We start from the raw sequence: 56,299 nt of genomic DNA on the forward strand, positions 1-56,299 counted from the left end.
CCGCGATCAAGAAGATCTACCGCTTCGACGTGCCGCGGACCTGGACCGGCGTGCCGGCCGTCAGCAAGCGGCTGGTCAAGGACCTGCTGCCGGCGCTGCGGGCGGACCACGGCTGGATGCAGGACAAGGTCGAGGGTCTCGCAATCGCGGGCGGCCAGGCGTACGCGGTGACCGACAACGACGCCGTCGACGACGCCACCGGGGAGACGGTCTTCCTGCGCCTGGGACGCCTGTTCTGAGTCAGGGGGCCGGGCGCAGGCCGGTCGCCTCGACGGCGGTCGCCATGGTCACCGAGGCGCCCGAGCGGTAGGCCTGGTGGTAGCCCGCGTCGCCCAGGGCGGCGCAGGTCAGCACCGTGATCCGGTCGGTGTCCGGCATCGACCGGTCCGGTGCGCCCCGGACCGCGTCCGCCGCGCCGAGCAGCATCGCGGCCCGGGCCGGGTCGCCGATCCGTACGGCGTAGTCGGCCACCCCGACCAGGACCTGGGCCATCACCGGCGCGTCCAGGGAGTCCGCCGCCATCTCCACCGCACCCCGGTGCAGGTCGTGCGCGGCGGCCAGGTTCCCGGCGGCGCCCTCGATCAGCGCCTGGGTCGAACGGGTCATCGCGCGGAACTGCGTCATGTGGGCGGAGTTGTCGATGAGGCGCGCGGCCCGGGCCATCCGCTCGCGGGCCTCATCGAGGGAGCCCTCCTCGCGGGCGATCGTCGCGTAGCCGTACTCGACCGACGCCAGCACCTCGGACAGCCCGACCTCCTCGGCCGACTCCCGCGCCTGCTTGAGCATCCGGCGTGCCTCGGTGCGGTCGCCGGCCAGCCACAGCTGGTGGGCCAGCTTCATCTCCAGCTGCGGCAGGTCCTCGCGGATGCCGACCTCCCGGACCAGCGCGAGGGCCTCCCGCTGCCAGGTCACCGCGTCCTGGAACTCGCCCTGCGCCGCGGCCATGTCGCCGAGCGCGCTGAGCGTGAAGCCGACGCCCCAGCGCTCACCGATCGCCCGGAACCCGTCGAGGGCCTCGCGCAGCTCCTCCCGGGCGACGCCGGGTCGCTGCCCGAAGTTGAGCCGCAGCTGCGCGACGATCATCCGGGCGATGGACCGCAGCCACGGATCGGTGTCGGCGAACAGCGGCTCGACCTCCGCGAAGGCGCCCAGCTGCCCGCCCGAATCGAAGATCGACGACAGCGGTCCCAGCAGCCGCAGCACGGGATGTGCGGCGTGCGGACCGGCGCCCTCCCGTCCGGCGGCCTGGAACCACCCCTTGACCTCGTCCATCGGCGCGGCGCCCTCCAGCCCGTTCAGCGCCGAGTACGCGTACGCCAGCGCCCGGTCCTCCGGGTCCGTCTCGCCGGTCAGCGTGAGCACGTCGCGGGCCAGCCCGCAGCCTTCGGCCCGGTGCCCGCGCAGCCACCAGTACCAGCCCAGCCGGGCGGTCAGCGCCGTCGCGGTCCGGGCGTCGCCGGCCTCGATGGCGGCCCGGACCGCCGCGTGCAGGTTGTCGTGCTCGACGCTGAGCCGGTGCAGCCAGCTGAGCTGGTCCCGCCGGCGCAGCTCCGGCTCGGCCGCGCCGGCCAGGGCCAGCAGGTAGCGGGCGTGCGCGACGCGCAACTGCTCGGTCTCACCGGCCTCGGCCAGGCGTTCCAGGCCGTACTCGCGGATGGTCTCCAGCATCCGGTAGCGGTCCCCGGACAGCACCAGCAGCGACTTGTCGACCAGCGCGCCGAGCAGATCGATGTCCGCGCCACACACCTGCTCGACCGCGGTCACGTCGGCCCCGCCGTGGAAGTAGGCGAAGCGCCTCCACAGCGCCCGCTCGTCGTCGTCGAGCAGGTCCCAGCTCCAGTCCACGACCGCCCGCAGCGTCTGGTGCCGGGGCAGCGCGGTGCGGCTGCCGTTGGTGAGCAGCCGGAACCGGTCGGTCAGCCGGGCCGCCAGCACGTCGACCGGCAGCGTGCGCAGCCGGGCGGCGGCCAGCTCGATGGCCAGCGGCATACCGTCCAGCGCGCGGCAGATCCGGACCATCGGACCGATGGTCCCGGGCTCGAGCGCGAAGCCGGGCCGGGCCGCGACCGCCCGGTCCAGCAGCAGCCGTACGGCCGGATAGTCCGCCGCCTGCACATCCGTCGGCGGCAGCGCGAGGGGCTCGACCGGCCACAGCTGCTCGCCCGGAATACCCAGCGGCTCGCGGCTGGTGGCGACCAGCCGCAGCCCCGGCGCACACCGCAGCACCGCGTCGGCGACCTCGGCCGCGGCAGTGATCAGATGCTCGCAGTTGTCGAGGATGAGCAGCAGTTCCTTACCGGCCAGGGCGTCCGTCAGCCGGGTCAGCGGCGGCACCGGCTCGCTCGGCGCGTGACCGCCGGCCAGGCTGATCACGAACTGACTGCGCAGCTGCAACGCGGTCAGGATGGCCTGCGGCACCTCGGCGGGGTCGGTGAGCGGCGCCAGCTCGACCCGCCACACGCCGTCCGGATGCCCAGCGGTGAGCGTCTGCCCGGCCTCCACGGATAGCCGGGTCTTGCCGCTGCCGCCGGGGCCGATGAGCGTGACCAGCCGGTGCGCGGCCACCAGGTCACGGACCGCCCGCAGGTCCGCCTCCCGGCCGACGAAGCTGCTCACCTCGGCGGGCAGGTTGCCCCGGGCCCGCCGGTGCTGCCCGCGCAGCGTCTCCACGTGCAGCGCGGCCAGCTCGGCCGACGGGTCGGCACCGAGGGCTTCGGCGAGCTCGGCGCGGATCCGCTCGAAGACCGTCAGGGCGCGACCGGGATGACCGGCCGCGATCAACGCGCGCATCAGCAGGCCGGCCAGTGGCTCGTGCAGCGGGTGCTCGGCGGCCAGCGACTCCAGCTCGCCGACCAGATCGGCGTCGCCGCCGGCCCGCAACCGGGCCTCGGCCCGCTGCAGCCGGGCCGTCAGGCGGAGCTCATCCAGGCGTACGGCCTCAGCCCGCGCCACGTCGGGAAACTCGGTCGGGCCCCGCCACAGCGCCAGCGCCTCCTCCGGCCGGCCCTGGGCGACCAGCCGGGTGAAGCGGTGCACGTCGACACAGTCGCGGTCCAGGTCGAGGCGGTAGCCGGACGGCGTGACGGCGATGGCGAGCCCGGGGGCGGCGCGGCGCAGGCGGGAGATCAGCGCCTGCAGCGCGCCGGCGGCGCTGCCGGGCGGCTCGGCACCCCACACCCCGTCGACGAGCCGGTCGGTGGAGACGGCGCGGCCGGCGTCGAGGGCGAGCAGGATGAGGAGGGTACGCAGACGCGCGCCCGCGACCGGCACCGCCGTACCGGTGTCGGCCCGAAGCTCGACGGGGCCGAGCAGCGCGATGTCCACGCTGTTGATTCTGCTCCCCGCCCGCGACCCGGATCCGGCAAGCCTAGGGTTGCCGGATGCCAGTCGCCCGCCGCAGCCCGATCCGTCAGAGCGCACCCCGCAAGCCGGCCCTGCCCGCCGCCCTCGAAGCGCCCCGGGAGGACCTCGAGCCGGAGACCACTTTCCGCACCGTCGCGTTCGACGGTCACGACCTGTCCGGGCGGGAGGCGGAGTCGGTGGAGTTCGCCCAGTGCCGGTTCCGCGGGACGGACCTGTCCTCCTCGGTGCTGGCCCACCTCACCATGACCGACTGCGTGGTGCAGGTCGCGAACTGGGCCAACGTGCGCGCCGACGGCGGGGCGGTGCGCCGGGTGACCTTCGACGAGTCGCGGATGACCGGCTTCTCCGTGACGAACGGCAAGCTCGGCGACGTGACCTTCGACCAGTGCCGGCTGGATCTGTCGGGCTGGCGCTTCACCGGCTTCGACAGCGTGCGCTTCACCGGCTGCAACCTGTCCGGGGCCGACTTCACCAACGCCGACCTGCGGGGTGCCCGGTTCACGGGGTGTGATCTGAGCGGCGCCCAGTTCCACCACGCCACCATGGACGGCGCCCGGTTCCGGCGGTGCGAGCTGGACGGCATCGCCGGGATCGCGAGCTGGCGCGGCGCGATCGTGCATCCGGACGACCTGCCGGCGCTGAGCTACACCCTGGCCGGTGGCCTCGGCATCAAGGTCGACCCTTCGGACTGACCCGTCTCCGGGCCTTGACCGGTCTCCGGGCCTTGACCGGTCTCCGGGCCTTGACCGGTCTCCGCGGCGTTGGGCCGCTCCGCGGCCTTGGGCGGTTCCGCTACCTCTTGGGTAGGGCTACGACGATGGAGCCGGCGGCGCGGTCGTGCAGGCCACGGCGCTGGGCGTCCATGATGATCGCGGGGATCAGCAGGGCCAGCAGGACGCCGCGGAGCAGGCCGCGCGGGATGCCGATGGCGCCGCCGTCGGCCGCGGACACCGCGCGGATCCGGGCCAGCGACATCCCCAGGGTCTGTCCGAACAGGCCGATGAACAGCGCGTTGAACAGGATCAGTACCACCACGGGCGGCCAGGCCACGACCCGTGGATCGGCGTAGAAACTGGCGATGATCAGGCACAACGCCCAGTCGATGAGCAGCGCGGCGAGGCGGCGGCCGAACTCGGCGGGCGGCAACGTCGACAGGTCGAGAGCTGTCGCCTTCTCGGGCGGGGTGGGTGATCCGTTCGCGCTTGTCGCCACGGGGACGAGCGTAGCCGCGGGCGTACCGTTGCGGCATTTCCGCCCCCGGCGGCGCGCCCCCGGCGGTAGGGTCGTCGATGATCCGACGTGATCGCGGCCGCTTTCGGCGCTCCGTAACACGGCGGAAACAATAGGGATACGCCTGGGCAACTACGGGGCCATAGCGTCGCGACAGCCTAGCCTCGTGGCGGCTCACGCCGCCCCGGTTCGAAAATCATGTGCCAGGAGGACGTGTGTTCGCCAATCCCGAGGAACTCCTGCGATACCTCAAAGACGAGGACGTCAAGTTCGTCGACGTACGGTTCTGTGACCTTCCCGGCGTGATGCAGCACTTCAACATGCCGGTGGAATCGTTCGACGACAGTGTCGTGACCGACGGCCTCGCCTTCGACGGATCCTCGATCCGCGGGTTCCAGGCCATCCACGAGTCCGACATGATGCTGCTGCCGGACGTGACGACGGCGTTCGTCGACCCGTTCCGCATCCAGAAGACGCTGGCCCTGAACTTCTTCATCCACGACCCGTTCACGCGGGAGGCCTACTCGCGCGACCCGCGCAACGTGGCGAAGAAGGCCGAGACCTACCTGGCCTCCAGCGGCATCGCCGACACCGCGTACTTCGGCGCCGAGGCCGAGTTCTACATCTTCGACTCGATCCGTCACGAGACCGCCGCCAACCAGGCGTTCTACTACATCGACTCGATCGAGGGCGCCTGGAACTCCGGCAAGGACGAGGAGGGCGGCAACCGCGGTTACAAGACCGCGTACAAGGGCGGCTACTTCCCGGTCTCGCCGATCGACCACTACTCCGACCTGCGCGACGCCATGGTGCGCCGCCTGATCGACGTCGGCTTCACCGTGGAGCGTTCGCACCACGAGGTCGGCACCGCGGGCCAGGCCGAGATCAACTACAAGTTCTCGACGCTGCTGCACGCCGGCGACCAGATGCAGATGTTCAAGTACATCATCAAGAACACCGCCTGGGAGCACGGCAAGACGGCGACGTTCATGCCGAAGCCGCTCTTCGGCGACAACGGCTCGGGCATGCACACCCACCAGTCCCTGTGGCTGGGCGGCGAGCCGCTGTTCTACGACGAGACCGGCTACGCGGGCCTGTCGGACACCGCCCGCTGGTACATCGGCGGCCTGCTGCACCACGCGCCGTCGCTGCTCGCGTTCACCAACCCGACGGTCAACTCGTACCGCCGCCTGGTGCCGGGCTACGAGGCGCCGGTCAACCTGGTCTACTCGCAGCGCAACCGCTCGGCCTGCACCCGCATCCCGGTGACGGGCAGCAACCCGAAGGCCAAGCGCGTCGAGTTCCGCGTGCCGGACCCGTCGAGCAACCCGTACCTGAGCTTCTCGGCCCAGATGATGGCCGGCCTCGACGGCATCAAGAACAAGATCGAGCCCCCGGCCCCGATCGACAAGGACCTGTACGACCTGCCCCCGGAGGAGTGGGGCAGCGTCAAGCAGGTCCCCGGCTCCCTGGACGCGGTCCTGCAGTCCCTGGAGAACGACCACGAGTTCCTGACGGCGGGCGGCGTCTTCACCGACGACCTGATCTCGACGTGGATCGACTACAAGCGCGTGAACGAGATCGACCCGGTCCGTCTGCGCCCGACCCCGCACGAGTTCGAGATGTACTACAACGTCTGACCTGTTCTAGCTCGTTGACCTGCGGTTCCGGCTCCGGCCGGAGGCGCGGCGACAACCTGGCGACGATTCGCGAAGCGGCGGTCACGCCCGGCTCCCAGCCGACGTGGCCGCCGCTTCCGGCTTCCCTAGAGCACCGTCGACCAGCGCACGGGTACGGTCCAGCACGTCCGGCCACTCGTGCACGTACTCGTTGAGCGTGATCGTGGGCGTGGAGTGACCCAGCGCCAGCTGCACGGCCTTGACGCTCGCTCCGGCATGGATCAGCAGCGTCGCGTAGTAGTGCCGCAGGCCGTGAAACCCCCAGCGCGGCGGGAGGCCCACCCGGCTTCGCACCGGCACCCAGGTGCGCGAGAAAGTCGAGGCGAACACCGGACCCCCATCAGCGCTGCGGAACACCAGCGCGGCCGGTCGCCGGGTCGGCTTCCGAGGATTCGTGTCGTCGTCCACCTCGACCGGTGCCGGCGCGGCCGCGAGATGCAGGCGCAGCGCATCTGCCACCACCTCAGGCAGCTCGACGACACGAGTGCTTGTCTTCGTCTTCGGCCGGCCAAGGTAGGGCGGGCGACCCTTGTGCGACTTGAGCTGCTGCCGCACCGACAGCTCGGCCCGGTCGAAGTCGACGTCCTCCACCTCCAGCCCGAGCACTTCAACCAGCCGCAGACCACACCCAGCCGCCACGTAGACGGCCGCCGACAGACGCTCAGGCATCAGAGACGCGAGGCGGTGCACCTGGTCCGGTGACGGGATCACCGCTTGTCGCGGTCAATGCCGGGCAACCTGATGGCGAGGCACGGCGAGCTGGCAATGAGCCGGTCTCGCACGGCCGACGCGAAGATCGCGTTCAGGTAGCCGTAGACAACCCGCAAGGTCGTTGGAGCGAGGACGGCCGACCGGTCCTTGACCCAGCCCTGAACGTTGCTCGGCCGGACCCGGCCCACGGAAAGGTGACCCAACGCCGGAACGATGTGCAGACGGACCGCATGCTCGACGTGGATCGCCGTACTCGCGATGTGCAGTTGATCCGCGCGCCACCGCTCGGCGAGCTCGGCCACGGTGATGAGCCCACTCCGATCGTCGATGTACTGGCCGCGGCTCAAGTCCGCCCGGACATTGGCGTCGAACCGTTCCGCGTCGGTACGCCGCTCGAAGAAGCGCGTCCGCTTCTGACCTTGATCGTCAACCCACCGGACCCGCCACCGCTTGCCCCGGCCGTGAGCCCGGGACGGGAGTCGGGCGCCGTCGCTTCCCCGGCTCTTCAGGTACCAGACGTCATCAACGGCCACCACTACACCTCCAGACTGGTGAGCCATGTGCGAACGGCGGCCGGGTCGAAGCGCAGGTGCCGTCCGACCTTGAAAGCCGGAGGGCCTGCACGGTGATACCGCCACTGATAGATCGTTGCGACCGGTACCTGCAAAAAGACCGAGACGTCTTCGATCGTCCACAGCCTGTTTGCAGCCGTAGCCGCCACGGGCACTGTCGCCATTGGTCTTGCTCCTGTCCGAGTTCCGAGTCGCGTAGTTCAGCTCGCTGCGAGGCGTCAGGTTCGCCCTGACGGATGACGGCCGTTCACGCGGCCGTGGTGTGCAGGTACTGCCTGACGGCGTCTTGGTGTTCTCGGGCCATGGCGGCGGAGGTGTTGGCGAGCATGGCGTCGGCGGGTGTCTGCCAGCCGGCGCCGACAAATTGCAGGAAGTTGACGACCAACGTCGTCGGCTCCCCGACCGGCTCAGCCCGTTCCGGGCCGCCGGTCTGGGCCCGCCGGAACACCACGCGTTGTTCGCGGAGGGCGGCGAAGGTGACGGAGTAGCGGCGGGACTTGGTGAGGAAGTGGCCGCCGAAGCCGAGCATGTGCCCAGCGGCGTAGCCGGCCGTACGGGTTGCGCTGCCCCGGCGGCCGGACCGGTGGAGGCTTGTCCACGGCCAGCGACCGGGCGGCGCAAGTTGGGCAGGCCTGATAGCGAGTCGCGGCACGGCAGTCCGGACGCGTCCACGGCGAGCCGAACTCGGCGGTCGGGGGTGGGGTGCGCAGCGGCTGATCGGTCCACCGGACAGGCGGGGTGGGCTCGGCGCGGAAGTTCCCGAGGCGCCAGCAGGCTTCGATGAGGCGTTCGGTGTGGGTGCCGTCCGGGTCGGCGTACAGGGCGATGGTGTCGTCGGTGAGCCGGGCGGAGGTGTGGCCGGTGATCTAGGTGGACTTGGTGGCGTACTTGGCCAGGTAGGCGGCGACCTGGGTGTGGGTGACGTCGCCGTCGGCCGCTTCGGTGATGACCTTCGTCAGGACCTGCTCGCCCCAGGCGACCGGCCAGCCGTCGGGGTGGGCGGGGTGGGGGCGGGTGGTGAATCCAACGGTGGTCGACGGCGGCGACCAGGTCGGCGGCGTGAAGGCCGGGCGGGGCGGGCACGATGGCGTCGGGCCGGTTCGGGTCGAAGCCGTCGAGGCGGATGATGCAGTGCAGGTGCACCACGGCGCGGCGTTGCATCTCGGTGGCCTTGCCGAATTGCGGCCGGACCGGGGACACCCAGCGGGGTGCGTAGCTTGCCCTTGGACTCGTAGACGACGGGTACGTCGGGGATGCCGCGGGCGTCGGCGAGGCGGTGCATGTACCGGTCGATGGCGATGGTGGTGCGCCGCCACAGTTCCCCGGCGGCCACATTCCAGACCGCTTGCGCGTCGTGGTCGTAGCAGTCCAGGCACAGCGGTGTGCCGAGGTTGCGGTCGTCGCGGCCGTGCCGGGCGAAGCAGGCCAGCCGTACGCCGTGCGGGCACAGGGTCAGGTCGCGGCAGGCGTGGCAGGGCTCGGGCCGGCAGTCGCACTCGATCCGCCGGGCGCAGGTGTGGCGCTTGACGATGCGGGTGTGGACCTCACCGAACGAGGGTGCGGTGAAGGTCGGGAACACGGCCGGGTGCCGGGCCACGTCCTCGGGGACGCCTTTGCCGCCGACGAGCCCGGCCCGCAGGATCTGGTACGCGTCGCGCTTGTAGCGTTCGGAGCAGGCCGGGCAGACCGCTTCGCGGCGGTTGCCGCAGGGCTTGTAGATGACCCCGTCGGGCATGTCCGCGGTCGACCGCTCGGCCAGGATCCGTCCGGTCGCGGCTTCAACGGTGGCCATCGTTCCGGCGAGCCGGACCGGGCGGGTGCACGCTGAGGCGCTCTTGACGTGGGAGAGCCAGGCTTCGTAGTCCGGTCGGGCGGCCTGGGCGACGAGCAAGAAGAACAATATTCTCACAAAGTGACGGCTTGCCTTTAACCGTTCACATGCCTTCTGTTCCGTCCGCATCAGGATTGGCAGCGCAATTGTTAGGATCAGTGGCTTTTACGGCTCGAACTTATTCGAGCATGCGGAGCCATGGCCGCGTCCTGCTAGCAGCCGAGGACAAGGCTCGGGCTAGCGCAGCCGATCTTTTGAGACTACAGTATTCTCGCGCTCTCGCGCTCTCGCGCTCTCGCGCTCTCGCGCTCTCGCGCTCTCGCGCTCTCGCGCTCTCGCCGCCTCGCTTCCGCTGCACAGAAGACTCTCCTTCGCGATAAAGAGCCGCAACGCGGGACGGCAATCCTCGAGTTACATCGCTTCGATTCTCTTCATGTTAGCTGTAATGGAAGAAAACAAGAGATCCTGGACAAACATTCGTCTAATCTTCGACCAGAATTCACAGGAGGACGGTCAAGATTTGCTATTTAAGCGGGAGTATCCTCAAGAAGTAAACATGATAACGTCGCTGGATGCGAGTGGGCTACGCGCGGCGATTTCACAGACATCACTTCGGATCAATAACAGGATTATTGCACTTGCGACGGCTGGCGGCGCAGTGGCTGGCGGCGTTCTCGGCGCGATCGCAGCCCAAATCAAGTAATCCAGACGTGTAAGCCATCCCGTCACCGTCGACCCGCCCGTCGTGGGAGCGGGGGTCTGCTCGGCTCCGCCCGGGGCGAGGGTGGCGGGATGCGCGGCCATCCCGGAGCCGGAGTGCCCCCGCCGGAGGCGCAGTAGCGTCAACCACTTCCCAAGCCTCGTCCTGCGCACTACGGCCAGGCGCGGGCAGCTCGGCTGCGTCACCCAGGCCGTGCCGGTCGGCCGCCTTGCCAGGCTTCACATCCGGACTTTCGTCAGTCCTTCGGCAGGCCCGACCGCTCTCCGCTTTCCACGAGTGTCGCCGGGGAGCGGTTAGCGTGCCGCCGCCCGCATCCCCGCGGGCGGCGGTGCGCTGCCCCCGGTGACGGAGTGAGCGGCCCGCTTCGGGCCGCCTTGAAGACGTACAGGATTTCTGAACAGGCGAGTTGCGACCTGCCAATCGATGTGCGACGCGGGTCCGTCACCTGACGTGCGACAGGTGGTCTAGGGGCCGGAGGTAGCCATCCGCGTTCGCGTGTCCTCGATCTTGCGTACTGGCTGGCTGTGAGCGCCGCTCGACCGTGATCTCGGCGCCGACGAGGTCAGTCTGTGGAGATTCGGCCGTATGGAGGACTTGTTCCTTGCTTAGGTCGGGTATAGCTGGATGTGGCGGGTCGACTGCTATGTGTGGAAGAGGGGCGCGGATGTTGACGGAGGCGTTGATCGCGCTGGCTGCGGCGGGCGGGACCGCCGTGGTGCAGGCGGCGGCAACTGATGCTTGGTCAAACGCGAAGGCAGGGATGGCGCGGCTGCTGGGCCGGGGACAGCCGGAGCGGGTAACGGTGATCGAAGGCCGGTTGGAGGACAGCAGGGCGCAGCTGACCAGCGTCTCCGGCATGCAGTTGGAGCAGGCGCAACAGGCCCAGGCGCAGGCGTGGACCACCCGTCTTGAGGATCTGCTGGACGAGGATCCCAGGTCGGAGGCTGGGCTGCGGAAGCTGCTGCAGGAGCTGGCCGCCGCGGGGGTGCCCGCCGCGGCGTCGGCTGGCGATCACGGCGTTGCGGTAGGTGGAAACATGTCGGTCACCGCGTCCACCGGTGGGGTGGCCGGGGGTGTGATCCACGGTGGGGTGACGACCGCGGGAAACCCTTCCCGGCCGGATCAGGATCAGGCCTAGCCTCGTCCGGCGTACCCAGCGGTCCGCGGGTTACCGCTCAGCGTGCCGCGGTGGCCAGCGGCGGGGGCGTCGCCGTCAATGAGCTGCACTATGACCGTCCGGCGCTGCCGGTGCGCCCGGTGCGGTTGCTGCCGCGGCCGGTGCAGCTAGCCGGCCGAGAAGCGTTACTCACCGAGCTGCAGGATCGGTTCGCGGCCGAGGCGCAGTCGCCGATCGTGGTGGCATTGTGTGGCTTGGGTGGGGTGGGCAAGTCCAGTGTGGCGTTGGAGTACGCACACCGGTTCCAGCATGAGTACGCGCTGGTCTGGCAGGTCAGCGCCGAGCAGCCGACCACGCTGACCGCGGAGCTGACCGAGCTGGCCACTCTGCTGGGGCTCCAAGAGCTGCTGGACCATGGTGATCCGGTGGCGCGACTGCATGCCGGCCTGGCCGCCCGCTCGGATCGCTGGCTGCTGGTGCTGGACAACGTCACCGAGCCGGACGCGGTGCGCCGAGTCATTCCACCCGCCGGTAACGGCCGGGTCCTGATCACCACCCAGTACGCGCCATGGCCGATCGGACAGCACGTTGAGGTCCCGGTGCTTAATGCCGACGTGGCGGTATCTTTTCTGCTCGCCCACACCCGCGACACCGACCGCACCGCTGCGCATGAGCTGGCCGACGACCTCGGGTTGCTGCCGCTGGCACTGGCCCAGGCCGGTGCCTATCTGGAAACCACGGGCCGCTCCCTGCGAGAATACCGGGACCTGCTCACCGCGCACCGCCACGAGCTGCTCAGCCGCGGGCAGCCGAGCGGCTACGACAAACGGATCGCGACGACCTGGGCGGTCGCCTTCGCCGAGTTGGCGCGCACGGAGCCGGCCGCCACGGCGTTGCTTACGCTGCTCTCCTTCTACGCCGCCGAAGCAATCCCGATCGCCCAGCTGCTCGCCACCCCATTAGCGGCGCGAATCGACGACCAGGTCGCCGCGGCGTTGACGCCGTTGTGGTCCCAGCCGATCACCGTCGACGACGCGGTCACCGCGCTGCGCCGCTTCTCCCTGATCAGCCCGCTCGTGCACGGCAAAGTATCGGTGCACCGCCTGGTCCAAGCGGTCACGGTAGACAACCTGCGGCCTGGCATGAGGAGCGCATGGCAGGCCGCCGCTGCCGCGATCATCGCGTGCGCTCTTCCTTCGGACCCTGAAAACCCGTCCACATGGCCGGTGTTCGCTGACCTGCTCCCGCACACCACCACCGCCCTCGCCCTCGCCATCGACGCATCAGGCATGAGCCCAGTGGCTTCCTATCTCGGCCACAGCGGGGACTACCGAGGTGCTCGGGACCTCTGGCAACAGATTCACCGGAGCGTCGCAGCGGTGCGTAGCCCGGAGCACCCGGAGGCCCTTGCCGTCCGCGCCCACCTCGCCCGCTGGACCGGTGAAGCTGGGGACGCGGGCGCCGCCCGCGACCAGTTCGCCGCCCTGCTGCCCATTTGGGAGCGCGTTTCCGGCCCGGAGCACCCTGAGACCCTCTCTGCCCGCGCCTACCTCGCCGACTGGACCGGTCATGCGGGGGACGTGGGTGCCGCCCGTGATCAGTACGCCGTCCTGCTGCCCATCCAGGAGCGCGTTTCCGGCCCGGAGCACCGCGAGACCCTCGCCGTCCGCGCCAACGTCGCCTACTGGACCGGTGAGGCGGGGGACGCGGGCGCCGCCCGCGATCAGTACGCCGTCCTGCTGCCCATCCAGGAGCGCGCTTCCGGCCCGGAGCACCCTGAGACCCTCTCTGCCCGCGCCAACGTCGCCTACTGGACCGGTGAGGCGGGGGACGCGGGCGCCGCCCGCGATCAGTACGCCGTACTGCTGGCCATCCAGGAGCGCGCTTCCGGCCCGGAGCACCTTGAGACCCTCTCTGCCCGCGCCCACCTGGCCGACTGGACCGGTCTGGCGGGGGACGCGGGCGCCGCCCGCGATCAGTACGCCGTCCTGCTGGCCATCCAGGAGCGCGCTTCCGGCCCGGAGCACCTTGAGACCCTCTCTGCCCGCGCCCACCTGGCCCACTGGACCGGTCTGGCGGGGGACGCGGGCGCCGCCCGCGATCAGTACGCCGCCCTGCTGCCCATTTGGGAGCGCGTTTCCGGCCCGGAGCACCCCGACACCATCGCCGTCCGCGCCAACCTGGCCTACTGGACCAGACAGGCGTAAGTATCGGCCCGGTCGTCGACGCAGTATTCACCCCAGATGCTGCGTCTGCAACGACCTGTGCAGAAACCAGTTGGCCAGCCCCACGCCCGCTAAGAGACCGCCTACGGAGTGCCTGCGCAGACCGTTACTGCAGATCACTTGGCGAACGCTTGTCGCACGTCAGCCGGCGGGGGACAGTCGCCCGCCGGGATCGACGGTGAGAACTTTCCATACGTCTTCAAGGCGGCCCTCCGGGCCGCACGCGGGCCACTTCGCCAGGCCGTCCGCGCCTTGCCGCTCCGCTCCCGGCGCGGACCGGCGATGGCACCGCGGGCCCAGCGCACACGCAGAAGCCCCCGGCACCTCACGAAGGTGGGTACCGGGGGCTTGGACGCAGCGGACTAGCGACCGACTATGCGGACTCCCAATTGCTCGGCGGTCAGGGTGATGCCGACCCAAGGCCCGTCGTTCACCCAGTAGACGACGTGCAGAGGTGGCGCCTTCAAAGTGACCAACCAGAGCCCGTCGACGCCATCAGGCAGCTTGGGGGGCCTCGTCGGTACGTTGCCGTTCTCCAGAGCGACCGAGAACTCGAACTGGTCCGTCGTGACGATCACTACGGCGTGCCGCTCAGGTGCCGCCGACATCCGCAGCTTGGCCGCCACGTCAGGCACTGTCTCCAGAACGTGTTTGCTGCCTGTTGAATCGTCTCGCCCGTGCGTTGCCAAGCGCCTTTTACGGTAGGCAACAGGTAGAAGCCGGGTGGGTGCTTGCTGGTCGGCTCGTGCGACCAGCCGCCTTCAACTGAGATCTCGTCCAACTGCTCCCGCAAATCCTCCGCCCAGCCAACGGCACGCGACTGACGCCTCGCTGCTCAAGTTCCATCAGCAGTGGGATGACGGCCTCTCTGACAAATCTGATATCGGCTCCGGTAACCACTTGAATAAGCCAGAACCTCGTAAGTCGCGGCTCTCGCACATACCCGAGTCGACTAACCCGTGTGAGAAACGTGAGCTCCTCACGATCACGTGTGGAGACCACCTCAGCCACCGCGCGCCGGCCACCCGGGTATACCAGGTCAAGGTCGTACATCGAGTCGCGTGAACCATCGTCGTGGTTGCTGACCTGAACGCCGAGGACTGTGCGCAGTACCAGCCCCGCCAGCTGTTCATCGTCATGCTTGGTGGAAGACCGTGTCACAACACGAAGTCTCGCAGTCCGAGCAACCGAGTTCGTTAACGCAAATGTTGGCATGGACATCTGGCCTCCAGCGGGTAGGGCCTCCGGCCCTACGACCCGGAGATAGCCTCCGGCGGCCGGGGCTATCCGGCCCCTGGACCCCGGCAGCTCTGGGATGCCCGGCTGTGCCGCAGCGACCCATCGCACACCGGAGGCAACCAGACCGCGCCCGGGTCGGGAAGGTCGTTCGTCCAGTAGGGCGCTCCACCTTCCCGACCTGAGCGCGGCCCGGCCGAGCGAAGCTTGCGCGACGGGATGCCACTACAGCAACCGGGTCAACCCGTCGCGCGAAGATCAAGATCATTAGCGCCATTACGGCGACAACTCCGCTGAAGAACCACGAGAAAACAACGAGAGTCGATGCAAAGCGTTCACGCAGGTCAGACGCTGTCTCTACGCCGTTCGTCCAGGTCGAGCGACACCCCTGATTGATTCGAGATGTACTACAACGTCTAGTTGTAGCAGCGCTGAAGAAGCGGCGGTCATGTCGGCTCAAAGCCAGCATGGCCGCCGCTTCGCGTACGCCGATCAGCACTCGGCGTCGTCGTCGTGTGAGCCGTAAACAACGATGCCGTACGCGTCTTCGGGCTCCTGGAGCTCGGGACCGTAGAGGGCGTTGAAGTCGCTCGGGAACCAGACGTTGAGCCTGGCCGTGGTGCCGTCGATCTCCTTCTGATAGCACCCGACGTCGCCGTCGATGACCAGGCCCTTCGGGGGCGCCGGCGTCGGCTTGTCCACTGCCTGCCATCCGTCGGCGGCAGCGGCAGCGCGGTAGAAGGACAGGATGCCCTCGCGGCTGATCTCTGCCCGGTACTGACGGCCTGCGCTGGCGAACCCGCTGTCGGCATCACAGCCCGATTCCCTGCCGTTCAGCGTCGCGCCGTCGGGGTGCTTCGTCAGGATCGGTAGGTCCGCGAGCGTGGCGGCAAACCGCTCATTGCGGTCCGAGCAACCGGGGAGCGCGGAGAGCAGACCAGCGCACCCGCACGACAGGCCAACAATCAGCGCCCCCACGACGCCGATCCTGATGGTGCGAGGAGCCAGCGCTTTGACCACGGCTGAACCCTAGGGCGGGCCGGGTTCACCTCGACGCACAACATGTGGCGGACGACTGCCGCGACATCGTGCACTGCGATCGTGAAAGAGCCACGACGGTTGAGGTGTCGCGGGAGGGCTGAGCGATCAGCTCGCGCGGCGGTAGCGGATGCCATGCTGTGGGCGTGGAGTACGTGTCCCGAGTGCCGCGGCCGCCGCTGGATGGGCTGGTCGACGACCTCTACTACCTGGAGGGCTCGCCGCCGTACGCCCGGCTGACGCTGCCCGCGAGTCCGGCGGCGTTCCTCATCGTCAACCTCGGGGCACCGTTCCGGATCCGCGCCGGCACCGACCTCGAGGCGGCCGATTACGCCGACGGCTGCGTGGTGACCATGCCCACCCGGGCGTTGGAGTTCGGCTACCCTGCCCCGACCCGGTCCGTCGGCGTGCACTTCAAGACGTGGGGGCCGGCGCCGTTCCTGCCGATGCCCGCGGTCGAGCTGTGCGACCGGCCGGTGACGTTGGAGCAGGTCTGGGGTCGGTCCGCCGTTGCCGAGCTGCGCGACCGGCTGGCTACGGCGAACGGACCGCACGAGATGCTGACGCTGCTCGAGCAGGAGCTGATGCGACGGCTGGACGAGACCGCCGGGCTGGGGCTGGTCCGCCACACGATCAGCGTCATCGCGGCGGCGCGCGGAGCGGTGGCGGTCGGCGATCTGGGAGTGGAAGCCGGGGTCAGCAGCACCCACCTGGCCCAGCGGTTCAAGGAGCTCGTCGGCGTCACGCCGAAGCGGCTGGCCCGCAGCCACCGCTTCACCGCCACCGTGTTCTCGATCAATCCCGCCGAACCGGTCGACTGGGCCGACCTCGCCAGTGGCGCCGGCTACTTCGATCAGGCCCACTTCGGCCACGAGTTCCGGGCGTTCACCGGGCTCACGCCGACCCGGTATGTCGAGGTCCGGCGGCGGTTCATGCGCGAGCATCCCGGCCACGTGCTGGACGGCTGGCCGCTGCCGGCCGATTGATTTCTTACAAGAGCGACGGCCCGTGACCCGCTAATTTGGGGGCAACCCCAAACAGAGGAGAGCCCTGTGGGCAAGGTGGTCATGTACAGCTCGGTGTCGGTGGACGGCTTCATCGCGGACGAGCATGACCAGCCCGGACCGCTGTTCGACTGGTTGACCAGCGGTGACGTCCCGTTGGACGAGAGCGGCTACGTGAAGGTGTCGCAGACCTCCTACGACTACACCCGGGCGTACTGGGACCAGATCGGGGTGACGATCGCCGGCCGCCACGTCTTCGACATGACCGACGGCTGGGACGGGAAGCCTCCGAGCGGGATCGACCACGTGGTTGTCGTGACGCACCGGCCGCCGCCCGAGGGCTGGGACCCCGCGGCGCCGTTCCACTTCGTCGACGGCGTCGAGGCCGCCGTGGCCAAGGCGCAGGAGCTTGCCGGTGACCGCTTGGTCGAGGTCGCCGCCGGCGACGTCGGTGGCCAGGCACTGGCCGCGGGCCTGGTCGACGAGGTGCGAATGGACGTCGTGCCCGTCGTGTTCGGGTCCGGCAAGCGCTACTTCGGGTCGGTCGACGCGCAGCACCTGCTGGCGGACCCGGACGTGGTGATCCAGGGCGACCGGGTGCTGCACCTGCGCTACCAAGTGCGCCGTTGACCGGGTCCGCCAAAAGCCGCGTACCTGTTCAGCCGCGAAGCTTGTCCCGCAGCTTGACCAGCCGCTTACGCAGTGGCTTCGGGAGCTTGCGGCCCAAGCGGTACAGCAGCTCCTTCGGCCGGGACCGCTCGTAGACGAACTCATACGTCGGCGTGGCGTTGAAGACCCGACCGGTCGGGCGGTAGCCGTACGGCTTCAGCACCGCCTCGATCGTGGCGCGTTCCGGCTCGCCGAAGGCTTCGGCGAAGACGATCGGGTGGTGGCCGCGGAGGATGCGGCGGGCGCCTTTCAGCACCTGCTCCTCCATGCCTTCCACGTCGATCTTCAGGACGACGACCTTGCCGCGGACGACCTTGTCCAAAGGTACGACGTCGAAGTGCTCCCAGACCCCGTCCAGGAACGACTTGGCCTGGCCGGGCTCGCTGCCCAGGCCCACGTGGTGCACCGTCACCTTGCTGGTGAGGTCGTTCACGTCGACGTTCATCTGGGTCCACCCGGCGCAGCGCTCGCGGGGGTCGAAGGCGTGCACGTGCGTCGACGGGCAGTACATCCCGAACCAGACCGTGTGGGTGCCCAGGCAGGAGCCGGCGTCCACGTACACACCGCGCTTGTTCAGGGTGCGAATGTAGTCCAGGAACTTCTGCTCGTAGAACTGGTTGGTGAAGAACGGCTTGTAAAGGGTGGGCGGGGCATCCTGCGGCCACGGTGACATGTCGAAGCGGCTGGTGATGCCGTGTCGTTTGACGGTGATCATCGGCTCTGCCGTTGGATCCATGCGACTACCCTGTCTGTTTGCGAAGCCCGCCGACATCACGGGGCTTACGCCTGTCGGTTTGTCCATCGGCATCCTTTACCGGGAGCGATGAAAATACTACTGGTCATCGGGTGGGACTTTCCCAGTTGAAGCAGACTGCGTGGCGCATTCCCCGGCAGCGCACCCGGGAGCGGGTGGCAGCGGCCGGGCGCCTCGCTGAGCCGGCTGAGAGCCCGCCGACGCCGCCGGCAGGCCGTCGCTCGTACCGGAAAGTGCTTGTGGCCCTGGGAGTCGCCGCGCTGCTGGCGCAGATGGCCTTTGTGATGGTCACCGCGGCGCGACAGCAGTCGCAGACCGCGGACGAGGGTGTGTACATCGCCGCGGCGGTCATCTACCTGCGGCATCACGAGATCCGCTACAACCCGGAACATCCGCCGCTGGCCAAGCTGGTGATGGCCACCGGCCTCGCTTTCGCCGATGCCCGCATCGATGCGGGCCCGGACAAAAATCAGTATCAGGCCGGGACGGACGTGCTCTACGAGCACGGCAACGGGGCTCAGCGCATCCTCTGGTACGCCCGGCTGCCGATGATCGTGCTGACGCTGCTGTTCGGGCTGATGGTGTTCGCGTTCGCCCGCGACATCACCGGATCGGGCGGCGGTCTGCTGGCGCTCGCGCTGTACGCGTTCTCGCCGGACGTGATCACGTACGGCTCGCTGGCCGGGGTCGACTTTCCCGCAGCCGGTTTCGTGCTGGCCGCCGCCTGGCTCGTCTGGCGGATGAGGCGCCATCCGTGGGCGTATCTGGCCCCGGCCGGGCTGGCGCTGGGCGCGGCGCCGGCCACGAAGATGAACACGCTCGTCGTGGTGCCGGTCCTGTTGGTGCTGGCCGCCGTGTCCGCGTGGCACGCGCAGCCGGGCCTGCGGCGCGCACCCCGGCTACTGGCCGCGGTCGCCGCGATGGTCGGCGTCGGCCTCTTGGCCGTCGCGACGGTATGGCTGACGTACCTGATCGTTGATCCGCGGCTGCACTGGACGGCGCCGCCCGGTCTGCCGGTGATCAACGGGACGGTCGGTCACCTCGTCGACTGGCTGCCGTTCCCGCGGGCCTACGCCGACGGGCTGCGCATCCAGCTCGGGCTGGAGGACCAGAGGTGGGGCGGCTTCCTGCTGGGTGACACGTATTCACGGCATCGCTGGTACTACCTGCCCGCCGCGCTGCTGATCAAGACGCCGCTGGGCATGCTGGCCCTGTGGCTGGCCGGCACCGTTGTGATGCTCGCGGTGCGCCGGTTGCGGCCGGCGGCGCTCTACGTCCTGCTTCCGACGGCAGTGCTGCTGGTGGCGGCCATGCAGGGCACCCGGGACTGGGGCGTGCGCTACGCGATCTTCGTACCGGTGCTGCTGGCCGTGGCGGCAGCTGCTGTCACCGCCGTCCGCCGGCGGTGGGTGCAGACGGCCGCGGTCCTGCTCGGGGCCTTCGTCGCCGTCAGTTCGGTACGCGCCTTCCCCTACTACCTGCCGTACTCGAACGAGGCATTCGGCGGTCCTGCGAAGACTTACCTGCGACTGGGTTCGTCCAACGTGGACTGGTACCAGGACCTGTACCGGCTCGCCCTGCGCCTGCGGGAGCGGTATCCGGGTGAACGGGTCTGGCTGGTGCACCGCAACCGGGCGATGGCCGGCTACTACGGCATCGACGCCGGGGATCCGCTCAAGGTGCCGCCGTCCGAGGTCAGCGGCCTGCTCGCGGTCTCGGTGACCCAGCTCAGCAATCCGAAGCCCGAGATCCGCGAGCTGATCGCCCGCAGCGTCCGCATCGACCAGGTCGGCCACTCGATCTTCATCTACCGGGTGCCGCCGGCCCGCTGAAGTCCAGGTGGCCGCGCAGGACGGCCCGGGTGTACGCGGTGATCGTGAAACCGTCCTTGATCGACTCGTCGCGGATCAGGCCGGCCAGCTCCTCCGGGGACACCTCCCGGATCTCGGTGATGCCTTCCTCGCGGTCGGCGGCCCACGGCTCGTCGGTCACCTCGGCCAGGAAGAGCCGGACGGCGGCGGCGGTCATTCCGGTGTCCGGGTAGATCGTGCCGAGCTCGTGCAGCTTGGCCGCCTCGACGCCGATCTCGTCGCGCAGCTCGCGCCGGGCGTCGTCGGCCGGGTCGGTGCCGGGCATCCCGAAACCGCGCGGCAGCTCCCACTGCCAGTTCCGGGTGGCGTGCCGGAAATGGCGGACGAGCACCACCCGTCCGTTGTGGACCGGCAGGATGACCACTCCGGCCGCGTTGCCGGCCGGCACCAACCGGATGTACGTGCCGAGGTCGCCGCCCGGGCGCCGCACCGCGTCGCGCAGCATCATCACGTACGGGTCGGCGTACACCACGCCGGTGTCCGCCATCGTGGCCGGCATCCCGTACCGGATCAGCTCTTCGGCCTGGGCGTTCTCGGCCGCCGCGACCTCGGTCGCGTCCAGCAGGATCTCGAAGCCGGCGTCCGGCGGATTCACGAACAGTTCCGGGAAGCCCTCGCGAAGATCGGTGTACATAGCTTTCCTGGTCTGATCTTCCATGCCGCCCGGGCCCCTCCGTGATCAATGTAGACCTCTCCGTCACCCTACCGGCCGGGTGACAGTGGCCTGTCAGGCCTTCTCGCGCATCGCCGGACACCGATAGTTTGGGCGACCTGACGACCGCAGAGCACGGGGTGCCGCATGGACGCCGATCAGATCAGGCAGTTCGCCGAGAGCTGTGACATCGAGCAGCTGATCCTCCAGTACGACGCCGATTTCGACGTGCCGCTCGAGCACGGTTACGCGCTCGGCGTGCTGCGCATGACCGGGACGTTCGAGCCGATCGAGCAGCGCGAGGTGCGCGCGGTCGCGCAGCGGGTCGGCGCCCACTGGTGCGACATCATCCACTGCGACATCACCTACGACCACTGGACGGCACTGCGCCGGATCGAGGCCGCCGAGGCGGACGCCGCGTGGCTGGCTGAGCAGCCGCGCAACGAGTTCGCGGAGTACGCCCTCACCCGCTGGCACGACGGCATCGCCAAGATCTACTACCGGCTCGGCGGTTTCACCCGTTCGCTGCCCTACTTCCGCCGGGCCGCCGAGCTCGCCGGGTCGGCCGATCTCTGGTGGTGCCTGCCGGACATCCGCAGCAACGTCCTGCGCTGCGAGTGGGAGCAGGGCCGCCAGGCCGGCAGCCCGGGCATGGGCGGGGCGGACGTCGCGCTCCGCGCCGAGATCGACGCGGCGATGAGAACGGCAACCGGCCGCGGTATCGACATCGAGTCGTCGTCCGGCGACCACCGCGTCCGCGAGTTCCGCCGGGGCGTGTCCAGCCTGCTGCACAATCTGGCGGTGGTCCTCAAGGGCGGTGGTCCACAGCACCGGGACGAGTCGCTGCGGGTCTCGCTCCGTAGCGAGCAGATCTCCCGCGCGCTCGGCGACAAGTTCCGGATCGTCCAGTCGGTGCACCACCAGGCCCAGCTCCTCGACGACTCGCTGGCCCGCGACTTCTACGCCGAACTGGCGACCATGCAGTATCCCCGCGGCCGCCTGATGGCCCGCCAGCACATCGGCCGGCTGACCGCCGCGGCCGGCGATCCGCAGGGTGCCGCGCAGCTCGGCGCCCTGCTCGGCGAGCTGCTGGACAACCTGCACGCCGGCAGCAGCATCGGCACCGACATCGACATCGCCGACTTCACCATGCGCTTCTACGTCACCGCGGTCGCCGCGCTGCCCGAGCAGGAACGCCGCGAACGCGAGGAGGGCCTGAGCCGGCTGCGTGAGCGGCTGGCCGACGCCATCCGCCGGGCCGTGGCCCTGCCGGCCTACAAACGGGCGTACGCGTCCGCCGTGCGGCCCAGCTTCCTCGAACGGATCGCCGCCGCGGTCGCGGAGCTCGACGGTCCGCACCACCTGGACCGCGCCGAGCAGGCGTTCGGTCTGGTCGAGGCATCCTCGGCCCGCGAGCTGCTGGACATGATGGCGACCGCCGACCTGCCGCCGCTCGAAGTGCCCACCTCCGCCGAGCCGAGCGACGCTCCGGAAGCGGCGCCCGCGGAGACCGACGAGGACGCCGACAGCCCCCGGCTCGCGGAGATGCGGCGCGCGGCCGTGACTTCGCAGCAGCAGTCCGCCCAGGCTGAGATCCTCGCGGAGATGTCCCGCCGGGAGGCCGAGTTCGAGAACCGCTTCCTGACCCAGCCGCTGGAGGCCGCCCGGCACGACCCGGAGATCGCCCACCGGTTGCAGATGTACACGGTCAACCAGGAGTGCACCTGCGTGGTGCGCTACTTCGCCTACGGTCCCGCGCAGCCCGACCTGATCGGCGCGTTCGTGGTGCAGAACGGCTGCATGCGGGTGGTCACCGGCATCCGGCAGGCGGACGTGAGCGACCTGGCCCACCGCCTGCTCACCCCGAGCGGCCGGCACATCGTCGAGCCGACCCGGGCCGAGTGCGAGGAGATCTGGAATCTGCTGCTCGGCCCGGTCTGGGCCGAGATCGACGAGCCGGACGAGCTGCGGCACCTGGTGCTCATCCCGACGGACGAGATCTTCGCGATCCCGCTGCACGTGGGCTGGCAGCCCGGCAGGGAAGAGCCGCTGGCCGTACGGGTGCCGCTGTCCCAGGCGGTCAGCGCCACCGCGTTCGTCGACCGCGGCCGGAACCTGCTCAAACGCCAGCCGGTCAGCCGGGACGACGACCTCGCCGCGATCGTCGTGGCCGGCAACGGCGTGTCCGGCCGGGAGCTGCTGCACACCGGCTGGCAGCCGGAGCACATGATCCTGGCCGGGCGCTATCCGGCGGCGCTGGAGCACGTGCGGAAGAAGTTCCGGGCCGACGGCGTGGGGCTGCGGGCGATCGCCGACGAGAAGCCCGAGTTCTTCGTCTACTCGGGTCACGGCAACTTCAATGAGGCGTACGACCAGTACGGCCCCTACCTGGTGCTGCCCGACGGTGAGTTCCTCACCCAGTACGACGTGGCCATGCGGCTGCGGCTGCCCCGCAACAAGCTGACCATCCTCGGTGCCTGCCTCGCGGGACAGGGTGCGCAGACCGGTGGCGGGGACATCGGGGGCTTCCTGCGCGCGCTGATGGCCACCGGCGCCGGCGCGATCGCCGTTCCCTTGTGGAGCGTGAAGGACCGCCGCTTGGCCGACACCGCCCGTAACCTACTGCGGGCCAGCCGGGACGCGGCCGATGAAGGAAACAGCTTCGACGTGGTGGCCACGTTGCACGAGTATTACCGGGACGTCGCCGCGCACACCGAACCACAGCGGTTGGTCGAGTCCCTCCCGCTGACCGTCTACCTCTGAGGAGCTTCGCAGTGCCTGTGTACTACGACGACGTTGCCGGGACGGTCCGGGCGGTGCTGGCTGTGCGGCGTACCCCGCAGGAATGGGCCGCGATCGAGCCGGAGCTGCGGCGCCTGGGCGACGCGGTGAGCGCCGGCGCGGAGGCGGGCATCGCCGCCGCCGAGGAAGCGCTGGCCGACCTCATCGACGAGCGCCGGGTCGACGGCTTCGGCGACGACCTCGACGCCGAGGACGACGGGGTGGCGCCCGATCAGGGCCTGCGCGAGCTGGTCAACTCGCTGCTGTCCGACCTGGGCTTCCCCGATTCGAAGGCCGGCGAGGAGCCCGAAGAGCGCCGATGAACGGTCACCTCCGCGACCCGGCTGTCCTGATCCACGTCTTCCTCCGCGCCGACAAGGTGTTCACAGCCACCGACACCCCGGCCCGCCGCGCGGTCCGAGCCCTCTGGGACCGGGCGTATCACCAACGGCAGATGACGGCCCAGGTCAACGGCCGCTGGTCCGACACGCTGACGCTGCCGCGCGACGATGGTCATCCGGGTGCCCTGACCGTGCTGGCCGCGGCTCAGCGCACCGAGCCGCGGCTGCTCCGGCAGATCCTGGTCTACCGCAAACGCGACCTCGTCGGCGTCAGCATCCTGGAGGCGGTGCAGGGCGGCGGGAGCAGGCCGTGGCACGACTTCGACCTGGGCTGGCTCGACGGCTGGCAAGTGCCGGCCGGCGAGGTCATCGGCACCCACGTGATCCACCTGGGCGTGGTCCGCGAGGCGTCGGCGGGCGCGCTGCCCGGGCTGCTGCGCCGGCTGCCGGGACGCCCGGAACGCTTCACCGCGTGGCGGCCCAGCCCCGGGCAGCTGGTCGCCGAGCTGCCGGCGGCCGGGGTCTCCCGCCGCCTGTTCGCGATCGCCGGCCGGGAGGACGCCCGCGTCCAGTCGCAGTGGTTCACCAAACCGCCGCACCGGGGCCTGCCGCGGTTCACCCGCTACCTCGAGTACTCCGCCCGGCTGCGCGATCAGTCCCGCCGTCTGGTCGCCACCTTGGACAACATCCGCAGGACGACGGCCACCGTCGGCCAGGAAGCGGCGGCGCTGCACCTGGCGTTGCAGGCGGAAGGCCCGGCGCTCGACCGGGTGCTGCAGGCCGAACCGCTGCTGACCGAGCTCGAAACGGGACGGCGGCGCATCGTCGGCTACCTCGCCGACGTCCGCGCGATGGCCACCACCGTCCGGCTCGCCGAGCAGAACATGACCCAGGTGCTCGGCGCGGAGAACGTCCCGGAAGGCGACCGGGAGCTGAGCCAGTGGACGTTGGAGCAACTCCAGGCCGAGGAGAACTACCTGGAGTCGGCCCGGCTCAAGGCGACCGAGGTGGGGGAACAGGCAGCGGCGGCGGTCGCCGGGTCGTTGCAGCGCGGCCTCGACCGGGTGCTGCTGGCCCAGTCCAGCGCGCTGAGCGCGATCGCCCTGGCCTTCACCGCGGCGCAGACCCTGGAGTACAAGCCGCCGATCCCGGACCGGACCTATGGGCCGCTGGTCGCGCTGGTCGCGGCGGTCGCCCTGGCCCTGCCGGTGACCGTGGTGCGCTGGTGGCGCGGCGGCGGACTCGACCGGGAACGCTCGATCGTGGACGTGACCAGCGCGGGCCTGACCGGCGCGGCGGTGGCCTGGCTGATCGAGACCTGGTTCACCGACGACCAGCCGTGGCTGGCCGCCGGGTGCGCGGTGGGCGCCGGTGCGCTGGCGGCCGCGTTCGCCTGGTGGCGGGTGAAAAAGCTGATCCGCGCCGCCGCGGCGACGTCATCGCTCGCCGGCGGCACGTCACCGACCTCAGCCGAACCGGGCACCTAGCCCGCCGAGGCCGCCGACGTCCGTGTGCTTGCCGCACCGCCGGCAGACCTTCAGGTTGGGGTCCTGCGTATCGGGCCGCCGAACCCATGAATGCCATCCGACCCGGCACTTCCAGGGCTTGCTCATGCCCTCCGACGCTACGCTCGTTCCAACCGGCCGGCGGTTCTCTATCGAGGGGGCAGGAAGTCCGTCACGGGCATGTCCGCGAACGCCAGGCGGCCCTGAACGGCTTGCCGGTCCGCCTGGATGAGGGCGTCACGGCTGATGGAAGGGTCCACGAACGATCCCCGGCTGCGCCGATCGCGCCAGGCGACGGATCCGGCGACCACGGCGATCGCTGCGGCGATACCGGCCAGGAAGATCAAGAGTGTCATGCCCTCACGGTAGGTGATGACTGCCACACGCTCTGAAGGGGCAGGAGGACGATGAGGTTCAGTCTCTGTCCGGACGCGACTCCTGCGCACTGGCTGGTCCGGTCCGGGGCGCCGGACCTGCAACTGATCACGTTCGGGCCGGCGGGCTTCGAGGCGTACGCCCGCCTCCGCTACATCTCCGACCCGGCCCGGCCCGGTCAGGAGGAGGCCGACGCCGACGTCCCCGACGATCATCCGTCGGACATCGCGCAGGCGCGGCGGGCGTTGCACCGGCTCGCGCCGTTCACGGCCACCCCCGGCGAGTGCTACTTCTGCGTCTGGGAGGGCTACTCCGACCTCCCGCTCCCACCGGAAGCGGGCCAGATGGTCGACCTGCCCCATCGGCGCTACGCCCTGTTCCAGGGCCGGCTCCGGGACATCGATCACTGGGAGGCCGACTTCGGCGGCGGGCAGCCCATCGCGCCGCCCGCGTTCGTCTGGCCGGCTGATCGGCGCTGGTGCTTCACGAGTGATGTCGACCCGCACTGGGCCGGGATCGGCGCCGAGCGGGCGGCCGTCGACGCGCTCGTCGCTGACTCGCGGCTCGACGTCGTCGCGGCTGATCCGGCGGACAGCCAGCCCCGGTACTACTAGGAGCCGACGCTGCGCGCGAAGACCAGCGGAGCGTTGTCGCCGTACCCGAAGATCACCTGGCTGCCGCCCGCCCGGTCGACCGCCTCGTCCCAGCCCGCCGGCGCGGTGTCGCCGCCGGGCGTCATCCGCGGCAGCAGGAATCCTTCGTCGCCCGGCCCGTCCACGACGACCAGGGTGACGCGGTTCATCAGGGACCATTCGCCGGCCGCGGCGTGGGCCGGCACGTCGGCGGCGAGAGCGAGCACGGGTACGCCGTCACGGATCTCGAACCGTGCGGCGTCCGGCGGGAGCATGGTCGGCATCGGGCGAGTATGCCAAAACCTTCAGCGCGGCATCGCCCCGGCGAGCTCCCCGCTCACCAGTCGCGCCAGGCGTCGGTCAGCTCCGCCCGGTGCAGGCTTCGACCGGCCGTCAGCGCCGTGACATCAACGCCCGCCTCGGTCAGCACAGCGTCTATGTACTCGCACAGTTCCTCGCGCTCGCCCGTCTCGATCACCGCCTGCTGCTCGTCGATGGCGTTGAGCGCGAGCACCACCCGTTCCACCGCCGCCCACGCCGCCTCGTCCGAGACGGCCGGGAGGTCTGCGAGCTCCTGCGCGTACGCCGCCAGCACGACGTCGACAGCCGCAGTCGCCTCGGCCGGCCACAGCTCCGCCGCGTACGCCTGGTCCCGGGGGAGCGTCCCCGCCGCGACCGCCGTTTCCTGCTCGGCCACCCGGCGCTGCCGTGTCTGACTCGGCCTCTCGATCATGGCCATCAGCGTAGGGCCTGGCGCAACGGTCCCCGTAGCCACCGCTCGATCTCGCGCCGGCTGCGCAGGCGGGCCACGTCGAGGCCGGGCCGTTCGCGCATCAGGGTCAGCACCTGGGCCTTCGCCGTGCCGTGCGTCTGCCAGGCCCAGCGCACGATGTGGTCCCTGGTCGTCAGGATCGTCCGCAGCGGATCCGATGCGGTGGGCAGGGTCAGCGGGGGCGCGGCTGGCGCATGCCCTTGCCGCCCGGGCGCATGTTCTTGGGGATCGCGCCCTTGGGCATCTGCGGGCGGGCCATCAGCGCGCCCAGCCGCTTGTCCAGGGCGTTGACGTCCTTGCCGGTCAGGTTGCGGGGCAGCTTCATCACCGTCGTGCGCAGCTTGCGGATCGACAGCTCGCCCTCGTTGGGGCCGATCATGTAGTCGTACATCGGGGCGCTGCCGATGACCTTGGACAGGCGGCGCTTCTCCTGGCCCATCAGGTTGCGGACGCGCTGCGGCTGGCCCTCGCCCAGCAGGATCACGCCGGGGCGGCCGATCACGATGTGCACCATGTCGAACTGGGTGGTGGAGCTGGCCGCCGGGCGGACCCGCCAGTCGCCGCGCATGTTCTCCACGATCGAGGCCGCCGCGCCGGGCTGGCCCTCGGCGGCGTTCATCATCGCGGTGTTCGACCGCAGGTTGAGCACGATCAGGGCGGCCAGCAGGGTGACCATCACGCCGATCGGGATCCACACCCAGCTCTGACCCAGGAGAACGATCAGCACGGTCACGGCCAGCGGGATCAGCACCGCCGCGATGATCAGCGGGACGAACCACTTGTCCTGCCGCGCCGTGAACGCGAACACCTGTCCGATCTGCTTCAGGCGCTCGACGAACGACACCTTCTCCTGGGGTTTTGCCATACCCGAAAGTGTAGTGGTCAGCCGGGCGCCTTACTCGCCCAGGACCCTCAGCTGAGGCACCCGGGCGGCGAATATGGGGGACCTTCCCCATGCGGGGCCGGCACCTTCGCGCGAAGAGTCGAGGACAGCAAGGACGACCGATCGCGAGGAGTTGTGATGTTTCCGCTCAGTGACCCCGAATTCCAGCTCGACCTCCACCGCCAGCGCTCCCGGGAGTGGCGCAGCGCGGCCGCCGCGGACCACCTCGCCCACGAGGTCGCCGCGGGCCGGCACCGGCGCTCCCGGTGGCATTGGCCCACCCGCCGGCCCCCGCACGGGCGGGCGTCCGCGTAGTCATGACCGTGCTTTTCGGGGCAGGCGCGCCGGGCCCGTGGCATGACATGCTCGACGGCGTGACGGCGCAAGCCAGCAGTGAGTTCCTGGTCGGCCGGGAGGCCGATCTCGCCGTGCTGCGCGACGCCCTGAAGCGCACCCGCAACGCCGAGCCGTCGACCGTGCTGGTCGGCGGCGAGGCGGGCGTCGGCAAGACCCGCCTGGTGGAGGAGTTCTGCCGGGTGGCCACCGCGGAGGGCGCCCGGGTGCTCACCGGTCAGTGCCTGGAGCTCGGCGAGGAGGGCCTGCCCTTCGCGCCCTTCGCGGCCGCGCTGCGCCGGCTGGTGCACACCGACGGCCCCGAGGTGCTCGACGGGCGCGAGCAGGACTTCGCGCGGCTGCTGCCCGAGCTGGGCCCGCCGCCACCGGACGCCGTCGGCGAGGCCCGCCGCGGCTACCTGTTCGAGCTGGTCGCGGCCCTGTTCGACCGGCTCGCCGAGCGGCAGCCGCTGGTGCTGGTGATCGAGGACCTGCACTGGGCCGACCGCTCGACCCGGGACCTGATCGGCTTCCTGATCCGCTCGGCCCGGCTGCCGCACGTGCTGCTGCTGGCCACGTACCGCACTGATGAACTGCACCGCGGGCATCCGCTGCGGCCGTTCCTGGCCGAGCTGGACCGGGTCCGCGGCGTGCAGCGCGCCGACCTGGACCGCCTCGACCGCGACGGCACCGCCGAGATGCTGGCCCACCTCCTCGGCGCCGAGCCGGAGCCGCGCACGGTCGACGCTGTCCACGAGCGCGCCCAGGGCAACCCGTTCTTCATCGAGCAGTTCGCCGCGTCCGCCGACCCGACCTGCTGCGACATCCCGCACAGCCTGCGCGACCTGCTGCTGACCCGGGTCGACCAGCTCAGCGACGCCGCCCAGCGGGTGCTGCGGGTGGCCGCGGTCGGCGGCACCAAGTTCGGTCACGAGCTGCTCAGCCGGGTCGCCGGCATCGACGAGGCCGACCTGGAGTCCGCGCTGCGCGCTGTGGTCGCGGCCCAGCTGATCGTCTTCGACGCCGACGGCGGCTACGAGTTCCGGCACGCGCTGGTGCGCGAGGCCGTCCACGACGACCTGCTGCCCGGGGAGCACGCCCGGCTGCACGCCCGTTACGCCGAGGCGGTCGAGGCCGAGCCGCAGTTGGTCGCGATGGGCCGGGCCCCGGCCGAGATCGCCCACCACTGGTACGCGGCCCACGAGCACCCCAAGGCCCTGACCGCGGCCCGCCGCGCGGCCCAGGCGGCCGGCCGGCGGTACGCGTACGCGGAGCAGGCCCGGCTGCTGGAGCGGGTCCTGGAGCTGTGGGAGCAGGTCCCCGAGGCGGCGCAGCTGCTCGGCGCCAGCCACCTCGACCTGCTCGAGGAGACCGGCCTGGTGGCCATCGACGCCGGCGACCACCAGCGCGCGCTCAAGCTGACCAAGGCGGCGCTGGCCGACCTGGACGCCGAGGCGGAGCCGGTGCGGGCGGCGCGACTGCTCGTACGCCGCAGCAAGCTGCTCTACAACGCGGGCACCAGCGACGGCGCGGCGGAGGCCCGGGAGGCATACCGCCTGCTCCGCGCGGCGCCGCCGTCGCAGGAACGGGTGACGCTGATCGCCGACGTCGCGTACGCGCTCGGCGGGGTCGACGACGAGGAGGCCGGCCGGGTCGCCGAGGAGGCCATGGCCGCGGCCCGCGAGGTCGGCGACGTGTCCGCGCAGGTGTCCGCGACCATCACGTACGGCCAGGTGTGCGGCGGCCGGTTGTCGGCCGTGGAGGCGTTGCCCGCGATGCAGGCCGCCGCGGTGCGCGCCCGCGAGACCGGTGACCTGCCCAACCTCGCCCGTGCGCTGGTCAACGTCTCCGACACCCTGTTCGAGCTCGGCCGTTACGAGGAGTCCGCGGCCACGGCGGCCGAGGGTGTGCCGTACGCGGACCGGGTCGGGGTACACCGCACCACCGGGGTGTTCCTGCTGGCCAACCACGCCGAGGCGCTGATGGCCCTGGGCCGATGGGACGAGGCTGACGCCCGGTGCGCGGAGGCCGCGCGCCTCGATCCGCCCGGCACGCTGGCGCTGCCGTGGATGCGGCTGCGGACCGCGCTGCGGCTGGCCCGCGGGCACGAGGGCGCCGAGCCGCTGGCCCACCGGGCCATCGCGTTCCTCGGGCGCCCGTTCCTGCACCGGGAGAACAAGCTGTCCCTGCTGGAGCTGCGCATCTCGCTCGCCCGGCACACCGGCGACCCGGCGGCGGCGCTCACCGCGGCCCGGGCGGCGGTGGAGGAGCCGACGCTCGCCGACCGACCCCGCTACGGCTGGCCCCTGCTCGCCGTCGCGGCCACGGCCGCCGCCGAGTCGGCCGACGACCAGCTGGCCGCCCGGATCAGGCAACTCGCCGGGGCGATGCCGCAGCGCTATCCGAGCGACCGCGCGTACGCGACGCAGCTCGCCGCCACGCTGACCGGCCGGCCGGAGCTGTGGCGCGAGGCGGTGGCCGCGTGGCAGGTCGACGGTCAGCGCTATCCGCTGGCGGTGGCGCTGCTGGGGCTGGCCACGGCCGCGGCCGGGGCCGGTGACCGCCCGGGTGCGGCGGAAGCGGTCGAGGAGGTGGCGGCGGTGGCGGGTGCGCTGGGGGCCCGGCCGCTGGCGGAGGCCGCGGACACCCTGGCCCGCCGGATCGGCTTGCGCTCGGCGGCCCATCCCGCTGTCACGGGTACGGAGACATTGACCGACCGGGAACGCGAAGTGCTGCGGCTGGTGGCCGAGGGGCTCAGCAACAGCGGCATCGCCAAGCAGCTCTACATCTCGCCGAAGACGGCCAGCGTGCACGTCTCCCGGATCATCGCGAAGCTGGCGGTGGCGAGCCGCGGCGAGGCTGCCGCGGTCGCGCACCGCCTGGGACTGCTCGACGACTGACGGCTCAGCGCCGGGCCAGCCACGCCGCGACCCCGGAGACCCAGAGCATCGCGGTGATCGCGCCGACCGCCAGGGTCAGGGAGCCCGCGGCGCCACCGCTCATCGCCCACAGGTCGCCGGCCAGCAGCGCCGTCCCGGCCACCGCGGACCCCACGGCGGCGGCCCGCTGTCCCGCGCGGCCGAAGTGCCGGGCCAGCACGTAACAGGCGGCGATCGACGCCGCGAAGGCGACCGTGCCGGCGGCCATGTGGCCGTAACTGTGCCAGCTGAGCGTCGCGGGCATCCCGTACGGTGTGCCGGCCGGGAAGCCGTCCGCGGAGTCCATGGTGAAGACGCCGGCGGCGACCATGCCGGCCCCGTTCGCCGCGACCAGCCGGGGCAGCCACCGGCTCGGCAGCGCCCGCCGCAGCCCGGCCGCCCCGAGCATGGTCAGCACGCCGGCGACGACGAAGTTGGTGATCTGCAGCCAGCCGAGCGAGCCGTTGCTGAGCACGCTGAGCGGATGCCGGGTCAGATCGAAGCCGTCCCGGCCGGCGGCCTGGGCGAGAGCGACGGCCGCCCACAGCGGCCCGCCGGCGGCGGCGCAGGCGAGCAGGGCGCGGGTGCGGGTGGTGGCGGTGACATTCACGGTACGGGCGGCGAGCGTGGTCATGGTGTGAGCCTCTCTGTGGCTTCGTAAACTGCGCTGCCGCTACGTCGGTTCCGCGATGTGACAGGGAATGCTCTCATTACCTGTCACATGGACTGTTCGACGTTGGTGCACACGGCAACCACCGAGAACGGAGCAAGACATGCGCTACCTGATGACGACCCGCCCCACCGAGCAGTCCGCCGACGAGAACCTGTACGCCGAGATGGGCAAGTTCATCGAGGAGCTGACCGCGGCCGGGGTCCTGCTGGCCACCGGCGGCCTGGAGCCCGGCGGGATCCGGATCACCTCGGTCGGCGACGAGATCACCGTGACCGACGGGCCGTTCACCGAGGCCAAGGAGGCGGTGGCCGGCTTCGCCCTGATCGAGGCCCGGTCCCGCGAGGAGGCCATCGAGCTGGCCCGCCGCTTCCGCCGCATCGTCGGTGACGGCGAGAGCGTCATCCAGCAGGTCTTCGGCCCGTGACCCGGCCGCCGAGCACCGCCGGCCCGGCCACCGGGCCGGCGGTGACCGACGTCCACGCCCGCATCAACGCGGTCGTCAAACTCGAGTCGGCCCGGATCGTGGCGGCGCTGATGCGCGTGGTGCACGACGTGGGCCTGGCTGAGGAGCTGGCCCAGGACGCGCTCGTCGCCGCCCTCGAACAGTGGCCGGCTGCCGGCGTACCGGAAAATCCCGGCGCCTGGCTGACAGCGATCGCCAAACGCCGGGCCGTCGACCACATCCGTCGCTCCCGCGTGCACGACCGCAGGGCCGAGCAGTACGCCCGCGAGCACGACCAGCCCCCGGACCTCTCCGCGGAACGCGACGACGTCCTGCGGTTGATGTTCATCTCCTGCCACCCGGTGCTGCCCACCGAGCAGCGCGTCGCCCTGACTCTGCGCGTGGTCGGCGGCCTGACCGCGGCCGAGATCGCCCGCGCGTTCCTGATCACCGAGCCGGCCGTGGCCCGCCGCATCGCCACGGCGAAACGCACCCTGGCCGAGGCCGGCGTGCCGTTCGCCCTACCCGAACCGGCCGACCTGGCGGCGCGGCTGTCCTCGGTCCTCGAGGTCATCTACCTGATCTTCAACGAGGGCTACTCGGCCAGCTCGGGCGACGACCTGATCCGCCCGGCCCTGTGCCAGGAGGCGCTGCGCCTGGGCCGCCTGCTCGCCGAACTCGCGCCGCACGAGGCCGAGGTGCACGGCCTGGTCGCACTGATGGAGATCCAGGCCTCCCGCACGGCGGCCCGGACCGGCCCGGCCGGCGAACCGATCCAGCTGCACGAACAGAACCGCGGCCGCTGGGACCCGCTCCTGATCCGGCGCGGCTTCACCGCGATGCTGCGGGCCCGCGAGCTGGGCGGTACGCCGGGACCGTACGTCCTGCAGGCGGCGATCGCGGTCTGTCACGCCCAGGCCCGCACGGCGGCGGACACCGACTGGGCGCGGATCGCCGCCCTCTACCGGGCGCTGGCCGGGCTGCTGCCGACACCGATCGTCCAGCTGAACCGGGCGGTGGCCGTGGGGATGGCCGAGGGGCCGCAGGCCGGGCTCGACCTGGCGGACGCGCTGCTGGCCGACCCGGCGTTGCGGGATTATCACCTGTTGCCGGGGGTCCGGGGTGATCTGTTGTTGCGGCTGGGCCGGGTGGAGGAGGCACGCCGCGAGTTTGAGCGGGCTGCGGGGCTGGCGCGGAACGCGGCCGAGAGTGCTTTCCTGCGGGGGCGGGCCGCAGCGATTCTTGAGCTGACGGCGGCGGAGTCGACGGGCCGCACGGTCGGCGAAACGGTGGCCGAGTTTCTGGCGCGCGATGATCTGGACGCGGCGACGGTGCGGTCCTACGGCCAGACGCTGAGCCGGCTGTGCCGGGCGGTGGGTGCCGGGTTGCCGCTGGCGTCGCTGACGGCTGACCAGGTCGGGTTGGCGTGCACGGCGGCTTGGGGCGGCGCGGCACCCCGGACCTGGAACCGGCATGTGGCGGCGATCCGCTCCTTCAGCAGGTGGGCATCGGCGGGGTCGGCGGATTTTGCGGCTGGGCTTGAGCGGCGGCCGGAGACCGGAGGCCCGACCGCAGCGCTGAGTGGTCCGGACCTGGACCGGCTGTGGGAGCGCGCCGACATAGCGCTGCGCGAGCGGACCCTGTGGCGGCTGCTGCACGAGTCGGGCGCGGGCGTCGGCGCGGTGCTCGCCCTGAATGTCGAGGATCTGGATCTGGACGATCGCCGGGCTCGCAGCGGCGCCGGCTGGGTGAGCTGGCGGGCAGGCACCGCACGGCTGCTGCCCGAGCTGCTGGCCGGCCGTACCCGTGGACCGCTCTTCCTCGCGGATCGCCGTCCGGGCCCGGGGCGGATGCCGGCGGAGGCCGACCGTTGCCCGGACACCGGCCGGGGCCGGCTCTCCTACGAGCGCGCCGAATACCTCTTCAAGCAGGTGACCGGCACCACCCTGCGCCGGCTCAAGCCCCGCTGACCCGTCAGCGCGTCGCTTCTCGCCAGCTGTCCGCGGTGGTCGGGTCGTAGTAGCGGGTGAACTGGCAACCCCAGGCGATGGCATCAGCCATGGTCGTGCCGCCCCAGCGGTGTTCGCCGCTGACCAGCAGGCGGGTGCCGATCCCGTACGCCGGTGGCCCATATCCCATTGCGGTCAGGCCACCGAGGGGTGGGGACATGTCAACGGTGACGGTCTGGCCGGAGCCGCCGGAGAACCACTCATTGACGGTGAAGGTGACGCCCACGTGGGCGAGGACGCTGTCGGGGCGGTCGGAACGGCCCGGTCCGATGGCGGTCACGGTGCCGTCGAAGGTGAACGCGCGGCGGGCCGCCTCGCGCGGTGAGTAGGAGAAGGCGCAGGAGCCGTTCGACGCGTCGGGGAGCGCGCCGGTCCGCTGGGCAGCCGACGAGGCGGCCAGCGGGGGTGTGGCGGTGCGTTCGGCCGGCGGCGGGTCAGTCAGGGCACCCGCGCCGACAACAGCCGCCACGGATGCGGCCACCAGGGCTCCGGCGCCCCACGCGATCCGCGAGCGGCGGGCCTGACGAACCCGTTGGCGTGCCCCGGCGGTGAGGGCGACGGGCGCTGGGGCCCGGTCGGCATCCTCGGCGAACAGCAGTCGTAGCTCGCGTTCCAGCTGGTCGGTCATGACGTCTCCTTGAGGGCGGCCGCGACGTCGCTGCCGCGCAGGGTCGCCAGCGCCCGGGAGGTGGTGGCCCGGACGGCGCTGACGGTCACCCCCATCGCCTCGGCGATGCCGGCGTCGTCCAGGTCGGCGTAGTAGCGCAGGACGAGTGCTGTCCGGGCGCGGGGGGCGAGGGTTGCCAGCACGTGGCGCAGCTGGTCACGGGCCGCGATCTCGTCGGCGGGGTCGGCCACGGTCGCCGGCTCCCAGCCGGCCAGGTCGGTCGGACGCTCAGTGGAGGAACGCCGCCGGTGCCAATTCAGGTGGGCGTTGACCAGCATCCGGCGGACATAGGCGTCCGGTTCGCGGGCGGCGGCCACCTTTCGCCAGTGCCGGTACGCGTCCGCGAGCGCGGTCTGGGTCAGGTCCTCGGCCCGGTGGGCGTCACCGGTCAGCACGTACGCCAACCGGAGCAGGGAACGGCCCTGCTCGGTCACGTACTCCTCGAACCCCACCTGCGACCTCCTCGACGCGCCTCACCAGGAGAGACGCATCGAGGCCGCGAATCCGCTGCAAAAGCGGCGGGGGGCTCAGCCGCGGGCGGCGAGGGCCTGCTGGTAGAGCCGGCCGGCGCGGTAGGAGGAGCGGACCAGGGGGCCGCTCATCACGCCCGCGAAGCCGATCTCCTCGGCCTCCGCGTTCAGCTCGACGAACTCCTCCGGCTTCACCCAGCGCTCCACCGGGTGGTGGCGCGGGGTGGGCCGCAGGTACTGCGTGATGGTGATCAGCTCGCAGCCGGCCGCGTGCAGGTCGCGCAGGGCCTGGGAGACCTCGGCGCGTTCCTCGCCCATGCCCAGGATCAGGTTGCTCTTGGTGACCAGGCCGGCCGCGCGGGCCTGCGTGATCACGTCGAGGGAGCGGTCGTAACGGAAGCCGGGGCGGATGCGCTTGAAGATGCGGGGGACCGTCTCGACGTTGTGCGCGAGGACCTCGGGCGTCGCGCCGAAGACCTCGGCGAGCTGGTCGGGCTCCGCGTTGAAGTCGGGGATCAGCAGCTCGACGCCGCAGCCCGGCTGGAGCTTGTGGATCTGGCGGACGGTCTCCGCGTAGAGCCAGGCGCCGCCGTCCGGGAGGTCGTCGCGGGCCACGCCGGTGACCGTCGCGTATTTCAGGCCCATCGTGGCGACGGACTCGCCCACGCGGCGCGGCTCGTCGGCGTCGAACTCGGCCGGCTTGCCGGTGTCGATCTGGCAGAAGTCGCAGCGGCGGGTGCACTGGTCACCGCCGATGAGGAAGGTCGCCTCGCGGTCCTCCCAACATTCGTAGATGTTGGGGCAGCCGGCCTCCTGGCAGACCGTGTGCAGACCCTCTTTTTGCACCAGGCCACGCATGTGCGTGTATTCGGGGCCCATCTTGGCTTTGACTTTGATCCACGGCGGCTTGCGCTCGATGGGAGTTTCGGCGTTGCGCGCCTCGATGCGCAGCATGCGGCGGCCCTCGGGAGCAATAGTCACAAGGCTGAGGTTACGCCGAAAGCAAGATCAACCGTTGCGGGGGCGGTGAGGCTCACACAGCAGTTTCTGTGAGTGCTCTCACGCCTGCCGGGGAAACCCGGTTTGCCGGTCGTCCGGGCGCTGTTAAGGTCCCGTCCACGGTGATGACGGAACCGAGTAGCGCCCCGATCCCACCGGCCGAGAGAGCCACCACGAGCTGTGAAGGTGGCCCGGTGCCGGGGCGTGAAGACACTCCCGAGCCGGCATGACCGACCGCCCCGAGCTTGCGAGGGCCAGGAGGGCATGCCAGGTCAGCACTGCACGACAAGAGGCGCCTGAGCAAGGCGTGAAGGTGTGGTGGCACCGCGAGGATCCCGCTCGCCCACACCTCCCTGGGGCCGCGTTGCAGTCACCGAGGAGGTAAAAGCCGTGCAACGCATCCTCTCCACCGAACTGGCCCGGCACACCGGCGAGACCGTCACGGTCGCCGGCTGGGTCCACCGCCGCCGGCTGCTCAAGTCGGTGGCGTTCCTGATAGTCCGGGACGCCGCCGGACTCACCCAGGTCGTCGTCACCGAGCCCGAGGTCCGGGCCCTGATCGAGACGCTGGGCGAGGAGTCCGTGATCGAGCTGACCGGCACGGTCACCGCGAACCCGGCCGCGCCGGCGGGGGTCGAGCTCACCGCTCCCGCTCTGCTGCGGGTCCTGAACGCTGTGTCCGTACCGTTGCCTTTTGATCTGCACCGGCCCGCACTGACCGCGACCCTGCCCACCCAGCTCGACCATGCCGCTCTGTCTCTGCGGCATCCGGGCCGGGCCGGTGCCCTGCGGATCGCGGCCGCCGCGACCGCGGGCTTCCGGGCCGCGCTGGAGCAGCGGCGCTTCGTCGAGATCCACACCCCGAAGATCGTGGCGTCGGCGACCGAGTCCGGGGCGAACGTGTTCGCGCTCGACTACTTCGGCCGGCCCGCCTACCTGGCCCAGTCGCCGCAGTTCTACAAGCAGCTGATGGTCGGGGTGTTCGAGCGGGTCTACGAGGTCGGGCCGGTGTTCCGGGCCGAGCCGCACGACACGGCCCGGCACCTGGCCCAGTACACGTCGCTGGACGCGGAGCTGGGCTTCATCGCCGACCACCGCGACGTGATGGCCGTGCTCACCGAGGTGGTGGCGACGATGACCGCCACGGTGGCCGAGCGGACCGGGACCGCGGTGCCGAAGGTGCCGGCGGAGATCCCGGCGCTGCACTTCGCGGAGGCATTGCGGATCGCGGGAGCGCCGGCGGACGAGCCGGACCTGGCCCCGGCGCACGAGCGGGCGCTGGGGGAGTGGGCGCTGCGCGAGCACGGCTCGGAGTTCGTCTTCGTGACCGGCTATCCGATGCGCAAGCGGCCGTTCTACACCCATCCGCAGCCGTCCGACCCGGTCTGGTCGAACAGCTTCGACCTGCTGTTCCGCGGGCTCGAGCTGGTCACCGGCGGCCAGCGGCTGCACCGCTACGCCGACTACGAGGCCGCGCTGGCCGCGCGGGGGGAGTCGGCGGAGGCTTATCGGGGCTACCTCGACGCTTTCCGGTACGGGATGCCACCGCACGGCGGCTTCGCGATCGGCCTGGAACGTTTCGTGGCCCGGCTGACCGGCGCGGCGAACGTCCGGGAGGTCACGGCCTTCCCCCGCGACCTGCACCGGGTCACGCCGTGATCGCCGCAGCCGGGCGCCGGCCGGCCCCCGGCCGTCGCGTGATCCCGGTGGCGGGCAGCTCGGGCCGGCCCCGGCGGTCGCGTGATCCCGGTGGCGGGCAGCTCGGGCGGCGCCGAGCCGTCGCGCGATCCCTGCGGCCCGGCGGCGGGCGGCCCCGGGTCGCGGGCCGCGACCCGCGGAAGGTCAGACGAAGACGGCGATCGTCATGCCGGTGACGATGATCAGCGGCAGGATCGTGGTGCAGACCAGGATCCACCAGGCGACCGGGTGGCTGAAGTTCAGCGCCACCCCGCCGCCCGGTTTCGGCACGAAGACCCGCTTGTCGCGCGGGTCGCGGTAGAGGCTCACAGCAGCGTCGGCAGGTGGCGTTCGACGACCGGCAGCAGGTCGCCGACCGTCACCGGCCGGCCCAGCTCCGCGCTCAGCGACGTCACGCCCGCGTCACGGATGCCGCACGGCACGAAGCGGTCGAAGTTGCTCAGGTCGCAGTCGCCGTTGATAGCGAAGCCGTGCTGGGTGACACCGCGGGCCACCCGGATGCCGATCGCGGCGATCTTGCGGTCGGGGCCGCGGTCGTCGGCGCGCACCCAGGCGCCGCTGCGGCCCTCGACCCGGTCGGTGGTGACGCCCAATTCCGCGCACACGTCGATGAGCAGCTGCTCGACGCGGCGGACGTAGGCCACCACGTCGATCGGGTCGGCCAGCTTGACGATCGGGTAGCCGACGAGCTGGCCCGGACCGTGCCAGGTGATCTTGCCGCCGCGGTCGACGTCGACCACGGGGGTGCCGTCCATCGGGCGGTCCATCGGCTCGGTGCGCTTGCCGGCGGTGAAGACGCTGGGGTGCTCGAGCAGCAGGATGGTGTCCGGCTGGGTGCCGGCCACCACGGCGTCGTGCAGCCGGCGCTGGGTCTCCCAGGCCTCGCGGTAGTCGACCAGCCCGGGACGCAGCACCTGCAACGTAGAAGTCGTCACGCGGCCCAGCCTAGTCCGTCAGTTGCCGCGGGCCACCGGGTCGATGCCCGGCCGGATGCGCCACAGCAGGACGCCGCCGACGCGTTCCGGCTCGCCGAACAGGTCGATGGCCGTCATCTCCAGCGCGGCCCGGAACACCGGGCCCTGCGAGCCGGTCACCTGCGGGGCCAGGAAGACCGCCTCGACCTTCCAGTAGGCCAGGTCGTTGCGGGTCTGCTCGCGGTCGTAGTCGCCGATCGGGACGATCTCGCCGTACAGGGCGGCGCGCAGGAACTTCCAGTCGGTCTGCCGGGGGCTGGCGCCGATCTGCCCGACGCCCTCCGGGCCGCCGGGGCCGAGGAAGTAACCGTCCGGGATCCGGAACTGCTTGCCGCCGCGGGCCATCGTGTACGCCTGCCAGCGTTGCCCGTCCGCGGTGTCGGTGGTGGCGAACGGCAGCGCGGTCAGCACCCCGCCGTCGCTCACGTACTGCTTCCAGAGGCCGTCGGCGATGAACGCGGGCTCGGGTGCCCGGTCGCCGGTCAGCACCGGCATCGGGAACAGCGGCACCAGCGCGACGGCGAAGGCGGCCGCCCACTGGGTGTGCTCGCGTACCGAGGGCATCGGCTCGGTCAGCAGGCGGTCGGCGGTCAGCGCCAGCAGGACGCCGATCACGCACGCCACCACCAGGGCGAAGCGGCCGGGCAGGGCGGAGTCGAAGAGCGGCAGGTCGAGCAGGGCCGCGTACGGCAGCTTGATCTCGGTGGGGTCCTTGAAGAACTTGAGCTGTGGCCCCAGGGACAGCAGCAGGAAGACGGCACCCACCGCATAGAGCCCGATGAGGGTCTCGAACCGGCCCGGACGGGCGTGCCGGCGCAACGTCACCAGGCACGCCACGGCCAGCACCATCAGCGGCAGCCCGAAGAACGACGTCTCCTCGGTCGGGTTCGGCGCCAGGTCACTGCCCAGCCCCAGCCAGCCGGCCAGCGACCGGGTCGGGTAGCCCAGGTACGCCCCGATGTCCTCGGCGTAGTGGGCCTGGTTGAAACCGGTGCCCTTGAAGGTCTGCGGCCCGGCGAAGTGCATGTAGAGCGGGTAGGCCAGCAGGGTCCCGGCGACGACGGCCGTCACGCCCAGCCCGGCGAGCACGGTCGGCAGCGCGGCGCGGGCCGCGGCCCGGCAGTGCGGCATCAGCGACCGCGTCACCAGGAACACCCCGGCGGCGAGCGCGGTGAAGAACAAGCCCTCGGCGGCGATGGAGAAGCCGATCGCGACCAGGACGCCGAGGATCAGGCCGTGGCGCAGCCAGCGGCGCGGTTCGGGCAGCTTGAGCACCCACCACAGCACCAGCGGCGGGATCCAGCCGGCGGTCCAGTTGAGGTGGCCGTTGGCGTGCGAGATGAAGCCGGGCGCGAAGCCGCAGAACAATCCGCCCAGGGCCGCGGCGGCCGCCCGGTGCACCAGATAGCGGCGCAGGAACAGATACCAGGTGAAGGCGGCGGCGGCGAGGTTCAGGGTGAGGATCGTCGCGAAGCTGATCTCGGGACCGGCCAGGATGGTCAGCGGCGAGAACAGCACGATGTAGACGGTGATGGAGGTGTTGGCGGCCAGGTTCACGCCGACCGGGGTGTTCATCAGGTCGGTGAAGAACGGGTCGGCGCCGTGGCCCAGGAGGTAGACGCCGTAGCCCAGCAGCCACTCGAAGAAGGCCTGGTCGCCCGCGTTTTTGGCGATGACGTGCCCGGCCGGGTCCCGCCACAGCCCGTTGGTCACCCAGACGGCGAGCGCCAGCGAGACCACGGCGACGATCAGATGCGGGCGCCAGGAACGGCCGCCTCGGCGGGTCGGGGACTCGACCGGCGGATCGGCGGGCTCGGACGGGGCTGCGGCGACGACGGACACCAGGCGCAGGTTAGCAAGCTTCGGCGCTACGGCCGGCCCGCCGTACTCGATTGCTGATCCACTGCCGCCCGCAGCGCCGTCTCCAGGGTCGGCTGGGTGAAGGTGAAGCCGGCCTTGCTCAGCACCCCCGGCAGCACCCGCTGACTGCGCAGCGCCTCGTGGGCGAACTCGCCCAGGGCGACCTGCAGGGCGATCCCCGGCACCTGCAGCACCGCGGGCCGGTGCAGCACCTTGGCGAGGACCTGCGTGAACGTGGCGTTGGTGACCGGCTCCGGGCCGACCAGGTTGACCGGGCCGGCCAGATCGTCGCGCTCCAGCAGGAAGTCGACGGCGCCGAGCCAGTCGGCCAGACCGATCCAGGGGACCCACTGCTTGCCGCCGCCGAGCTTGGCGCCGGCGCCCATCCGGAACGGCAACATCTGTGGTTTCAGCAGTCCGCCGTTCTCATCCAGTGGAAGCCCGGTGCGCAGCAGGGCCACCCGGGTGCCGGCGTCCTCGGCGGGACGGGCCGCGGCCTCCCAGACCCGGCACACGTCGGCCAGGAATCCGGTGCCCGCCGGGGCCTCCTCGGTGACCGGGCGGTCGCCGGTGTCGCCGTACCAGCCGACGGCGGACGACTGGAGCAGCACGCGGGGACGGTCGGCGGCCGGGAGGTTCTTGATCGCGTGGGCGATCGTGCCGGCCGTGTCCACCCGGCTGCTGCGGATCAGGCTCTTGTACCGGGCGTTCCAGCGCTTGTCGCCGACGCCGGCGCCGGCCAGGTTGATCACCGCGTCGGCGCTCGCGACCACCGCCTGGTCGAGCTGGCCCGAGGACGGCTTCCAGGTGGCCTCGTCGGCGGCCTGGGCGGGGTGCCGGACGAGCCGGGTGATGTCGTGGCCGGCGGCGCGCAGCCGCTCGGCGAGCCGGGTGCCGAGGAAACCGGACGCGCCGGCCAGGAGAATCCGCATATCTCCATCATTCCCGAAGTTGAACCCGCTCAAAACAAAGAAGGGGCGCCGAAGCGCCCCTTCTTCACGTTCTGTCCCGCGTCAGGCGCTGAGGCCCAGGTCGCCCTCGAACTGACCGGCCTCCAGGCGCTCCTTCATCGTCACCAGGAAGCGGGCGGCGTCGGCGCCGTCGACGATCCGGTGGTCGTAGCTGAGCGCCAGGTAGATCATCGAGCGCGGCACGATCAGCTCACCGAGGTTCGGGTCCTCGACGACCACGGCGCGCTTGACGACCGCGCCGGTGCCGAGGATGCCGACCTGAGGCTGGTTGATGATCGGCGTGTCGAAGAGCGCACCGCGGCTGCCCGTGTTGGTCAGCGTGAAGGTGCCGCCGGAGATCTCGTCCGGGCTGATCTTGTTGTTGCGGGTGCGCTCGGCCACGTCGGCGATGCGCTTGGCCAGACCGGCCAGGTTGAGGTCGCCGGCGTCGCGGATCACCGGGACGATCAGGCCCTTCGGGGTGTCCACCGCGATGCCGAGGTGCTCGCCGTCGTGGTAGGTGACCGTGCCGGCCTCCTGGTCGATGGACGAGTTGACCACCGGGTGCTGGCGCAGCGCCTCGACCGCGGCCAGCGCCAGGAACGGCAGGAAGGTGAGCTTCGCGCCGTTCTTGGCCAGGAAGTCGGCCTTCGCCTTGTTCCGCAGGTTGGCGATCTTGGTGACGTCGACCTCGACGACCGTGGTCAGCTGGGCCGAGATCTGCAGCGACTCCACCATGCGGCGGGCGATCGTCGCGCGGGTGCGGGTCAGCTTCTCGGTGCGGCCCCGCAGCGGGCTCGGGGCGGGCTTCGCGGCGGCCGGAGCCGCAGCGGGTGCGGCCGCGGTCTCCCGAGAGGGGGTTTTAGCCGCAGCGGCAGCTGCGGCGGCCTTGTCGGCCGCCTCGATGACGTCCTGCTTGCGGATCCGGCCGCCGACGCCGGTGCCGGTGATCGACGACAGGTCGACCCCCTTCTCGGCGGCGAGCTTGCGGACCAGCGGGGTCACGTAACCGGCGTCGCCGGCCCCGTTGGCCTTGACCGTCTCGGCGGCCGGGGCGCTGGACTGTGCCGGCGCGGGCGGCGCGGGCTGCGCGGGCTGTCCGGCCTCGACCTCGGGCGACGGGTCGGCGTAGGACTCGCCGGCCGGCTCCGGGGCGGGCTTCGACTCGACCAGCGGCGCGGACTGCTGCTGCGGCGCGGGCTTCGGGGCCTCCGCCTTGGGGGCCTCAGCCTTGGGCGCTTCGGCCGGGGCCTCGGCCTGCTGCGGTGCCGGCGCGGACGGTGCCGGGGCCTCTGCGGGTGCATCGCCCGGGGTGCCGATGATGGCCAGCTCGGCGCCGACGTCGGCGGTCTCGTCCTCGGGGACCTTGATCTCCAGGACCGTGCCGGCGACCGGGGACGGGATCTCCGTGTCGACCTTGTCGGTGGAGACCTCGAGCAGCGGCTCGTCGACCTCGATGGTGTCGCCGACCTGCTTGAGCCAGCGGGTGACCGTGCCCTCGGTGACGCTCTCGCCCAGGGCGGGCATCTTGACGGCCGTGCCCTCGGAGCCACCGGTGGGGGCGGCGGTCTGCGGCGCGGGAGTCTCCTCCTCGACGGGCTTCTCCGTCGACGGGGTGTCGAGCGCGGCGGGCTCGGGCTCCGGCTCGGCCTCGGTCTCCGCCTCGGGCTCGGCCTGCTGGGCGTCCTCGGCCGGGGCCGGGGCGGACGAGCCCGCGTCCTCACCGTCGCCCGCGATGATCGCGAGCTCGCTGCCGACGTCGGCGGTCTCGTCCTCGCCGACGACGATGCGCGAGAGCACCCCGGCGGCCGGCGACGGGATCTCGGTGTCGACCTTGTCGGTGGAGACCTCGAGCAGCGGCTCGTCGGCCTCGACCCGCTCGCCCTCCTGCTTGAGCCAGCGCGTGACGGTGCCCTCGGTGACGCTCTCACCGAGCCGCGGCATGGTGACCGATACCGGCATCTCTCAGAACTCCTTAACCGCTTGCGTACGGGGAACGATCTCAGGCGTGTGCGTGCAGGGGCTTGCCCGCGAGTGCGAGGAATGCCTCGCCGAGCGCCTCGTTCTGCGTCGGGTGGGCGTGCACGAGCTGGGCGACCTCTTCCGGGAAAGCTTCCCAGTTGTAGATCAGCTGCGCCTCCCCGACGAGCTCACCCATGCGCGCGCCGACCATGTGCACGCCGACGACCGGGCCGTCGTTGACCCGGACCAGCTTCACGAAGCCCTGCGTCTTGAGGATCTGGCTCTTGCCGTTGCCGCCGAGGTTGTAGTTGTAGGTCGAGACCTTGTCGGCGCCGTACTGCTCCTTGGCGCGGGCTTCGGTCAGGCCGACGGAGGCGATCTCGGGGTCGGAGTAGGTGACCCGGGGGATGCCGTTCTCGTCGATGACCGCCGGGTTCTTGCCGGCGATCTCCTCGGCGACGAAGATGCCCTGCTGGAAGCCACGGTGCGCGAGCTGCAGGCCGGGCACGATGTCGCCGACCGCGTAGATGTTGCCGACGCCGGTGTGCAGCCGCTCGTTGGTGATCACGAAACCCCGGTCGAGCGTGATGCCCTGCTGCTCGTACCCCAGGTCCTTGGTCGTCGGGCCGCGGCCCACCGCGACCAGCAGGATCTCGGCCTCGACGGTCTCGCCGCCGGCCAGGGTCGCCTTCACGCCGTTCTCGGTGTGCTCGACCTTCTCGAACGGCTTGCCGACCTTGAAGTTGATCTTCCGCTTGCGGAACGCCCGCTCGAGGGTCTTGGAGACCTCCTCGTCCTCGGCGGCGACCAGCCGGGGCAGCGCCTCCAGGATGGTCACGTCGGCGCCGAAGGACTTCCAGACGCTGGCGAACTCGACGCCGATGACGCCGCCGCCCAGCACGATCGCGGAACTCGGCACGCGGTCCAGCTTGAGGGCGTGCTCACTGGTCAGCACGCGCTTGCCGTCGACCTCGAGGCCGGGCAGCGAGCGGGAGTAGGAGCCGGTGGCGAGGATGACGTTGCGACCGGTGTACTTCTTGCCGTCGACCTCGACGGTGTCCTGGCCGACCAGCTTGCCGGCGCCCTGGACCAAGGTGATGTTGGGCTGCTTCATCAGGCCCTGCAGGCCCTTGTAGAGCCGGCCGACGACGCCGTCCTTGTACGCGTTCACCCCGGCCATGTCGATGCCGACCAGGTCGGCCTTGACGCCGAACTGCTCGCTCTCGCGGGTCTGGTCCGCGACCTCGGCCGCGTGCAGCAGCGCCTTGGTCGGGATGCAGCCGCGGTGCAGGCAGGTGCCGCCCAGCTCGGCCTTGTCGATCAGTGCCACCGACAGGTTCAGCTCGGCCGCGCGCAGAGCGGCGGCGTAACCGCCGCTGCCGGCACCGAGGATCACGATGTCGAAGGTTCCGCCAGGCTGGCTCACGTCTACTCCCAGATCGCGTTCGTCTCCCCATGGGTCACATGGTGGAAACGGTCACAGCTGTCCTGGCCATCTTGTCACTTCCCGCAACGATCGATGTAGTCAGGTGCCCAAGGACACCGGGTGAGGACGTACCCTGACCGCAGTCGAACGTGAGGAGCGTGGCGTGGCTTGGTTCCGGCGGCGGAAAGAGCCGTCCCGCGGGGTGGGCCGGACGGCCGATCGCGCCGATTTCGAGCACCTCGCCGAGTTCGCCCGATCCCGCCGCGGGGTGGAGGGTTTCATCGAGCCGAAGACGACGGTGACCGAGACCACGCTGCTGCTGGTCGCGCACGACGGTGAGTGGACCCGCCGGCGCGTCGACTCCCCGGAGGGTGCCCGGCGCCTCGCCCACCAGCTGGCGATGCCGATCTACGACATCCGGCTGATGGGCTATCCGCAGCGGATGCGCGACTACAACGAGCGCCAGAAGCGCCGCCCGGCCTCTTAGGGCCTGTCCTGGACCGGACGGCGCCCCGCCGCTCAGCCGTTGGCGGCCACGTCGTCGACCAGCGCCAGCAGCGTGCGCACCGGCACGCCGGTGCCGCCCTTGGTCCAGTAACCGTTCGGCTCGCCCGTGTGGTATGACGGCCCGGCGATGTCGATGTGCGCCCACTCGACCCCGTCGGCGACGAACTCGCGCAGGAAGACACCGCCCTGCAGCATGTGCCCGGCCCGGTCCATGCTCGCGTTGACCTGGCTGATGTCGGCGATCTCCGACTCCATGCCCTTGCGCACGTCGTCCGGCAGCGGCATCGGCCAGGCCGGCTCGCCGACGGCGTCCCCGGCCGCCTTGACCCGCTCGCAGGTCTCCGGCGAGCCCATCACGCCGGCGATCCGCTTGCCCAGCGCGACCACCTGACCGCCGGTCAGCGTCGAGGTCTCGAAGACGTAGTCGGTGCCGTCGGCGCAGGCCCGGGCGATCGCGTCGGCGAGCACCATCCGGCCCTCGGCGTCGGTGTTGAGCACCTCGACCCGCTTGCCGCTGAACATGGTGATGACGTCGCCCGGCCGGTACGCCGTACCGGAAGGCATGTTCTCGGCCATGGCCAGGTAGCCGGTGACCGCGACGGCCGGCTTGAGCGCGGCGACGGCCAGCAGGGCCGCGCCGACCGCGGCGGCGCCGGCCATGTCCGACTTCATCTCCCACATGCCGGCGGTCGGCTTGATGCTGATGCCGCCGGTGTCGAAGGTGATGCCCTTGCCGACCAGCGCGACCCGCTTCGGGTCGGTCACGCCCTCGGGCGTGTAGCTGAGCTTGACCAGGCGCGGCGGGGCCTCGGAACCCTGGCCGACGGCGACGATGCCGCCGTAGCCACCGGCCTTGAGGGCGTCGAAGTCGAGCACCTCCACCTCCAGGCCGGTGCCCTCGGCCGCGGCGACCACGGCGTCGGCGAACTGCGGCGGGCGCAGCTCGTTGGGGGCGGTGTTGACCCAGTCGCGGGTGAGCCGGACGACCTTCGAGACCACCTCGGCCCGGGTCACCTCGGCCGCGGCCGCCGCGTCGGCGGCGTCCGGCACGGTGACCTGCAGGGCCTTGACCGGGTCGCGGCGGGCCGGCTGCGGCTTGGTCTTGTAACCGGCGAACCGGTACGACCCCAGCAGCGCACCCTCGAGGATCGCCCGCAGCACCCCGGGCGCGTCGGTGTCGTCGGGCACCGGCAGCGCCAGCGCGACCGTCTCACTGCCGGCGAGCGCGCGCACCGCGGCACCCGTGCCCCGGCGCAGCGTCTCGGTGGCGGGCGCGGAGCCGGACGGCTCGTCACCCAGGCCCACGGCGACCACCAGCGGCGCGGCGATGGTGCCCAGCGTGGCCAGCTTGGTCACCTCGCCGGGCGCGCCGGTGGCCCCCAGCAGGGCCAGGGTCGAGGTCAGCTTGCCGTCGAACGCGGCGGCGATGCTCTCCGCGCCGGACGCCGGCAGCAGCGCGCCACCCTCGTCGGGCTGACTGTGCAGCCCGATGACGATCGCATCGACGGCCAGTTCGGCGGGGTCGCTGTCGACCAGGGTGAGGGAGGGGGCGGGGTGGGTCACTCGGGCGCTCCGCGACGATGAGGGGCCGGAGCCCCCTCGTGGGCCGCCCCGGCGGTGTGGTCACCCCGGCGCGGGTCGCGCCGATCGGTGATGGTGTCCCGCCGATGCTAACCACATGCGAGGTCACCGGTAAGTTGCCACTCATGTCGACCGAGGCCGCAGCCCTGCTCCGTTCGCCTTTGCACGAGCGCCACGTCGCGCTCGGGGCCAAGTTCGCCGCCTTCGGCGGCTGGGAGATGCCGCTGGAGTACGCCGGTGGCGGCGTCCTGCGCGAGCACACCTCCGTCCGGGAAGCCGTCGGCGTGTTCGACGTGTCGCACCTGGGCAAGGCCCGGGTCACCGGACCGGGCGCGGCGGACTTCGTCAACTCCTGCCTCAGCAACGACCTGGGCCGCATCGCGCCGGGCAAGGCGCAGTACACCCTGTGCTGCGACGATGCCACCGGCGGGGTCGTGGATGACCTGATCGCGTACCTGATCGGCCCGGACGAGGTCTTCCTGATCCCGAACGCCGCGAACACGGCCGAGGTGGTCCGCCGGCTCGCCGCCGCCGCGCCCGAGGGCATCGCGGTGACCGACGAGCACCGCAGCTACGCGGTCCTCGCCGTGCAGGGCCCGCACTCCGCCGAGACGGTCACCAAGCTGGGCCTGCCGACCGGCCACGAGTACATGTCGTTCAACCCGGCCCGGATCGACGGCGTCGACCTGATCGTCTGCCGCACCGGCTACACCGGCGAGCAGGGCTACGAACTGGTGGTGCCCTGGGACGACGCGGTCACCGTCTGGGACGCGCTGGTCGAGGCGGGCGTGCGCCCGTGCGGGCTCGGCGCCCGGGACACGCTGCGCACCGAGATGGGCTACCCGCTGCACGGCCAGGAACTGTCCCTGGAGATCACCCCGGTGCAGGCCCGCTCCGGCTGGGCGGTCGGCTGGTCGAAGCCCGCGTTCTGGGGCCGCGACGCGCTGATGGCCGAGAAGGCGGCAGGTCCCCGCCGGCTGCTGCGCGGCCTGGAGCTGACCGGCCGCGGCATCCCGCGGGGTCACATGCAGGTGTACGCGGGGGACGCGCTCGTGGGCGAGGTCACCAGCGGCACGTTCTCACCGACGAAGAAGATCGGCATCGCGCTGGCCCTGCTCGACACAGCCGCCGGACTCGCCGAGGGAGACCTGGTCCAGATCGACATCCGGGGCCGCCGGACCGAGGCGAAGATCGTGAAGCCGCCGTTCGTGCAGCCGTCGGTGCGGTGAGCGTCACCTACGACCAGGTGCGCGAATGGGTCCTGGCCCTGCCCGGGTGCGCCGAGGTCTTCGTCGAGAACTGGGGCCACAACACCCTGCGGTACGGCGACAAGATGTTCGCCTCGGGCGGCGGCGAGAGCGGCACCATCTCGGTGAAGGCGTCCCGGGAGGACCAGGCCGAGCTGATCGCCGCGGCCCCGCATGTCTTCGCCCCGGCGCCGTACGTGGGCCGCTTCGGCTGGGTCACGGTGGTGCTGGCCGAGGCCGACCCGGAGGAGTTGCGGCAGGTCGTGACGGAGGCGTGGCGGCGGACCGCACCGAAGAAGGTCGTCAAGGCGTACGACTCAGCGCACGGCTAGGCCGATCAGCGTCAGCGTGGTGGTCAGCTCGACGGTCGCGCCGATGACGTCGCCGGTGATGCCGCCGAACCGGCGTACCGCATGGCGCAGCAGCAGGACCGCCACCAGCAGCGCGCCGGCGACGGCGGCCGGACCCTGCCACGGACGGCCCGGCACCGCCCAGACGGCCCCGGCCGCGACGACGGCCGCGGCCAGGATCACGACCGGCACCGGTACGGTCGCGGCGACCAGCGCGCCCAGACCGTCAGGGCGGGCCGAGGGTACGCCGCGACGGCAGGCCAGGGTGACACCGAGGCGGCCGGCTGCCCAGGCCGCGACGATCGCCCACGGTGTCAGCCCGGCCAGGGCGGCGGCCTGGATGAGCAGGGTCAGCGCGATGGCCGCGACGCCGAACGGGCCGATGTCGGACTTCTTCATGATCTCGAGAGCAGCGTCCCCGCGGCGGTAGGAGCCGAGCGCGTCGGCGGTGTCGGCCAGGCCGTCCAGGTGCAGGCCCCGGGTGAGCAGCGCGCTCGCGGCCACGGTGACCGTGGCGGCCAGGAGGTTCTCGCCCAGGAGGACGAAGAGGGCGGCCAGGAGTGCTCCGAGGAAGGCGCCGAGCAGCGGGGCGGCGCTCATCGCGACGGCGGCGCTGCGGCGGTCGATGCGGCCGGTGCGGACGGGCAGGACGGTGAGGGTGGTCAGCGCCAGACGCAGGCCGTCGACAACCGGTAGCCGGGATTTGGGCGCCGGTTGTGCTTTCCGCGGCGCTTGCTGCTCGGCCGGCTCGGGTTGCGTCGGCTCGGCGTCGCCCGGCTGGTTTTCGGCGGGCCGGGGCTCGTCAGGCACTGGCCGGGCCGGGGCCGTGCGGCTCCGGCTCGGCGAAGTCCTGCTCGTCGTCCTCGTCCGGTCCGTCCTCGTCCGCGGTCAGGCCGGCGTCGCCGTGTCCGGCCAGCAGCGCCGGGTGCACCGGCAGCGCGCCCGCCAGCGCGATCGTCGAGCGCAGCAGCGGCAGCACCGCCAGTGCGTTCGCGCCCTCGCCGAGGTCCAGGCCGAGCTGCACGACCGGGGTCAGCCCGAGTACGTCGGCGCCCTGCCGGACCAGCGCGTGGGTGCCCGCGTCGGGCAGCAGGCACCAGTGCCGGGCCTGGCTGGCCAGGTCGCGGGCCACCAGCCCGGCCGCGATGCCCAGCGGCCCGTCCAGCAGCACCGGCATCCGCCGGGCGGCCGCACCGAGCAGCGCGCCGGTAGCGATGGCCAGGTCGGCCCCGCCGAGCTGGGCCAGGATGTCCTTGGCGCCGCGCGGCTCCTGCCGGATGCGGTGCATCGCGTCGCGGACGGCCGCGCAGCGGACCATCCACGCCGCGTCGTCGTAGAAGCCGCCGGGCACCAGTACCCGCGGCAGGATCGCCACCGGCTCGGCGCCGGTGGTCGCGGCCAGCACGGCGGTCGCCGCGGCCTCGGTGCCCACCCCGCACGAGGCCAGGATGACGGCTTCCCGGCCCGCTTCGCCGGCCGCGTCGGCCAGCGCCCAGCCCTGCCGAAGCGCCGCGTCGACCGCCTCGGCGTCCATCACCGGGCCGTCCTCCATGGCACCCGACGGGGGTGTGCGGACCACGACGATGTCGGCGTCCGCGGTTGCCGCGAGGCGGGCGAGCGCACCTTCGCCGGCTTCGGCCTCGTCGGCCCGGCGGGTGGCGTCCTGCTCGTCGCCGCCGGCCGCCGCGCCGCCGCCGTGCCGGCCGTCGATCAGCAGGACGCGGACCGGGCCCCAGGCGCGCGGGGTCGCGGTGCTCTGGGTGGCGGCCGCGAACTCGACGGCTTCGAGCAACGTGCCGATGCCCGCCCCGGGCAGGTCGACCCCGGCGAGCCGGTCGCGGGCGTCCGGCCCGGCGTCGCTGTCCGGCAGCGGCAGGTCCATGCCAGCTTCGATGACCGCGCCGCTGGCTACCAGCGGCAGCACCATGGTCGGGGCGTGCAGGGCGCCTTCGCCGGCGTTCGCGGTGCGGGCCCGGTGCGCCGCTACGGCCTCCTCGGCCGACAGCGGCTCCGTGCCGGTCCCGGACGCGGCGGCGATTGAAGTCGCGGGGTTGTCGGTGGAGGCGGTGCCGGGCGCGGCAGCGGGCGTGATCACGGGCGTGCCGGCGGGAGGCGTCGCCGCCGTCATCGCGTCGTGCATGGCGACCTCGTCGACGCCCAGCGCCGCCCCGCGGGTCTCCGCGTTCTCCGCCTGCAGGTCGGTGACGATGGCGGGCACGTCCGGCCCGGTCTTGAGCCAGGTCGGCCGCCCGGCCACGACAAACGCGACCCGGTCACAGGCCCCGGCCAGCGCCTGGTTCGCGGTGCCCAGCGCGTCCGCGAACGCCCGGCCGACCGGCGTGGCCGGCACCAGCGACAGCCCCACCTCCGGGCTGACCAGCACCAGCCGGGCGGCGCACGAGCGCACCGCCTCGGCCAGGGCCGTCACGGTCGCCAGGTCGTCGTTGGGCTGCTGGGCCGGGTCGAGCAGTGCCGCCACCCAGCCGCCCAGGTCGTCCACGAGCAGCGTGTCGTCCGGCTTGGCCTCGGCGAGCAGGGCCGCCAGCCGGGACGGGTCCGCGCCGGTCTCCTCGGTGGTCCAGGACTGCGGGCGGCGGCGCTGGTGGGTCTCGATCCGGGCGCGCCACTCGGGGTCGTCCTCGCCGCCGACCGCCGTGGCGACATAGCGGACCGACGCGGCGCCGGCGACCAGCGCCTCGGCGAACGCGGACTTGCCGGACCGGATCCCGCCGAGCACCAGGATCGAACTCCACCCGTCAGCAGACATGCCCCGTACTTTAGGGCCGTCCGCCGCGATCATGCGGGGCGACCCGGCTTCGATGGGCCCGGGCGTACCGGGCGTACCGGCGCGCACACCGTAGGGTGGGAACAGGACCACAGATCGACACCTGAGGGAGGCGGCGGAATGCCGTGGAGTTGGCGGTACGAGGGCGTCGACGGACAGCCGGTGGCCGGCCCGACCGAGACGTTCAGCAGCCAGGCCGACGCCGAGTCGTGGATCGGCCAGGCGTGGCGTGAGCTGGCGGCCGCCGGGGTCACCCAGGTCACCCTGGTCGAGGACGACCGGGTGGACTACAAGATGAGTCTGTTGCCGGCCGAGTGAGTTACCAGGTCTCGCGGAGCGCCCCGAAGAGCGCCTTCGTTCCCAGCCCGGTCTTCGTCGGGATCCTGGCGGTGACGGTGGTGGCCGGCTGGATGGCGTGGACCGGCTACGGCAACGTCCGGGTCGACGTCTTCCTGCTGATCGTGTCCGGCTGGGTGCTGTCGCTCTGCCTGCACGAGTACGCACACGCGATCGTCGCGTACTTCGCCGGCGACCGGGGCGTCGCCGATCGGGGCTACCTGCGGCTGAACCCGTTGAAGTACACGCACCCGGTGCTGTCCATCGTGCTGCCGCTGGTCGCGGTGGTGCTCGGCGGCATCGGCCTGCCCGGCGGGGCGGTGTGGGTGGACCACGCGCACATCCGCAGCAAGGTCAAGGAGTCGCTGATCAGCGCGGCCGGCCCGGCCACCAACGTGGTGTTCGCGCTGATCCTGGCCGTGCCGTTCCTGTTCGGTGCGGGCGACGACGTCGTGCTGCTCAGCGACGGCTCCGGCGGCTGGACCATCGGCGGCAGCCACGGTGACTTCTGGGTGGCCCTGGCCGCGCTGGCCTTCCTGCAGGTCACGGCCAGCCTGCTGAATCTGCTGCCGGTGCCCGGCCTGGACGGCGGCAACATCGTCCAGCCCTGGCTCAGCCCGCCCTACCAGCGCGCATACAACCTCTTCGCGCCGTACGGCTTCATCTTGCTCTTCGTCCTGCTCTGGCAGTCGAAGATCAACGTCTGGTTCTTCACGCTGGTGAGCTGGCTCGCCGGGCTCATCGGGGTACCGGACAGCATGGGCGAGATCGGCCTGGCCTACATGCGTTTCTGGCAGTCGCTCTGAGGCTCGCCCGGCGCCCCCGCACGGGACGCCGGGCGACGCGGATCAGGGACGCTTCGCGGGGCTGACCGTCTTGGCCGGGTCCCGCTCGGTGACCGGCGAGAGCACGTCGTCGATCGCCTTCATCAGGTCGCTGTCGAGCTTCACGCCCGACGCCTTGGCGTTGTCGTGGACCTGCTCGGGCCGGGACGCGCCGATGATCGCCGCCGACACGTTGTCGTTCTGCAGCACCCAGGCCACCGCGAGCTGCGCCAGCGACAGGCCGGCCTGCTCGGCGAGCGGCTTGAGCTGCTGCACCGCGGTCAGCACCTCGTCGCTCATCCAGCGCGAGATGAACTCGGCGCCGGACTTGTCGTCGGTGGCCCGGGAGCCCGCCGGCGGCTGCTTGCCCGGCTCGTACTTGCCGGTCAGCACGCCCTGCGCGATCGGTGAGAAGACCACCTGGCCGATGCCGAGCTCGATCGAGGTGGGCACCACCTCGGCCTCGATGACCCGCCACAGCGCGGAATACTGCGGCTGGTTCGACACCAGCTGGATCTTCAGATCCTGGGCCAGCTCCCAGCCGGCGCGGATCTCCGTCGCGGTCCATTCCGAGACCCCGATGTAGAGGGCCTTGCCGGAGTGCACGATGTCGGCGAACGCCTGCATCGTCTCCTCGAGCGGCGTCGTGTAGTCGTAGCGGTGCGCCTGGTACAGGTCGACGTAGTCCACCTGGAGGCGGCGCAGCGAGCCGTTGATCGACTCCATGATGTGCTTGCGGGACAGGCTGCGGTCGTTCGGGCCGGGGCCGGTCGGCCAGTAGACCTTGGTGAAGATCTCCAGGCCCTCGCGGCGCTCACCCTTGAGCGCGCGGCCCAGCACCTCCTCCGCGCGGGTGCCGGCGTACACGTCGGCGGTGTCGAACGTGGTGATACCCACGTCGAGGGCGGCCCGCACGCACGCGGCGGCGGCCTCCTCCTCGACCTGGGAGCCGTGGGTGATCCAGTTGCCGTACGCGATCTCGCTGATGAGTAGGCCGGAACGGCCGAGGTGACGGAACTCCATGCCTGGGACCCTACCGGCCCCTTACAGAACCGGCCGGGTACCGGAGAGCAGCCGCTCTATCTCGTCCACCACATCCGCGAGCCGGGCCCGGGTCACCTCGAGCACCGGATCGCCGTCGCGGTCCAGCGCACCCCACCGCCCGTCCCGGTCCCCGACGATGAACGCCATCGGATGGATGAGCAGCCGGGCGTGCACCGGCGCGACCCGCAACTGCCCGGTCCGGTCGACCACCCCGAGCCGGTCCCCGGCATCGATTACGGCCAGCCCGTCGCCGGTGAAACCCTCGACGGGTCCGGCGGCGGTCAACTCGGTCGCGAACCGCTGATACTTGAGCTGGACCACGATCCGTCCGTGCTGGTCTACGGCACCCCACCCGCCGCGGCGCACCACAGCCAGCCCGTGCCGGAACGGCCGCACATCCTCGAACCCGCCGGGCACGATGACCCGGTTGTGCCAGTCGACGGCGAACCAGCCGCCGGCCGGATCCCGCGAAACCCAGGCCAGCCCGTCGGCGAACCGGCTGACCTGCACATAACCGCTGGACGGGTCGATGACCAGGGCGCCGGTCTCATCGATCAGTTCCCAGGCGGCGGTGCCGGGACGGCGTACCCACGCGACGCCCTCGTGGAACGGCTGGGCCTCGGCGTAACGCTCGGGGATGACGACTTCGCCGTTGCTGTCGGCGTACCCCTGCCACCCGGAGTCGTAGTCCAGAGCCGGATGCGGCGGCTCACTCCGCTGAAGAATCTCCTCGCGCGAGCGCGGATAAGGCCCCCACCCGGTCTCCCGGACCCGGTCCATGACCGCGTCGAGCGCGGCCTCGGTCCGAGCGACCAGCTCGGGATCCTCGACCCGCCGCAGCTCCAGCGCGGCCTCGAAATGGTTGCAGGCCTCGAGGAACCGGCCCTGCTCGTAGCCGGACTTGCCCGCCTGGACGTGCAGCTCGGCCCGGAGCCGATCGGGCAGCTCGACGGAATTGGCCTCCTCGAACAACCGGTCGGCCTCGGCAAAATCCCCCTGCCACTGCTGCACGTGAGCGAGCCGGGCCTGCGCGAGCGCGATCAGCCGCAGCTCACCGGTGGCCTCGGCATGCCGCAGCCCCTCCCGCGCATCGGCGAGAGCCCAGCCGAGATCACCGAGCACCCGCGACGCGACAGCCCGCAGCCCGAGCAGGCCGGCGCGGACGGTGTCACGCTCGGCGTACTCCAGCCGGTCGGTGAGCCGATCCCGCACGGCCAGGAGCGGCTCCGGGTCATCGACGGTCTCCCGCAGGGTGACCGGATCAACCTTCCACGGGTACGCGGCCAGAATCTGCTCCGGGTCGGCGCGGCGACGCTCGGGCCGGGGGTCGGCCGGCGCGCTGGGCATTCCGGTACGCGGGGGAGCGGGTTGCCTCCGCTGGGGTTCGGCTTCTGCGTGCTCGGCTTCTGCGTGCTCGGCTTCTGCCTGCTCGGGTTCGGCTGGTTGCGGTTCGGCGTTCGTGGTTTCGGCGTCTTCCGCGGACGTTGCGTTGACTGGTTCCGTGGTCGCCGGCTCGGGTTCGACCAGCTCTGCCTTTACCGGGTCGGTCCGGACCGGCTCCGGGGTGGTGATCTCCGCGTGGATCGGGTCGGTCTGTGTCGCTTCGGCCCGGTCCGGGTCGACCAGCTCGGCATCGACCGTCTCGGCGTCGGGGAGGGCGGCTTGCTCAGCCTGATCCGCCGACGGCTCTCCTTGGACCGGCGAGGTTTCCGCGTGGTCGGTCTGGATCGGCTCGGCGTCGCTCGGGGCGGTGTCGAGCAGTTCGGCGTCGACCAGTTCCGCGTCGATCGGCTGCGCGTCGGCGAGCTCCGCCTCGACGACCAGCTCTGGGTCGGTCGGTTCCGGGTCGACCAGCTCCGCATCGACGACGTCCGTGTCGACCAGTTCTGGGTCGGCCAGCTCCGCGTCGACGACTTCTGGACCGGCCAGGTCCTCGTCAACCAGTTCCGCGTCAACCGGCTCTGAGTCAACCGGCTCTGAGTCAACCGGCTCTGAGTCGACTGGCTCTGAGTCAACCGGCTCTGAGTCGACTGGCTCCGGGTCGGCCAGTTCTGGGTCGGCCAGTTCTGGGTCGGCCAGTTCTGGGTCGGCCAGTTCTGGGTCGGCCAGTTCTGGGTCGGCCAAGTCTGGGTCGGCCAGTTCCGGACCGGCCAGTTCCGGGTCGGTCGGCCGGGATTCCGCCTGCTTCGCGGCTTCGGGCTGCGGGTCGGCCGGCTCGAAGTCGGTCCACTCCGCGTCGACCGGTTCGGAGACCGCGGGCACCACGACGACCGGCTCCGCGT

General features: G+C 71.4%; 53 protein-coding genes and 2 pseudogenes (2 of these 55 only partly in view). 23 read left to right on the forward strand and 32 right to left on the reverse strand.

From position 1 onward, the window contains the following. On the forward strand, nt 1-239 hold the final stretch of the coding sequence (locus tag ACZ6S4_RS30965) for an esterase-like activity of phytase family protein (RefSeq protein ID WP_465478296.1). Its footprint begins 1,894 nt before the window's first position; 239 of the gene's 2,133 nt are visible here — the last part of the coding sequence; its start codon lies off the left edge, out of view; its stop codon occupies nt 237-239. A 1-nt stretch (nt 240) separates the two neighbouring features. Here ACZ6S4_RS30965 and ACZ6S4_RS30970 read toward each other — a convergent pair whose 3' ends face one another. Further along, entirely contained in the window at nt 241-3,324 is a 3,084-nt protein-coding gene (locus ACZ6S4_RS30970; RefSeq protein ID WP_465478297.1) for an AfsR/SARP family transcriptional regulator, read from the reverse strand. Between the two features lie 56 nt (nt 3,325-3,380). Here ACZ6S4_RS30970 and ACZ6S4_RS30975 point away from each other — a divergent pair, with 56 nt between their 5' ends. Next, entirely contained in the window at nt 3,381-4,055 is a 675-nt protein-coding gene (locus ACZ6S4_RS30975) for a pentapeptide repeat-containing protein (RefSeq protein ID WP_465478298.1), read from the forward strand. 100 nt (nt 4,056-4,155) lie between these two features. Here ACZ6S4_RS30975 and ACZ6S4_RS30980 read toward each other — a convergent pair whose 3' ends face one another. Beyond that, a complete protein-coding gene (locus ACZ6S4_RS30980) occupies nt 4,156-4,575 on the reverse strand; it encodes an RDD family protein (RefSeq protein WP_465478299.1) in 420 nt (139 codons plus the stop codon). A 233-nt stretch (nt 4,576-4,808) separates the two neighbouring features. Here ACZ6S4_RS30980 and glnA point away from each other — a divergent pair, with 233 nt between their 5' ends. Next, nucleotides 4,809-6,233, forward strand: a complete 1,425-nt coding sequence (gene glnA / locus ACZ6S4_RS30985) for a type I glutamate--ammonia ligase (RefSeq protein ID WP_360548321.1) — start codon at nt 4,809-4,811, stop codon at nt 6,231-6,233. Between the two features lie 81 nt (nt 6,234-6,314). Here glnA and ACZ6S4_RS30990 read toward each other — a convergent pair whose 3' ends face one another. The 6 genes and pseudogenes from ACZ6S4_RS30990 to ACZ6S4_RS31015 all read right to left on the reverse strand — a co-directional run. Next, on the reverse strand, nt 6,315-6,941 hold the full coding sequence (locus ACZ6S4_RS30990) for a site-specific integrase (protein WP_465478300.1): 627 nt from the start codon (nt 6,939-6,941) through the stop codon (nt 6,315-6,317). 38 nt (nt 6,942-6,979) lie between these two features. Then, entirely contained in the window at nt 6,980-7,516 is a 537-nt protein-coding gene (locus tag ACZ6S4_RS30995) for a hypothetical protein (protein WP_465478439.1), read from the reverse strand. 2 nt (nt 7,517-7,518) lie between these two features. Continuing rightward, the gene (locus ACZ6S4_RS31000) at nt 7,519-7,719 is read right to left on the reverse strand and encodes a helix-turn-helix domain-containing protein (protein WP_465478301.1); all 201 of its coding nucleotides are present in this window, start codon (nt 7,717-7,719) and stop codon (nt 7,519-7,521) included. Nucleotides 7,720-7,802: 83 nt separating this feature from the next. Beyond that, a complete protein-coding gene (locus tag ACZ6S4_RS31005) occupies nt 7,803-8,084 on the reverse strand; it encodes a replication initiator (RefSeq protein WP_465478302.1) in 282 nt (93 codons plus the stop codon). A 337-nt stretch (nt 8,085-8,421) separates the two neighbouring features. Continuing rightward, nucleotides 8,422-8,890: pseudogene (locus tag ACZ6S4_RS31010) on the reverse strand (replication initiator). Continuing rightward, nucleotides 8,865-9,515 (reverse strand): annotated as a pseudogene (locus ACZ6S4_RS31015) (replication initiator); the annotation flags it as partial. The pseudogenes ACZ6S4_RS31010 and ACZ6S4_RS31015, both read right to left, overlap by 26 nt. Before the next feature lie 316 nt (nt 9,516-9,831). Between ACZ6S4_RS31015 and ACZ6S4_RS31020 the strand changes: the two are divergent. The 3 genes from ACZ6S4_RS31020 (at nt 9,832) to fxsT (ending at nt 13,431) form a co-directional block, all read left to right on the forward strand. Beyond that, nucleotides 9,832-10,089, forward strand: coding sequence for a hypothetical protein (locus tag ACZ6S4_RS31020; protein ID WP_465478303.1), 258 nt, complete (start codon nt 9,832-9,834; stop codon nt 10,087-10,089). 682 nt (nt 10,090-10,771) lie between these two features. Beyond that, the gene (locus tag ACZ6S4_RS31025; RefSeq protein WP_465478304.1) at nt 10,772-11,245 is read left to right on the forward strand and encodes a hypothetical protein; all 474 of its coding nucleotides are present in this window, start codon (nt 10,772-10,774) and stop codon (nt 11,243-11,245) included. Between the two features lie 50 nt (nt 11,246-11,295). After that, a complete protein-coding gene (gene fxsT, locus ACZ6S4_RS31030) occupies nt 11,296-13,431 on the forward strand; it encodes an FxSxx-COOH system tetratricopeptide repeat protein (RefSeq protein WP_465478305.1) in 2,136 nt (711 codons plus the stop codon). 380 nt (nt 13,432-13,811) lie between these two features. Here fxsT and ACZ6S4_RS31035 read toward each other — a convergent pair whose 3' ends face one another. Continuing rightward, on the reverse strand, nt 13,812-14,075 hold the full coding sequence (locus ACZ6S4_RS31035; RefSeq protein WP_465478306.1) for a hypothetical protein: 264 nt from the start codon (nt 14,073-14,075) through the stop codon (nt 13,812-13,814). A gap of 1,102 nt (nt 14,076-15,177) precedes the next feature. Beyond that, nucleotides 15,178-15,705, reverse strand: a complete 528-nt coding sequence (locus ACZ6S4_RS31040; protein WP_465478307.1) for a hypothetical protein — start codon at nt 15,703-15,705, stop codon at nt 15,178-15,180. A gap of 164 nt (nt 15,706-15,869) precedes the next feature. Between ACZ6S4_RS31040 and ACZ6S4_RS31045 the strand changes: the two genes are divergently transcribed. Together ACZ6S4_RS31045 and ACZ6S4_RS31050 are read left to right on the forward strand one after the other, a co-directional pair. Beyond that, entirely contained in the window at nt 15,870-16,709 is an 840-nt protein-coding gene (locus ACZ6S4_RS31045) for a helix-turn-helix domain-containing protein (RefSeq protein ID WP_465478308.1), read from the forward strand. Between the two features lie 66 nt (nt 16,710-16,775). After that, the gene (locus ACZ6S4_RS31050; protein WP_465478309.1) at nt 16,776-17,357 is read left to right on the forward strand and encodes a dihydrofolate reductase family protein; all 582 of its coding nucleotides are present in this window, start codon (nt 16,776-16,778) and stop codon (nt 17,355-17,357) included. Between the two features lie 28 nt (nt 17,358-17,385). Here the strand turns inward: ACZ6S4_RS31050 and ACZ6S4_RS31055 are convergent, their stop codons facing one another. Next, nucleotides 17,386-18,132, reverse strand: coding sequence for an FkbM family methyltransferase (locus ACZ6S4_RS31055; RefSeq protein WP_465478310.1), 747 nt, complete (start codon nt 18,130-18,132; stop codon nt 17,386-17,388). Nucleotides 18,133-18,389: 257 nt separating this feature from the next. Between ACZ6S4_RS31055 and ACZ6S4_RS31060 the strand changes: the two genes are divergently transcribed. Next, on the forward strand, nt 18,390-19,982 hold the full coding sequence (locus ACZ6S4_RS31060) for a phospholipid carrier-dependent glycosyltransferase (protein ID WP_465478311.1): 1,593 nt from the start codon (nt 18,390-18,392) through the stop codon (nt 19,980-19,982). On the opposite strand, the gene ACZ6S4_RS31065 is transcribed toward ACZ6S4_RS31060, so the two are convergent. Then, nucleotides 19,954-20,655: an NUDIX hydrolase gene (locus tag ACZ6S4_RS31065; RefSeq protein WP_465478312.1), complete on the reverse strand. Its 702-nt coding sequence runs from the start codon at nt 20,653-20,655 to the stop codon at nt 19,954-19,956. The two genes, ACZ6S4_RS31060 and ACZ6S4_RS31065, sit on opposite strands and share 29 nt — an antisense overlap. A gap of 165 nt (nt 20,656-20,820) precedes the next feature. Between ACZ6S4_RS31065 and ACZ6S4_RS31070 the strand changes: the two genes are divergently transcribed. The 3 genes from ACZ6S4_RS31070 to ACZ6S4_RS31080 are packed head-to-tail and all read left to right on the forward strand — an operon-like array spanning nt 20,821 to nt 25,282. Beyond that, nucleotides 20,821-23,436: a CHAT domain-containing protein gene (locus ACZ6S4_RS31070; protein WP_465478313.1), complete on the forward strand. Its 2,616-nt coding sequence runs from the start codon at nt 20,821-20,823 to the stop codon at nt 23,434-23,436. Nucleotides 23,437-23,447: 11 nt separating this feature from the next. Next, nucleotides 23,448-23,777 carry a CATRA system-associated protein gene (locus ACZ6S4_RS31075; protein ID WP_465478314.1) on the forward strand — a complete coding sequence of 110 codons (330 nt, stop codon included), beginning with the start codon at nt 23,448-23,450 and terminating at the stop codon, nt 23,775-23,777. Beyond that, nucleotides 23,774-25,282 carry a CATRA conflict system CASPASE/TPR repeat-associated protein gene (locus tag ACZ6S4_RS31080; RefSeq protein WP_465478315.1) on the forward strand — a complete coding sequence of 503 codons (1,509 nt, stop codon included), beginning with the start codon at nt 23,774-23,776 and terminating at the stop codon, nt 25,280-25,282. The genes ACZ6S4_RS31075 and ACZ6S4_RS31080 overlap by 4 nt, the downstream gene beginning before the upstream one ends. A gap of 167 nt (nt 25,283-25,449) precedes the next feature. On the opposite strand, the gene ACZ6S4_RS31085 is transcribed toward ACZ6S4_RS31080, so the two are convergent. Further along, nucleotides 25,450-25,656 (reverse strand): hypothetical protein, encoded by a 207-nt coding sequence (locus tag ACZ6S4_RS31085; protein ID WP_465478316.1) that lies wholly within the window; start codon nt 25,654-25,656, stop codon nt 25,450-25,452. 51 nt (nt 25,657-25,707) lie between these two features. On the opposite strand from ACZ6S4_RS31085, the gene ACZ6S4_RS31090 reads away from it, so the two are divergent. Continuing rightward, the gene (locus tag ACZ6S4_RS31090) at nt 25,708-26,289 is read left to right on the forward strand and encodes a hypothetical protein (RefSeq protein WP_465478317.1); all 582 of its coding nucleotides are present in this window, start codon (nt 25,708-25,710) and stop codon (nt 26,287-26,289) included. On the opposite strand, the gene ACZ6S4_RS31095 is transcribed toward ACZ6S4_RS31090, so the two are convergent. The 4 genes from ACZ6S4_RS31095 to ACZ6S4_RS31110 are packed head-to-tail and all read right to left on the reverse strand — an operon-like array spanning nt 26,286 to nt 27,944. After that, nucleotides 26,286-26,591, reverse strand: coding sequence for a hypothetical protein (locus ACZ6S4_RS31095; protein ID WP_465478318.1), 306 nt, complete (start codon nt 26,589-26,591; stop codon nt 26,286-26,288). The two genes, ACZ6S4_RS31090 and ACZ6S4_RS31095, sit on opposite strands and share 4 nt — an antisense overlap. Before the next feature lie 53 nt (nt 26,592-26,644). Next, a complete protein-coding gene (locus ACZ6S4_RS31100; protein WP_465478319.1) occupies nt 26,645-27,040 on the reverse strand; it encodes a hypothetical protein in 396 nt (131 codons plus the stop codon). A 5-nt stretch (nt 27,041-27,045) separates the two neighbouring features. Continuing rightward, nucleotides 27,046-27,195, reverse strand: coding sequence for a hypothetical protein (locus ACZ6S4_RS31105; RefSeq protein WP_465478320.1), 150 nt, complete (start codon nt 27,193-27,195; stop codon nt 27,046-27,048). 56 nt (nt 27,196-27,251) lie between these two features. Further along, a complete protein-coding gene (locus ACZ6S4_RS31110; RefSeq protein ID WP_465478321.1) occupies nt 27,252-27,944 on the reverse strand; it encodes a DUF4191 domain-containing protein in 693 nt (230 codons plus the stop codon). A gap of 156 nt (nt 27,945-28,100) precedes the next feature. On the opposite strand from ACZ6S4_RS31110, the gene ACZ6S4_RS31115 reads away from it, so the two are divergent. Both ACZ6S4_RS31115 and ACZ6S4_RS31120 read left to right on the forward strand, forming a co-directional pair. After that, a complete protein-coding gene (locus ACZ6S4_RS31115; RefSeq protein ID WP_465478322.1) occupies nt 28,101-28,277 on the forward strand; it encodes a hypothetical protein in 177 nt (58 codons plus the stop codon). Between the two features lie 59 nt (nt 28,278-28,336). Continuing rightward, entirely contained in the window at nt 28,337-31,195 is a 2,859-nt protein-coding gene (locus tag ACZ6S4_RS31120; protein ID WP_465478323.1) for a helix-turn-helix transcriptional regulator, read from the forward strand. 4 nt (nt 31,196-31,199) lie between these two features. Here ACZ6S4_RS31120 and ACZ6S4_RS31125 read toward each other — a convergent pair whose 3' ends face one another. Then, nucleotides 31,200-31,847 (reverse strand): DUF998 domain-containing protein, encoded by a 648-nt coding sequence (locus ACZ6S4_RS31125; protein ID WP_465478324.1) that lies wholly within the window; start codon nt 31,845-31,847, stop codon nt 31,200-31,202. A gap of 139 nt (nt 31,848-31,986) precedes the next feature. Between ACZ6S4_RS31125 and ACZ6S4_RS31130 the strand changes: the two genes are divergently transcribed. Further along, complete coding sequence (locus tag ACZ6S4_RS31130; protein ID WP_465478325.1) at nt 31,987-32,310, forward strand: YciI family protein; 324 nt, start codon at nt 31,987-31,989, stop codon at nt 32,308-32,310. Beyond that, nucleotides 32,307-34,298 carry a sigma-70 family RNA polymerase sigma factor gene (locus ACZ6S4_RS31135; protein WP_465478326.1) on the forward strand — a complete coding sequence of 664 codons (1,992 nt, stop codon included), beginning with the start codon at nt 32,307-32,309 and terminating at the stop codon, nt 34,296-34,298. Before ACZ6S4_RS31130 ends, ACZ6S4_RS31135 begins: the two co-directional genes overlap by 4 nt. 4 nt (nt 34,299-34,302) lie before the next feature. On the opposite strand, the gene ACZ6S4_RS31140 is transcribed toward ACZ6S4_RS31135, so the two are convergent. From ACZ6S4_RS31140 to lipA, 3 genes are all read right to left on the reverse strand, one after another. Further along, nucleotides 34,303-34,965 (reverse strand): hypothetical protein, encoded by a 663-nt coding sequence (locus tag ACZ6S4_RS31140; RefSeq protein ID WP_465478327.1) that lies wholly within the window; start codon nt 34,963-34,965, stop codon nt 34,303-34,305. Next, the gene (locus ACZ6S4_RS31145) at nt 34,962-35,456 is read right to left on the reverse strand and encodes a SigE family RNA polymerase sigma factor (RefSeq protein WP_465478328.1); all 495 of its coding nucleotides are present in this window, start codon (nt 35,454-35,456) and stop codon (nt 34,962-34,964) included. The genes ACZ6S4_RS31140 and ACZ6S4_RS31145 overlap by 4 nt, the downstream gene beginning before the upstream one ends. 75 nt (nt 35,457-35,531) lie before the next feature. Continuing rightward, the gene (lipA, locus tag ACZ6S4_RS31150) at nt 35,532-36,428 is read right to left on the reverse strand and encodes a lipoyl synthase (protein ID WP_465478430.1); all 897 of its coding nucleotides are present in this window, start codon (nt 36,426-36,428) and stop codon (nt 35,532-35,534) included. Nucleotides 36,429-36,863: 435 nt separating this feature from the next. Between lipA and aspS the strand changes: the two genes are divergently transcribed. Then, nucleotides 36,864-38,132: an aspartate--tRNA(Asn) ligase gene (aspS, locus tag ACZ6S4_RS31155; protein WP_465478329.1), complete on the forward strand. Its 1,269-nt coding sequence runs from the start codon at nt 36,864-36,866 to the stop codon at nt 38,130-38,132. Between the two features lie 183 nt (nt 38,133-38,315). Here aspS and ACZ6S4_RS31160 read toward each other — a convergent pair whose 3' ends face one another. From ACZ6S4_RS31160 to lpdA, 6 genes are all read right to left on the reverse strand, one after another. Beyond that, nucleotides 38,316-38,480 (reverse strand): peptide ABC transporter substrate-binding protein, encoded by a 165-nt coding sequence (locus tag ACZ6S4_RS31160; RefSeq protein WP_465478330.1) that lies wholly within the window; start codon nt 38,478-38,480, stop codon nt 38,316-38,318. Continuing rightward, nucleotides 38,477-39,106 (reverse strand): lipoyl(octanoyl) transferase LipB, encoded by a 630-nt coding sequence (lipB, locus tag ACZ6S4_RS31165; protein ID WP_465478331.1) that lies wholly within the window; start codon nt 39,104-39,106, stop codon nt 38,477-38,479. Before lipB ends, ACZ6S4_RS31160 begins: the two co-directional genes overlap by 4 nt. Nucleotides 39,107-39,124: 18 nt before the next feature. Next, nucleotides 39,125-40,987, reverse strand: coding sequence for a DUF6311 domain-containing protein (locus ACZ6S4_RS31170; RefSeq protein ID WP_465478332.1), 1,863 nt, complete (start codon nt 40,985-40,987; stop codon nt 39,125-39,127). Between the two features lie 26 nt (nt 40,988-41,013). Continuing rightward, on the reverse strand, nt 41,014-41,937 hold the full coding sequence (locus tag ACZ6S4_RS31175) for a TIGR01777 family oxidoreductase (protein ID WP_465478333.1): 924 nt from the start codon (nt 41,935-41,937) through the stop codon (nt 41,014-41,016). An 81-nt stretch (nt 41,938-42,018) separates the two neighbouring features. Further along, nucleotides 42,019-43,917: a 2-oxoglutarate dehydrogenase, E2 component, dihydrolipoamide succinyltransferase gene (gene sucB / locus ACZ6S4_RS31180; RefSeq protein ID WP_465478334.1), complete on the reverse strand. Its 1,899-nt coding sequence runs from the start codon at nt 43,915-43,917 to the stop codon at nt 42,019-42,021. 40 nt (nt 43,918-43,957) lie between these two features. Then, the gene (gene lpdA / locus ACZ6S4_RS31185) at nt 43,958-45,343 is read right to left on the reverse strand and encodes a dihydrolipoyl dehydrogenase (protein WP_465478335.1); all 1,386 of its coding nucleotides are present in this window, start codon (nt 45,341-45,343) and stop codon (nt 43,958-43,960) included. A 163-nt stretch (nt 45,344-45,506) separates the two neighbouring features. On the opposite strand from lpdA, the gene ACZ6S4_RS31190 reads away from it, so the two are divergent. Beyond that, nucleotides 45,507-45,830: a hypothetical protein gene (locus tag ACZ6S4_RS31190; protein WP_465478336.1), complete on the forward strand. Its 324-nt coding sequence runs from the start codon at nt 45,507-45,509 to the stop codon at nt 45,828-45,830. A 32-nt stretch (nt 45,831-45,862) separates the two neighbouring features. On the opposite strand, the gene ACZ6S4_RS31195 is transcribed toward ACZ6S4_RS31190, so the two are convergent. Next, the gene (locus ACZ6S4_RS31195; protein ID WP_465478337.1) at nt 45,863-47,413 is read right to left on the reverse strand and encodes a leucyl aminopeptidase; all 1,551 of its coding nucleotides are present in this window, start codon (nt 47,411-47,413) and stop codon (nt 45,863-45,865) included. A 143-nt stretch (nt 47,414-47,556) separates the two neighbouring features. Here ACZ6S4_RS31195 and gcvT point away from each other — a divergent pair, with 143 nt between their 5' ends. Continuing rightward, nucleotides 47,557-48,660, forward strand: coding sequence for a glycine cleavage system aminomethyltransferase GcvT (gcvT, locus tag ACZ6S4_RS31200; RefSeq protein ID WP_465478338.1), 1,104 nt, complete (start codon nt 47,557-47,559; stop codon nt 48,658-48,660). After that, nucleotides 48,657-49,010, forward strand: coding sequence for an MmcQ/YjbR family DNA-binding protein (locus tag ACZ6S4_RS31205; RefSeq protein WP_465478339.1), 354 nt, complete (start codon nt 48,657-48,659; stop codon nt 49,008-49,010). The genes gcvT and ACZ6S4_RS31205 overlap by 4 nt, the downstream gene beginning before the upstream one ends. Here the strand turns inward: ACZ6S4_RS31205 and cobS are convergent. Together cobS and ACZ6S4_RS31215 are read right to left on the reverse strand one after the other, a co-directional pair. Then, on the reverse strand, nt 48,996-49,706 hold the full coding sequence (cobS, locus tag ACZ6S4_RS31210; protein WP_465478431.1) for an adenosylcobinamide-GDP ribazoletransferase: 711 nt from the start codon (nt 49,704-49,706) through the stop codon (nt 48,996-48,998). The genes ACZ6S4_RS31205 and cobS overlap by 15 nt on opposite strands. Before the next feature lie 124 nt (nt 49,707-49,830). Beyond that, nucleotides 49,831-51,795, reverse strand: coding sequence for a bifunctional adenosylcobinamide kinase/adenosylcobinamide-phosphate guanylyltransferase (locus ACZ6S4_RS31215; protein ID WP_465478340.1), 1,965 nt, complete (start codon nt 51,793-51,795; stop codon nt 49,831-49,833). Nucleotides 51,796-51,933: 138 nt separating this feature from the next. Here ACZ6S4_RS31215 and ACZ6S4_RS31220 point away from each other — a divergent pair, with 138 nt between their 5' ends. Next, entirely contained in the window at nt 51,934-52,131 is a 198-nt protein-coding gene (locus tag ACZ6S4_RS31220; protein WP_023359740.1) for a hypothetical protein, read from the forward strand. Then, a complete protein-coding gene (locus ACZ6S4_RS31225) occupies nt 52,128-52,955 on the forward strand; it encodes a site-2 protease family protein (protein WP_465478341.1) in 828 nt (275 codons plus the stop codon). The genes ACZ6S4_RS31220 and ACZ6S4_RS31225 overlap by 4 nt, the downstream gene beginning before the upstream one ends. Before the next feature lie 42 nt (nt 52,956-52,997). On the opposite strand, the gene ACZ6S4_RS31230 is transcribed toward ACZ6S4_RS31225, so the two are convergent. Both ACZ6S4_RS31230 and ACZ6S4_RS31235 read right to left on the reverse strand, forming a co-directional pair. Further along, a complete protein-coding gene (locus ACZ6S4_RS31230; protein WP_360548254.1) occupies nt 52,998-53,996 on the reverse strand; it encodes an aldo/keto reductase family protein in 999 nt (332 codons plus the stop codon). 21 nt (nt 53,997-54,017) lie between these two features. Then, a protein-coding gene (locus ACZ6S4_RS31235; protein WP_465478342.1) for a WG repeat-containing protein crosses the window boundary here: on the reverse strand, nt 54,018-56,299 show its 3' portion. The gene runs 832 nt beyond the window's last position; the window shows 2,282 of its 3,114 coding nt (coding positions 833-3,114); its start codon lies beyond the right edge, outside the window; its stop codon occupies nt 54,018-54,020.

It is taken from the genome of Actinoplanes sp. NPDC051405 (genome assembly GCF_055586185.1).

Bases quoted from the DNA above. Each gene is read 5' to 3' on its own strand.
- ACZ6S4_RS31025 (WP_465478304.1), top strand. From the start codon at position 10,772: ATGTTGACGGAGGCGTTGATCGCGCTGGCTGCGGCGGGCGGGACCGCC.
- ACZ6S4_RS31130 (WP_465478325.1), top strand. From the start codon at position 31,987: ATGCGCTACCTGATGACGACCCGCCCCACCGAGCAGTCCGCCGACGAG.
- ACZ6S4_RS30990 (WP_465478300.1), bottom strand. From the start codon at position 6,941: ATGCCTGAGCGTCTGTCGGCGGCCGTCTACGTGGCGGCTGGGTGTGGT.
- ACZ6S4_RS31055 (WP_465478310.1), bottom strand. From the start codon at position 18,132: ATGGATCCAACGGCAGAGCCGATGATCACCGTCAAACGACACGGCATC.
- ACZ6S4_RS31000 (WP_465478301.1), bottom strand. From the start codon at position 7,719: ATGGCGACAGTGCCCGTGGCGGCTACGGCTGCAAACAGGCTGTGGACG.
- ACZ6S4_RS31090 (WP_465478317.1), top strand. From the start codon at position 25,708: ATGAGGTTCAGTCTCTGTCCGGACGCGACTCCTGCGCACTGGCTGGTC.
- ACZ6S4_RS31005 (WP_465478302.1), bottom strand. From the start codon at position 8,084: ATGCTCGGCTTCGGCGGCCACTTCCTCACCAAGTCCCGCCGCTACTCC.
- ACZ6S4_RS31140 (WP_465478327.1), bottom strand. From the start codon at position 34,965: ATGACCGACCAGCTGGAACGCGAGCTACGACTGCTGTTCGCCGAGGAT.
- ACZ6S4_RS31125 (WP_465478324.1), bottom strand. From the start codon at position 31,847: ATGACCACGCTCGCCGCCCGTACCGTGAATGTCACCGCCACCACCCGC.
- ACZ6S4_RS31220 (WP_023359740.1), top strand. From the start codon at position 51,934: ATGCCGTGGAGTTGGCGGTACGAGGGCGTCGACGGACAGCCGGTGGCC.
- ACZ6S4_RS31175 (WP_465478333.1), bottom strand. From the start codon at position 41,937: ATGCGGATTCTCCTGGCCGGCGCGTCCGGTTTCCTCGGCACCCGGCTC.
- ACZ6S4_RS31230 (WP_360548254.1), bottom strand. From the start codon at position 53,996: ATGGAGTTCCGTCACCTCGGCCGTTCCGGCCTACTCATCAGCGAGATC.
- gcvT (WP_465478338.1), top strand. From the start codon at position 47,557: ATGTCGACCGAGGCCGCAGCCCTGCTCCGTTCGCCTTTGCACGAGCGC.
- lipA (WP_465478430.1), bottom strand. From the start codon at position 36,428: ATGCTGCGCATCGAGGCGCGCAACGCCGAAACTCCCATCGAGCGCAAG.
- ACZ6S4_RS31110 (WP_465478321.1), bottom strand. From the start codon at position 27,944: ATGGCAAAACCCCAGGAGAAGGTGTCGTTCGTCGAGCGCCTGAAGCAG.
- ACZ6S4_RS31020 (WP_465478303.1), top strand. From the start codon at position 9,832: ATGGAAGAAAACAAGAGATCCTGGACAAACATTCGTCTAATCTTCGAC.
- ACZ6S4_RS31215 (WP_465478340.1), bottom strand. From the start codon at position 51,795: ATGTCTGCTGACGGGTGGAGTTCGATCCTGGTGCTCGGCGGGATCCGG.
- ACZ6S4_RS31115 (WP_465478322.1), top strand. From the start codon at position 28,101: ATGTTTCCGCTCAGTGACCCCGAATTCCAGCTCGACCTCCACCGCCAG.
- sucB (WP_465478334.1), bottom strand. From the start codon at position 43,917: ATGCCGGTATCGGTCACCATGCCGCGGCTCGGTGAGAGCGTCACCGAG.
- ACZ6S4_RS31080 (WP_465478315.1), top strand. From the start codon at position 23,774: ATGAACGGTCACCTCCGCGACCCGGCTGTCCTGATCCACGTCTTCCTC.
- ACZ6S4_RS31095 (WP_465478318.1), bottom strand. From the start codon at position 26,591: ATGCCGACCATGCTCCCGCCGGACGCCGCACGGTTCGAGATCCGTGAC.
- ACZ6S4_RS30975 (WP_465478298.1), top strand. From the start codon at position 3,381: ATGCCAGTCGCCCGCCGCAGCCCGATCCGTCAGAGCGCACCCCGCAAG.
- ACZ6S4_RS31085 (WP_465478316.1), bottom strand. From the start codon at position 25,656: ATGACACTCTTGATCTTCCTGGCCGGTATCGCCGCAGCGATCGCCGTG.
- ACZ6S4_RS31070 (WP_465478313.1), top strand. From the start codon at position 20,821: ATGGACGCCGATCAGATCAGGCAGTTCGCCGAGAGCTGTGACATCGAG.
- ACZ6S4_RS31100 (WP_465478319.1), bottom strand. From the start codon at position 27,040: ATGATCGAGAGGCCGAGTCAGACACGGCAGCGCCGGGTGGCCGAGCAG.
- ACZ6S4_RS31065 (WP_465478312.1), bottom strand. From the start codon at position 20,655: ATGTACACCGATCTTCGCGAGGGCTTCCCGGAACTGTTCGTGAATCCG.